56 protein-coding genes and 1 tRNA gene (1 of these 57 cut by a window edge) are annotated in these 56,761 nt (G+C 62.7%); 27 read left to right on the top strand and 30 right to left on the bottom strand.

The genetic code is table 11. The features are described 5' to 3' along the window. The 4 genes from V7E26_RS07220 to V7E26_RS07205 form a co-directional block, all read right to left on the bottom strand. Positions 1-718, bottom strand: the 5' portion of a protein-coding gene (locus tag V7E26_RS07220) for a branched-chain amino acid ABC transporter permease (protein WP_324414750.1). 272 nt of this gene lie to the left of the window's left edge; only the first 718 of its 990 coding nucleotides appear in the window; its start codon is at positions 716-718; its stop codon lies off the left edge, out of view. Then, positions 718-1,581, bottom strand: a complete 864-nt coding sequence (locus V7E26_RS07215) for a branched-chain amino acid ABC transporter permease (protein ID WP_324414749.1) — start codon at positions 1,579-1,581, stop codon at positions 718-720. Before V7E26_RS07215 ends, V7E26_RS07220 begins: the two co-directional genes overlap by 1 nt. Before the next feature lie 75 nt (positions 1,582-1,656). Further along, positions 1,657-2,913 carry an ABC transporter substrate-binding protein gene (locus V7E26_RS07210; RefSeq protein ID WP_324414748.1) on the bottom strand — a complete coding sequence of 419 codons (1,257 nt, stop codon included), beginning with the start codon at positions 2,911-2,913 and terminating at the stop codon, positions 1,657-1,659. Between the two features lie 405 nt (positions 2,914-3,318). Further along, entirely contained in the window at positions 3,319-3,597 is a 279-nt protein-coding gene (locus tag V7E26_RS07205; RefSeq protein ID WP_324414747.1) for a hypothetical protein, read from the bottom strand. 121 nt (positions 3,598-3,718) lie between these two features. On the opposite strand from V7E26_RS07205, the gene V7E26_RS07200 reads away from it, so the two are divergent. From V7E26_RS07200 to V7E26_RS07185, 4 genes are read left to right on the top strand one after another with little or no spacing between them, the layout of a single operon-like run. Continuing rightward, positions 3,719-4,288, top strand: coding sequence for a hypothetical protein (locus V7E26_RS07200; RefSeq protein ID WP_324414746.1), 570 nt, complete (start codon positions 3,719-3,721; stop codon positions 4,286-4,288). Continuing rightward, a complete protein-coding gene (locus V7E26_RS07195) occupies positions 4,285-5,484 on the top strand; it encodes an AAA family ATPase (RefSeq protein ID WP_324414745.1) in 1,200 nt (399 codons plus the stop codon). The genes V7E26_RS07200 and V7E26_RS07195 overlap by 4 nt, the downstream gene beginning before the upstream one ends. Positions 5,485-5,486: 2 nt before the next feature. Beyond that, a complete protein-coding gene (locus V7E26_RS07190; protein ID WP_324414744.1) occupies positions 5,487-6,815 on the top strand; it encodes a tetratricopeptide repeat protein in 1,329 nt (442 codons plus the stop codon). Next, complete coding sequence (locus tag V7E26_RS07185; RefSeq protein ID WP_324414743.1) at positions 6,812-7,342, top strand: hypothetical protein; 531 nt, start codon at positions 6,812-6,814, stop codon at positions 7,340-7,342. Before V7E26_RS07190 ends, V7E26_RS07185 begins: the two co-directional genes overlap by 4 nt. Positions 7,343-7,462: 120 nt before the next feature. Here V7E26_RS07185 and V7E26_RS07180 read toward each other — a convergent pair. The 3 genes from V7E26_RS07180 to V7E26_RS07170 all read right to left on the bottom strand — a co-directional run bounded on the left by V7E26_RS07180 (position 7,463) and on the right by V7E26_RS07170 (position 9,854). Continuing rightward, positions 7,463-7,536, bottom strand: a tRNA-Gln gene (locus V7E26_RS07180). A 197-nt stretch (positions 7,537-7,733) separates the two neighbouring features. Then, the gene (locus V7E26_RS07175; RefSeq protein ID WP_324414742.1) at positions 7,734-8,228 is read right to left on the bottom strand and encodes a septal ring lytic transglycosylase RlpA family protein; all 495 of its coding nucleotides are present in this window, start codon (positions 8,226-8,228) and stop codon (positions 7,734-7,736) included. Between the two features lie 423 nt (positions 8,229-8,651). Further along, a complete protein-coding gene (locus tag V7E26_RS07170; protein ID WP_324414741.1) occupies positions 8,652-9,854 on the bottom strand; it encodes an ABC transporter substrate-binding protein in 1,203 nt (400 codons plus the stop codon). A 253-nt stretch (positions 9,855-10,107) separates the two neighbouring features. On the opposite strand from V7E26_RS07170, the gene V7E26_RS07165 reads away from it, so the two are divergent. From V7E26_RS07165 to V7E26_RS07120, 10 genes are all read left to right on the top strand, one after another. After that, positions 10,108-10,902 (top strand): ABC transporter ATP-binding protein, encoded by a 795-nt coding sequence (locus V7E26_RS07165; protein ID WP_324414740.1) that lies wholly within the window; start codon positions 10,108-10,110, stop codon positions 10,900-10,902. Further along, positions 10,899-11,642 carry an ABC transporter ATP-binding protein gene (locus V7E26_RS07160; protein ID WP_324414739.1) on the top strand — a complete coding sequence of 248 codons (744 nt, stop codon included), beginning with the start codon at positions 10,899-10,901 and terminating at the stop codon, positions 11,640-11,642. The genes V7E26_RS07165 and V7E26_RS07160 overlap by 4 nt, the downstream gene beginning before the upstream one ends. Then, positions 11,639-12,493, top strand: coding sequence for a branched-chain amino acid ABC transporter permease (locus tag V7E26_RS07155; protein ID WP_324414738.1), 855 nt, complete (start codon positions 11,639-11,641; stop codon positions 12,491-12,493). Before V7E26_RS07160 ends, V7E26_RS07155 begins: the two co-directional genes overlap by 4 nt. Beyond that, the gene (locus V7E26_RS07150) at positions 12,490-13,476 is read left to right on the top strand and encodes a branched-chain amino acid ABC transporter permease (protein WP_324414737.1); all 987 of its coding nucleotides are present in this window, start codon (positions 12,490-12,492) and stop codon (positions 13,474-13,476) included. The genes V7E26_RS07155 and V7E26_RS07150 overlap by 4 nt, the downstream gene beginning before the upstream one ends. Before the next feature lie 18 nt (positions 13,477-13,494). Continuing rightward, entirely contained in the window at positions 13,495-14,637 is a 1,143-nt protein-coding gene (locus V7E26_RS07145; RefSeq protein ID WP_324414736.1) for an ABC transporter substrate-binding protein, read from the top strand. 129 nt (positions 14,638-14,766) lie between these two features. Then, positions 14,767-16,014, top strand: a complete 1,248-nt coding sequence (locus V7E26_RS07140) for an extracellular solute-binding protein (protein ID WP_324414735.1) — start codon at positions 14,767-14,769, stop codon at positions 16,012-16,014. Between the two features lie 71 nt (positions 16,015-16,085). Next, on the top strand, positions 16,086-16,955 hold the full coding sequence (locus V7E26_RS07135; protein WP_324414734.1) for a carbohydrate ABC transporter permease: 870 nt from the start codon (positions 16,086-16,088) through the stop codon (positions 16,953-16,955). Next, entirely contained in the window at positions 16,952-17,788 is an 837-nt protein-coding gene (locus V7E26_RS07130; protein WP_324414733.1) for a carbohydrate ABC transporter permease, read from the top strand. The genes V7E26_RS07135 and V7E26_RS07130 overlap by 4 nt, the downstream gene beginning before the upstream one ends. A 30-nt stretch (positions 17,789-17,818) precedes the next feature. Next, positions 17,819-19,345 (top strand): arabinosylfuranosidase ArfA, encoded by a 1,527-nt coding sequence (gene arfA, locus V7E26_RS07125; protein ID WP_324414732.1) that lies wholly within the window; start codon positions 17,819-17,821, stop codon positions 19,343-19,345. Positions 19,346-19,661: 316 nt separating this feature from the next. Continuing rightward, on the top strand, positions 19,662-20,765 hold the full coding sequence (locus tag V7E26_RS07120) for a peptidase S8/S53 subtilisin kexin sedolisin (protein WP_324414731.1): 1,104 nt from the start codon (positions 19,662-19,664) through the stop codon (positions 20,763-20,765). A 115-nt stretch (positions 20,766-20,880) separates the two neighbouring features. On the opposite strand, the gene V7E26_RS07115 is transcribed toward V7E26_RS07120, so the two are convergent. The 8 genes from V7E26_RS07115 to V7E26_RS07080 all read right to left on the bottom strand — a co-directional run bounded on the left by V7E26_RS07115 (position 20,881) and on the right by V7E26_RS07080 (position 28,188). After that, positions 20,881-21,948 carry a DUF3616 domain-containing protein gene (locus V7E26_RS07115; RefSeq protein WP_324414730.1) on the bottom strand — a complete coding sequence of 356 codons (1,068 nt, stop codon included), beginning with the start codon at positions 21,946-21,948 and terminating at the stop codon, positions 20,881-20,883. A 148-nt stretch (positions 21,949-22,096) separates the two neighbouring features. Next, positions 22,097-23,047 (bottom strand): catechol 2,3-dioxygenase, encoded by a 951-nt coding sequence (locus V7E26_RS07110; RefSeq protein ID WP_324414729.1) that lies wholly within the window; start codon positions 23,045-23,047, stop codon positions 22,097-22,099. A 167-nt stretch (positions 23,048-23,214) separates the two neighbouring features. After that, positions 23,215-24,060 (bottom strand): hypothetical protein, encoded by an 846-nt coding sequence (locus tag V7E26_RS07105; protein WP_324414781.1) that lies wholly within the window; start codon positions 24,058-24,060, stop codon positions 23,215-23,217. A 7-nt stretch (positions 24,061-24,067) separates the two neighbouring features. Further along, complete coding sequence (locus V7E26_RS07100; protein ID WP_324414728.1) at positions 24,068-24,760, bottom strand: 4-carboxy-4-hydroxy-2-oxoadipate aldolase/oxaloacetate decarboxylase; 693 nt, start codon at positions 24,758-24,760, stop codon at positions 24,068-24,070. Further along, positions 24,757-25,482 (bottom strand): PIG-L deacetylase family protein, encoded by a 726-nt coding sequence (locus V7E26_RS07095; RefSeq protein ID WP_324414727.1) that lies wholly within the window; start codon positions 25,480-25,482, stop codon positions 24,757-24,759. The genes V7E26_RS07100 and V7E26_RS07095 overlap by 4 nt, the downstream gene beginning before the upstream one ends. 51 nt (positions 25,483-25,533) lie before the next feature. Further along, positions 25,534-26,538 (bottom strand): Bug family tripartite tricarboxylate transporter substrate binding protein, encoded by a 1,005-nt coding sequence (locus V7E26_RS07090; protein WP_324414726.1) that lies wholly within the window; start codon positions 26,536-26,538, stop codon positions 25,534-25,536. Between the two features lie 13 nt (positions 26,539-26,551). Further along, positions 26,552-27,421 carry an amidohydrolase family protein gene (locus tag V7E26_RS07085; protein WP_324414725.1) on the bottom strand — a complete coding sequence of 290 codons (870 nt, stop codon included), beginning with the start codon at positions 27,419-27,421 and terminating at the stop codon, positions 26,552-26,554. 41 nt (positions 27,422-27,462) lie between these two features. Next, positions 27,463-28,188, bottom strand: a complete 726-nt coding sequence (locus V7E26_RS07080) for a TetR/AcrR family transcriptional regulator (protein ID WP_324414724.1) — start codon at positions 28,186-28,188, stop codon at positions 27,463-27,465. A gap of 171 nt (positions 28,189-28,359) precedes the next feature. Here V7E26_RS07080 and V7E26_RS07075 point away from each other — a divergent pair, with 171 nt between their 5' ends. Next, positions 28,360-29,337: a tripartite tricarboxylate transporter substrate binding protein gene (locus V7E26_RS07075; protein WP_324414723.1), complete on the top strand. Its 978-nt coding sequence runs from the start codon at positions 28,360-28,362 to the stop codon at positions 29,335-29,337. A 27-nt stretch (positions 29,338-29,364) separates the two neighbouring features. Here V7E26_RS07075 and V7E26_RS07070 read toward each other — a convergent pair whose 3' ends face one another. After that, positions 29,365-30,624 (bottom strand): MFS transporter, encoded by a 1,260-nt coding sequence (locus tag V7E26_RS07070; RefSeq protein ID WP_324414722.1) that lies wholly within the window; start codon positions 30,622-30,624, stop codon positions 29,365-29,367. A 604-nt stretch (positions 30,625-31,228) separates the two neighbouring features. On the opposite strand from V7E26_RS07070, the gene V7E26_RS07065 reads away from it, so the two are divergent. From V7E26_RS07065 to V7E26_RS07055, 3 genes are all read left to right on the top strand, one after another. Beyond that, positions 31,229-32,998: an ATP-binding protein gene (locus V7E26_RS07065; protein ID WP_324414721.1), complete on the top strand. Its 1,770-nt coding sequence runs from the start codon at positions 31,229-31,231 to the stop codon at positions 32,996-32,998. A 109-nt stretch (positions 32,999-33,107) separates the two neighbouring features. After that, a complete protein-coding gene (locus V7E26_RS07060) occupies positions 33,108-33,689 on the top strand; it encodes a peroxidase-related enzyme (protein WP_324414720.1) in 582 nt (193 codons plus the stop codon). Between the two features lie 21 nt (positions 33,690-33,710). Then, on the top strand, positions 33,711-34,193 hold the full coding sequence (locus tag V7E26_RS07055) for an MgtC/SapB family protein (RefSeq protein ID WP_324414719.1): 483 nt from the start codon (positions 33,711-33,713) through the stop codon (positions 34,191-34,193). A gap of 8 nt (positions 34,194-34,201) precedes the next feature. On the opposite strand, the gene V7E26_RS07050 is transcribed toward V7E26_RS07055, so the two are convergent. Then, positions 34,202-34,819 (bottom strand): ParB-like protein, encoded by a 618-nt coding sequence (locus V7E26_RS07050; protein WP_324414718.1) that lies wholly within the window; start codon positions 34,817-34,819, stop codon positions 34,202-34,204. A gap of 227 nt (positions 34,820-35,046) precedes the next feature. On the opposite strand from V7E26_RS07050, the gene V7E26_RS07045 reads away from it, so the two are divergent. Both V7E26_RS07045 and V7E26_RS07040 read left to right on the top strand, forming a co-directional pair. Next, a complete protein-coding gene (locus V7E26_RS07045) occupies positions 35,047-35,403 on the top strand; it encodes a hypothetical protein (protein ID WP_324414717.1) in 357 nt (118 codons plus the stop codon). 234 nt (positions 35,404-35,637) lie between these two features. Beyond that, the gene (locus V7E26_RS07040; protein ID WP_324414716.1) at positions 35,638-36,678 is read left to right on the top strand and encodes an alpha/beta hydrolase; all 1,041 of its coding nucleotides are present in this window, start codon (positions 35,638-35,640) and stop codon (positions 36,676-36,678) included. Positions 36,679-36,914: 236 nt separating this feature from the next. On the opposite strand, the gene V7E26_RS07035 is transcribed toward V7E26_RS07040, so the two are convergent. Together V7E26_RS07035 and V7E26_RS07030 are read right to left on the bottom strand one after the other, a co-directional pair. Then, positions 36,915-37,247, bottom strand: a complete 333-nt coding sequence (locus V7E26_RS07035) for a hypothetical protein (RefSeq protein ID WP_324414715.1) — start codon at positions 37,245-37,247, stop codon at positions 36,915-36,917. Positions 37,248-37,422: 175 nt separating this feature from the next. After that, positions 37,423-37,890: a MarR family winged helix-turn-helix transcriptional regulator gene (locus tag V7E26_RS07030; protein WP_324414714.1), complete on the bottom strand. Its 468-nt coding sequence runs from the start codon at positions 37,888-37,890 to the stop codon at positions 37,423-37,425. A gap of 163 nt (positions 37,891-38,053) precedes the next feature. Here V7E26_RS07030 and V7E26_RS07025 point away from each other — a divergent pair, with 163 nt between their 5' ends. The 6 genes from V7E26_RS07025 to V7E26_RS07000 all read left to right on the top strand — a co-directional run bounded on the left by V7E26_RS07025 (position 38,054) and on the right by V7E26_RS07000 (position 44,459). Next, positions 38,054-39,976, top strand: a complete 1,923-nt coding sequence (locus V7E26_RS07025) for an FAD-binding monooxygenase (RefSeq protein WP_324414713.1) — start codon at positions 38,054-38,056, stop codon at positions 39,974-39,976. Positions 39,977-40,164: 188 nt separating this feature from the next. Continuing rightward, on the top strand, positions 40,165-40,458 hold the full coding sequence (locus V7E26_RS07020; RefSeq protein ID WP_028346689.1) for an acyl carrier protein: 294 nt from the start codon (positions 40,165-40,167) through the stop codon (positions 40,456-40,458). Positions 40,459-40,467: 9 nt separating this feature from the next. After that, positions 40,468-40,938, top strand: coding sequence for a 3-hydroxyacyl-ACP dehydratase FabZ family protein (locus tag V7E26_RS07015; RefSeq protein WP_324414712.1), 471 nt, complete (start codon positions 40,468-40,470; stop codon positions 40,936-40,938). After that, positions 40,935-42,134 carry a beta-ketoacyl-ACP synthase gene (locus V7E26_RS07010; protein ID WP_324414711.1) on the top strand — a complete coding sequence of 400 codons (1,200 nt, stop codon included), beginning with the start codon at positions 40,935-40,937 and terminating at the stop codon, positions 42,132-42,134. The genes V7E26_RS07015 and V7E26_RS07010 overlap by 4 nt, the downstream gene beginning before the upstream one ends. An 87-nt stretch (positions 42,135-42,221) precedes the next feature. Next, positions 42,222-43,499: a beta-ketoacyl-ACP synthase gene (locus tag V7E26_RS07005; RefSeq protein WP_324414710.1), complete on the top strand. Its 1,278-nt coding sequence runs from the start codon at positions 42,222-42,224 to the stop codon at positions 43,497-43,499. A 24-nt stretch (positions 43,500-43,523) separates the two neighbouring features. Continuing rightward, positions 43,524-44,459, top strand: a complete 936-nt coding sequence (locus tag V7E26_RS07000; RefSeq protein ID WP_324414709.1) for a lipid A biosynthesis lauroyl acyltransferase — start codon at positions 43,524-43,526, stop codon at positions 44,457-44,459. Positions 44,460-44,881: 422 nt separating this feature from the next. Here V7E26_RS07000 and V7E26_RS06995 read toward each other — a convergent pair whose 3' ends face one another. The 4 genes from V7E26_RS06995 to V7E26_RS06980 form a co-directional block, all read right to left on the bottom strand. After that, positions 44,882-45,988 (bottom strand): polyamine ABC transporter substrate-binding protein, encoded by a 1,107-nt coding sequence (locus tag V7E26_RS06995; RefSeq protein WP_324414708.1) that lies wholly within the window; start codon positions 45,986-45,988, stop codon positions 44,882-44,884. Positions 45,989-45,990: 2 nt separating this feature from the next. Further along, positions 45,991-47,163, bottom strand: a complete 1,173-nt coding sequence (locus V7E26_RS06990; RefSeq protein WP_324414707.1) for an aminotransferase — start codon at positions 47,161-47,163, stop codon at positions 45,991-45,993. Positions 47,164-47,169: 6 nt separating this feature from the next. After that, positions 47,170-47,448 carry a rhodanese-like domain-containing protein gene (locus V7E26_RS06985; protein WP_324414780.1) on the bottom strand — a complete coding sequence of 93 codons (279 nt, stop codon included), beginning with the start codon at positions 47,446-47,448 and terminating at the stop codon, positions 47,170-47,172. A 179-nt stretch (positions 47,449-47,627) separates the two neighbouring features. Beyond that, complete coding sequence (locus V7E26_RS06980; protein ID WP_324414706.1) at positions 47,628-48,098, bottom strand: GNAT family N-acetyltransferase; 471 nt, start codon at positions 48,096-48,098, stop codon at positions 47,628-47,630. Positions 48,099-48,237: 139 nt separating this feature from the next. On the opposite strand from V7E26_RS06980, the gene V7E26_RS06975 reads away from it, so the two are divergent. Then, positions 48,238-48,855 carry a L,D-transpeptidase gene (locus V7E26_RS06975; RefSeq protein WP_324414705.1) on the top strand — a complete coding sequence of 206 codons (618 nt, stop codon included), beginning with the start codon at positions 48,238-48,240 and terminating at the stop codon, positions 48,853-48,855. A gap of 202 nt (positions 48,856-49,057) precedes the next feature. Here V7E26_RS06975 and V7E26_RS06970 read toward each other — a convergent pair whose 3' ends face one another. The 7 genes from V7E26_RS06970 to V7E26_RS06940 form a co-directional block, all read right to left on the bottom strand. Then, complete coding sequence (locus V7E26_RS06970) at positions 49,058-49,261, bottom strand: hypothetical protein (RefSeq protein ID WP_324414704.1); 204 nt, start codon at positions 49,259-49,261, stop codon at positions 49,058-49,060. 289 nt (positions 49,262-49,550) lie between these two features. Beyond that, positions 49,551-50,129: a hypothetical protein gene (locus V7E26_RS06965; RefSeq protein ID WP_324414703.1), complete on the bottom strand. Its 579-nt coding sequence runs from the start codon at positions 50,127-50,129 to the stop codon at positions 49,551-49,553. 282 nt (positions 50,130-50,411) lie between these two features. After that, positions 50,412-52,337 carry a potassium transporter Kup gene (locus V7E26_RS06960; RefSeq protein WP_324414702.1) on the bottom strand — a complete coding sequence of 642 codons (1,926 nt, stop codon included), beginning with the start codon at positions 52,335-52,337 and terminating at the stop codon, positions 50,412-50,414. A 155-nt stretch (positions 52,338-52,492) separates the two neighbouring features. After that, complete coding sequence (locus V7E26_RS06955; RefSeq protein WP_324414701.1) at positions 52,493-54,391, bottom strand: potassium transporter Kup; 1,899 nt, start codon at positions 54,389-54,391, stop codon at positions 52,493-52,495. A gap of 160 nt (positions 54,392-54,551) precedes the next feature. Continuing rightward, positions 54,552-55,379: an OmpA/MotB family protein gene (locus tag V7E26_RS06950; protein WP_324414700.1), complete on the bottom strand. Its 828-nt coding sequence runs from the start codon at positions 55,377-55,379 to the stop codon at positions 54,552-54,554. Positions 55,380-55,416: 37 nt separating this feature from the next. Beyond that, positions 55,417-56,190 carry a motility protein A gene (locus tag V7E26_RS06945; RefSeq protein WP_324414699.1) on the bottom strand — a complete coding sequence of 258 codons (774 nt, stop codon included), beginning with the start codon at positions 56,188-56,190 and terminating at the stop codon, positions 55,417-55,419. A gap of 197 nt (positions 56,191-56,387) precedes the next feature. Further along, positions 56,388-56,761: Bug family tripartite tricarboxylate transporter substrate binding protein (locus V7E26_RS06940; RefSeq protein WP_324414698.1), on the bottom strand; the 374-nt coding region annotated here is incomplete at its 5' end.

Here is a 56,761-nt window from a genome sequence, read left to right as displayed (position 1 = left end):
AGATCAGGATACCGAGCCCGGAGTCCGGGTCGACGAAACCGAACATCATCGCATAGAGCGCGCCGGCGACGCTGGTCAACCCGGCACTCAGCATGAATGCATAGAGTTTGGTACGGCTCGTGGGCGCGCCGAGCGAACGCGCCGCACGTTCGGAATCCTTGATCGCGCGCAGGTAAAATCCCATCCGGCTGTTGGTCATCCACCAGGTGATCCCGAGCGTGATCAGAAGCACGGACAGGAACAGATAGTAGTAAGGCAAGGCCGAGATGAATGAGAGATCGAATACGGTGCGCGGCACTGTCGGACCGCTGAGGCCGACGGCAGCGCCGAGAACTTCCACGTTGGTGACGATCAGGCGCGCGAGCTCGGCGACCGCGATCGTCGCCATGCTGAAATAATGCCCTGATAGCCGCAGCGTCGGCACGCCGATGACGGCGGCGATCAGGACCGCGGCGACAATGCCCACGGGAATCCCGACCAATGGCGGCAGGCCGAAATGCGAATAGGCCGCCATCGACGCATAGGCGCCGCAACCGAAGAACACGACATGTCCGACCGACACCTGCCCGGCGTAGCCGCCGACGATGTTCCAGGCGGAAGCGGCAATTGCATAGAGCAGGATCAGCGCGCCGAGCCGCTGCTGGAACGGCGTCGTGAACACCAGCGGATAGAGAATGATCAGCGCGAGCGCGACCGAAGGCCAGATGAAACGCCGCATTACATCTTGCCCATCAGGCCTTGCGGCCGGAACCAGAGAAAACACAGGAACAGCGAATACACCACGATGTCCTTGTAGACCGCGCCGATCCAGTAGGCCGACACCGACTCGATCACACCGATCAGAAGCCCTGCGACCAGCGCACCCGGCACACTGCCGAAACCGCCCAGCGACACCGTGACGAAAGCGACGATGCCGAGCGTCTCGCCGACCGTCGGCGCGATATAGAAGAACGTCGCGATCAGCGCACCGGCGAGCCCCGTCGCGCCCGCCGCGATCGCCCAGGCAATCGCCTGCATGCTGTCGGGGCGAATCCCCATCAACTGCGCGGCAGTCGCATCTTCCGACACCGCCAGCATCTTCGAGCCGAGCGAGGTGCGCGTCAGCAGCACGTGCAGCCCGAGCGTCACAAGCAGCGCGACAATTCCGGCCAGAAGCCTGGAGGCCTGCAACTTGATGCCGAACACATCATAAGTGCCGCCGACGAGATCGCCCGGCAGCGTCAGAAAATTGGCACCAAAACCCCAGAACACGGAGTAGCGCAGCAACAGCGCGAGCCCGAAGGTGCCGAGGATCTGTGCCAGCATCGGCCCCTTCATGACGCTGCGGATCAGCCCGAAATAGACGATGATGCCGACCGTCGCCAGCACCAGTGCCGCCACCGGCGCACCGACGAACGGGCCGACGCCGAGCACGGTCCAGACCACGAACGCGACATACATGCCGAGCATGACGAAATCGCCATGGGCGAAGTTGACGATGTTCATCATGCCCCAGATCAGCGTGAGGCCGGAGGAGAACAGTGCGTAGACCGCGCCGAGCAACAAGCCGCCGACGATCACCTGAACGAGGATGGAGGACATATGTCAGCGGCTTGCGGGTTGAACGTCAGCGATCACAAACAAAAAGGGCGGGACCGAAGCCCGCCCCCACGATTCCTACCAACCCTTGTAGGGCAATACAGGCGCGGTCTTGGCCAGCTGCTTGGGCCAGACCGGAACATAGTTCTCGCCGTCCTGCAGCTGGATCACGAGACCGGCGGCAAGGACGTTCTGGCCCTTGTCGTCGAACTTCACGCCCTTGTAGCCCATCATCAATTGTTCAGGCTTGAGATCGGTCGCCTTCAACGCGGCCTGAATCTTGGCGGGCTCGGTCGAACCGGCGCGATCGATCGCATCGACCAATACGAAGAAGCCCTGCATCTGGCGGGCCGCGGTATCGTCGAGATCGTCACCGCCGCTCTTCTTCTTGTATATCTCGTTGATCAGGAAAGTCGGCGTTCCCGACGCTCCGATCGCGAAGGACGAGCGATTGAACAGCCCCTGCGTGAGCTTGCCGGCGGTCTTGATGAACGACGGATCGGAGAAACCCGAATTGTCGGCGATGATCATCGGCGGCTTGTAGTCCAGCGCCTGCATGGTCTTGGAATACAGGATCGCGTCCGACGTATAGCTGACCATGATCACCACGTCCGGCTTCTTGTCCTTGAGCTGCAGCACCTGGCTTTGCACGTCAGTGGTGTTTGCGGCGTAGGGAATGTCGAGCGCGATGCCGAGGCCGTTTTCCTTGAAGACCGACGTGATGACGCTCGCGACCGAGGTGCCATATTCGGTATTCTCATGAACGATCGCGACGTTGTCGGTCTTGACCCCGTTCGCCTTCATGTCCTTGAGGAACTCGAGATAGATCTTGGCGAAATCCGATGCCACCGGGGTGACGCGGAAGAACCATTTGAAACCGCGTTCGGTGAGATTGGCCGCCACCGACTCGCCGTTGACGAAGGGAATGCCGTATTTTTCGGCGATCGCACTTGCGGTCAGCGTGATACCGGACTGATAGGCGCCGGTCAGCGCCACCACCTTCTCTTCGGTGATCAGGCGAAGCGCCTGGTTCTGCCCGACCGCGGGGCTGCCTTGATTGTCGGCGAACACCACTTCGACCTTGGCGCCGCCGAAGCCCTTGAGGCCGGCGTTCTTCGTCACGGGCAGATTGCCGAGCGCAGGATTGCCGCTGTTGATGATCTCGACCGCGGTTTCGATGGCGGCCTTGGCGTGCACGCCGGCCGAAGCCGCATTGCCGCTCAAGGGAAAGATCGCGCCGATCTTGACCGTCTTGTCCTGCGCCGATGCCGCGCTCGCGAGCGCCACCGAAATCGCGGCAGCAGAAAGCAGCCCTGCAATATGATGCAATCTCATCTTGAAAATCTCCCACCCCTGCCGGGCTTCTTCAGGAGCCCGGGATATGCGACCGCCGCCTGGCCGCCGCTTCGTTATTTGTTGTTGCGATCGTAAACATTGCATGGCCGATTGGCATCGGCAAGTTGGCGCCCGTGGCCCGCGGAGATTCAAGTCCGTACCCGCAAGGCGGCCGGAATTCCCGCTCCATCGGATGTCCCGGACATTCGCCCAACCTGTTGATATAGCTCTCAGTAATTATCAACGACGGTGTAACGATAGCCTTGGTACCTGGGCTAACCAACCGAAAATCCCCTCTGCGTGACAAGGCAAGGCGCGATCCTTGGCAACCAAAGCTACATCGCTCGCGGTGACACCCGTAGAGTGTGTGAACGTCTCTTCCCGGGAAGTGCGCCTGTTCTGACATCAGTCATTTGAACCGTCCTTGGGATGCCCGATCATCCCCATCAAGACGACTGTTATTCGAACCCCCTCGGCAGGCGTGACGGTAGGGTCGCCCCCCTGCGCGAAGTTGGTAATTTCATCAATTACCGAACTTGCCTGCGCCTGATCTTCCGAACCGATCACCGTTCGAAACTTCCGCATGAGACCGGGATTCGCAGCAACGCGCTGAGCGATCGGCGCGAGCTCCGCTTGCGTGCGCATTGGCGCAGGAGGAAGATCAGTGCGACGGATGGTTTCCATTCGACCAGATTCCCTCATCGATCCTTAACCCTGCCGCGCGCCGAGCCCCGTCGGCCCGCTGCCATTAACATTGCGCTGGGAATCTTCATGCAACCTCCCCGGGCGTTTGCCGGGGAATCTCATGTCATCCACCAACGACGAGCCGCAGCTCGAACTTCCGCTGCCGTTCCCGGCCCGGCAGTCGACTTGGCTTGCGCCCGTCCTGCTGTTGCTCGCGGCCCTGGTCGGCGGCGGCGTTTATGCTGCTGCTGACACCGACACGCAGGCCACCGCAAAGGTTCCCTCCCGGCCCGAGGATCTCTCGGCCAATGTCGTCACCCTTGTATCGCCCGACGACCGCGCGGCCGTTGCGTCGGCGGTCGCCGCGCTGAAGGTTGCGCCGGCGCAGCGTGCCGAGATCGCGCAGGCCGTGACCGAACGGCGGCAGCGGCTCGGCTGGATCGTGTTCACCGACAGCATGGATCCGGACGGCGACACCGTCGCGGTCGAGGCCTCCGGGCTGACGCAACAGATCGTGCTGACCAGGAGTTGGACGCCGGTCGCGGTGGCGTTCGCCGATAGTGCTCCGATCGGCGTCACCGCGCTTCGCGACGGACAGGGCGGCGGCATCACCGTGGCGTTTGCGACCAGCAGCGGCACGGTGCCGATGCGCATCATGCGGCCCGGCGAACGGATCGAGGTGGTGCCATGATGGGAATGTCGCCCTGGCTCGGCCGGCTGCTCATGCTGCTTGCCTTCATCACGATCGACCACGCCTCGCCCGCCCTCGCCGTCACCCTGGCGGTCGGCGCGGGCAGCGCGGCCATCGCCATCTTTCTTTATCGCGGTTCCTATCTGCCGAGGTTCGTCATGGATATTCTGGATCGGCTTTCCAACAAGACCAGTCTGCAGGAAGCTTACGAAAAGCGAAGCCAGAGCCTGGTCACGATCGACGCCGCGGATCTCGCTGATCGCATCAGCGCCCGCGTGGTCGGTCAGAACGAAGCTGTCAAGGCAATCGCGCAGCAATTGCGGCGGCGCATCGCCGCAAGACGGCTCGACAAGCCGGTCGCCGTGTTCTGCCTCGCTGGCGCGCCCGGCGTCGGCAAGACGCATTTCGCAAAGATCCTGGCCGAAGAGCTCTATGGCGGGCGCGGCCATCTGCACTTTTTCGACATGAGCCAGTTCGGCCAGCCGCACGCGGCCGCCAGCCTGTTCGGCCAGGCCCGCGGCTATGTCGGCTCCAACAGCTACGGCACGATGACGGCGGCGCTGCGCGACGTGCCCAACGCCATCGTGCTGCTGGATGAATTCGAGAAGGCGCATTCGGAAGTGCACAAGCGCTTCCTGACGGCGTGGAACGACGGCTTCATCACCGAGGTCAGCGACGGCGCCCGCGTCCCCACCAATGAAGCGATCTTCATTCTCACCACCAACGCCGCCTCGCGCCGCATCGGCGAGATCGCCGAGCAGGCGGGCGAGAGTGCGGAAGAACTGGGGCGGCTGGCGAAGGCCGCGCTGGCGGATGCCCAGTTCGCGCCCGAAGTGCTGTCGCGGATCGACGACGTCTTCGCGTTCCGTCCGCTGAAGGGATTGGACATCGCGCGGGTGGTCGCGCTGGAGATCGAGGCCGTTGCCCTGCAGTTCAACCTCAAAATCGCCGGCGGCGGCATCGATCCGCAGATCCTGATGCGGGCCATCGACGCCCTCTCCGGCCGCATGCAGGGCGGCGTCCGCGACATGACGCGCGCCATCGAACGTCAGATCACCGACGGCCTGATCGACGCGCGCGCCGCAGGCGCCGCCGAAATCCGCCTGGTGCAGGACGGCGAGCGCGTCCGCGTCGAGCCAGCGGGCGACCATCGCGACCAGTTCGCAGCGCGCCTGCAACGCGCGACCACCGGCTGATCATGGCAGGTCAATCGCACATCCTGCAGGGTGAAGGGAAGAGCGCCTTCCGCCTCTTCCTCGAGCTCTATGCGGCCAACGCCACGTTTCGCGGCTTCAGCGAATTCGCCGTGATCGGTGCCGTCGTACTGCTGTTCATCCACGGCCTGCAGTCGTTCTCGGTCGTCGGCAATGCCGCGCGCAGCGCCGTCACGCCGCCGAAGCTGACCGAGCAGGACATCAAGACACCGGCTGACATTGCCAGGCTCGCCCGCCGCGACAGCAGCATGATGCCGCAACTTGGCGACCTCGGACTCGACGAGCGCTATTTTGCCGGCGATCCAGAGCCGCAGAAATCGATTCTGACGGAGGCCTGGCGCGCCTACCGCAGCAAGAACTCGTCAAAGGCGCTGGAATTGCTGGGGGCCGCCGGATCGAACGATCCGCACGTGCTGCTGGTCCGCGGGCTGGCATTGATGGCGCAGAAGGATGGCGCGTCGCTTCGCAGCGGCGTTCTCAGTGTCGAGCAGGCCGCGGGCAAGGGCGATGTCAAGTCGATGGCGGTGCTCGCCGTGCTGCACATCATCGGAGTGCCCGGTATCCAGCACGATATCGAGAAGGGCCAGAAGCTGATCCTGAATGCTGCCGCCAAGGGCGACGTCGACGCCGCCCGCGTCGTCGGCCAGGGATATCTTTCGGGCTGGATGGGCAGCATCGATTCCGCGCGTGCGACAAAGTATCTGAAGGTTGCGGTCGATCGGGACGATGCGAAGGCCACGTTCTATCTGGCCGTACTCTATTCCACGGGCCGCGGCGTGGCGAAGGATGACCTCGAGTCCGACCGGCTGATGGAAAAGGCTGCCGCGCTCGGCCATCGCGAGGCGCTGACCCACCTTGGTGTGCGCCGAATGCAGGCCTATGCGCAGGGAATTTCGGATGATCCGTCCGATGCCCTCAAATGGCTCGAGCGCGCCGCCGAGCTGAACGAACCAACGGCGATGCTGACGCTCTCGATGTACTACACCGAGTTCGCCGCCCGCTTCGGCCAGGGCGATCTCGCGAAGGGCGTCGGACTTTTGAAACAGTGCGTCGATCGTACCGCACACCCCGCCTGCGCGATGTCCTACGCTACTTTCCTGGACAACGGATTCGGAAAACGCGACGTCAAGCAGATCTACGCTCTCTATCGGATCGCCAATCGGGGCGCCGGCAACGAGAAGGCTCGAAAGCGAATGGACGAGCTCTCCAAGGAGCTGTCGAGCGAGGATCTGATCCAAATCCTGGTCGAAGCAAATACCAGTCCGATGCAGCCCAGTTCCGACATGCCGCGGTTCAGGGACATAAGACCATGACGGCCACCAGGACCGGAAAAATCGCCGCGGCGCTGGCCGCGCTGCTCTTTGCCTATATTCTCAAGAGCACGATCCTGGATTACGCGACCGAGCCAAAAGTGATCGGCGGCATCGATTTCGACAAGCCGATCCCGCAAGCCATGCCCTGGACACCCGTCTATTACCCGATGCTGCTGTCGATGGCCTTCGCCTACTGGATCTGGCCGACGAAGGCCTATGCCAGGCTCGGAGGAAGAATGGCCGCCGGATGCTTTGCGATCCTCCGGGCCAGCTGTTTCGCGATGTACATTTCATTCTTCTGCGCGGGCTTTGGCGAGTTCTATTTGACCTTTCCGCTTCTGATGAAGGTGGAGATCCTGCCGGCGCTGGCCGGTGTGTTCGTGGGAGCGCTGGGGGCAACAGCGATGTTTGGGCTGTTCTTCGTGCAGTGGTTTATTGTGTTCAGTATCTTCTTCGGCTGCCTGATCGCGCTCGTCGTCCACGCCGTGTCGAGAGGCTCGCCGCCGCCGCTGCCTGATGCCGCCTAGCGCTGGCGTTATGAGGCTGGTCGGTGGATTGCGCCCCCTGTGGTCCAGGATGGGCCCATATGTTCATCGTCTGCGGGGAAAAATCCGTTCGGATCAATCCGTTGACCGGAAAGCCTGATCTGGCTGGGGAACCTGGATTCGAACCAAGACAAACAGAGTCAGAGTCTGTTGTGCTACCGTTACACCATTCCCCATCTAAGTGTCTGATTTATAGACACTTTTGTCAGGCGTTTTGCAATCTTGTTGTAGGAAGTTTTGCAAATCAGCTGCGGTGTGCGGCTGATATAGCGACGTAGGCGTTCGTGGTCCAGTCCTGTTTACCGACTACTTGGACAGGTCCCTCTTCACTGGCTGACATGGCCCCGGCCATCGCCAGCAGGTGGGCCCTTCCTCAGCCGACCGGTCCGGGAATCCAGTAGTCTCCCGCAAGCGGCCTGACGCTTACACCAGCAATTACTCCGAGCTGCAGGCTCGGATCGAAATAGCGCATCGTCCGCTCATTGAGATCAATGATGCGGCCAGGCGTCAGCGGCCCCACGTCATTGATCTTGACGATGACCTTCTTGCCTGCAGCCTCGACGAGGGCATATTTCGGCCTCGCGCCAAATTGGACCCCACCGAATTTATCGCGCAGACTCGTCTTGATGGCAGCCGCCCAGACAGAGGGATCGTAGCGTTCGCCGGAGGCGGTATTCGGGCCGCCCTCCCGCCATCCGGGCCGGAACGGATTGTACATCGATGCAGCGCCAATGATCGCATCCCCGGAAGCGGCATAGACGACGGCGCTGGAATGAACCACAACGACTTCACTTCTAACAACGGTAACAGAAACGGCAATCGCAACCAGGGCGCCGCAAACTGCGGCGCTCGAGCGGAACAGCATCATAACACCTCGATGGATTTTCTTATGTCGATCGGTTCCCGATGCAAAAATGGCAGAGCGAACGCGAAAGCGTTTTGCGAACTCGTGCCAGTGTTTTGCTAATTCCTGCCAATCCTGGCAGCGGAACCATTGTGGGAACCGGAGCGGTTACTTCACACAGTGTTTTTGGTTGTCCACGACTAAGACAGAGATTGCGTCAGCAACATGACTGAATGGAGCTTACCGTAGAACTCCGGTCCACCGAGATGCCGCGGAAATCGAGACGACCTTTGGGCTCAGCCGCTCCATCGCCTGCAAGCGAAACAACGAGCTTGATGCTTGCGACGTCCTACGTGTCATTGGTGGATGTTGTAGTCCCGGAACCAAATGTCAGCTCTCCGATTGAAAGCTGACATTTGCGCGGGTGCTTGCAGAGCCTGATTTCCCTCAATCACTTCCGATCGTCTCGCCGAACAGCTGCCAATTCTCTCCATTGAACCGCTGAAGGCGCATCGCCTCGATCGGAAAGTAATCGTCAGGCGATGTCTTGATCTTGATTCCCGGCAGCAGCATCGGCACGACGACATCAAGACTTGCCGCCTGCTTCATGATGTTCTCATGCGTGAGATCGTCGCCGCACTGCTTGAGAACCTGCACCGTCGCCTCGGCCACCACGTAGCCGTATACGATCAACTGATCCAGACGGTTGCCATCGGGGAAATACTTCCGCATGAATTCATTCCAGGCCTGCACGTCCTTGTCGTCCTTCCACTGCGGATCATTGGGATCCTTGAACGTGTAGGCCGAGATGATCCCCTTTGAATGATCGAATCCGGCGGGCTGCAACACGGACGAGACCGAGGTGGACGTGGCCGCAAGGAAGAACATGTCGGGCTTCCAACCGATCTCGCCGATCTTGCGGATCGCCTGCGCGGCCTGCTTCGGGATGGCGTGCACGAACAGGACGTTGGCGCCGGATGCCTTCAGCTTCACGATCTGGCTGTCGATGGTCGGATCGGTCGATTCATAGGTTGCCTCCGCAATCACCATCCTGGCGTTCTCAGGTCCAAGACCCTTCTTGAAGCCGTTGCCGTAATCCTTGCCGGCATCGTCGTTCTGGTAGAACAACGCGATCTTCGCATCGGGCTTGTTCTTCAGGACGTATTTGGCGTAGACGGCTGTCTCTGCCTGATATGACGGTTGGAAACCTATCGACCACGGGAAGTGTTGGTGGTCTCCCCAAAGCGTAGCGCCCGCTCCGACAAACAGCTGCGGCACCTTCTTGTCGTTGAGATATTTTCGTACGGCGAGACCCGTCGGCGTTCCCAGCGGATTGAGGATGATCGCGACTTCTTCCTGCTCGACCAGCTTGCGCGTCTGCTCAACTGTTTTCGGCGGGCTGTAGGCATCGTCGAGCGTGATCAGATTGATCTTCCGACCATTCAGCCCGCCCTGATCGTTGATCATCTTGAAATAGGCGGCCTGGGTTTTCGCGATCACGCTATAGGCGGAGGCAGGGCCCGAGAACGGCGAAGTCTGGCCAAGCTTGATCTCCGTGTCGCTCGCGCCGGGCCCGTATTTCTTTTCTGCGGCTGCAGCCTGGGTTGCGACTGCGAGAGCCGCAGCGACTGCAATTACCTGCCATTTCATTACCGTCTCCCTTTGATTTTATTGGCTGCTTTTCTCTCGGCAGCGATGCACGATACAGCACGCCCAACGCATCGCATTGCGTATGGACGCTGGTCAGTATTGCAAAATCGCAGTGCAGCTACTCCTGAAGTTTCCTTGCAGCAGCGTTGAAAGCGGCACTAAAGTCTCGCCAAAAGATCAGAGGAAACGTCGAGATCGTATTGCCGGGTCGCTTCTCGGAGATCATCGCCGACGAGTGGCCATGAGGGGTTAGGTGCACGCAGAGCAATCCCAGCGTTCGGACGCCAACGCGGTGCTGCGCGTGGAAGGTCTTACCGTCCAGTACGGCGCACTCGTTGCATTGCACAACGTAAGCTGGTCAGCATCTGCCGATCAGATCCTCGGCATCATCGGCCCAAATGGTGCGGGAAAAAGTAGTTGCTTCGCGGCCGTTACCAATGCGGTCGACCGGCGCGGCCGGGTATTTCTCGACAAGATCGACGTCTCAAGCGTCAGGACATTCGACCTCGCAAGCCGCGGCCTGCGCAGGACGTTCCAGCAGAACTCCTTTTTCGGCGAGCTGACCGTCCTTCAAAATGCCGTCTCGGCAATCGTCCGGGACTACTCGACCAGCCTGTCGACCTCGCTGCTCATGCCATGGCGAGAGGCCGCGACCCGACGCCAGGCCGAGCTGGCTGCCGCGGAACTGCTCGATTATTTCGGGATCGCGTCGCAGTACCTGCACCAGCTTCCCGGAGACATTCCCTACGGCGTACAGCGCCTGCTATCGGTTGCGCTTGCGTACGGCACAGGCGCGAAGGTCTTGCTGCTTGATGAGCCCGCCGCCGGCCTCAGCGGCGGCGACATGAAGAAGCTCGCGGACGTTCTGATCAGCCTGCGCCGGCGAAAGCTCGCGCTCGTCGTTATTGAGCATCACATGGACCTGATCATGTCCATTGCCGACCACATCGTCATGATCGACCAGGGCGCGATGCTCGCAACCGGCACACCAGCGGAGATCCAGCGCGATCCCCGCGTGGTCGAAGCCTACCTCGGACGCGACGAATGAGCGGCGTTCTCGAAAGCCAGGGCCTGACCGTGCGCTACGCCGGAAATGTCGCGCTGTCCGACATCGACATCAGCGTGCCGGCCGGCACCATGGTGGGTCTGGTCGGCGCAAATGGCGCCGGCAAATCGACCCTGGTCAACGCGCTTGCCGGCTGGTCGCGCGGGCGGGCGGCGGTGACGGGAACGGTCCGGCTCGGAGGCTCTGATATCGGCGCGCTCGCCGCCCATCAGCGCGTCGCGCAGGGCCTGACGCTGGTGCCGGAAGGCAAGAACATCTTCATGGAGCTGACCGTCGACGAGAACCTTCAGTTGATACGACCGCCGGCAAACGCCACCGACCGGCTCACATTCACCATCCCCGAAGTGTTCGAGTTCTTTCCCCGCCTTGCCGAGCGTCGTGGCCATAAGGGCGCGGCGCTCTCGGGTGGCGAGCGGCAGATGCTTGCCGTCGGCCGTGCGCTGCTTGCCGGGCCGCGCGTGCTGATGCTGGATGAACCATCCGCGGGACTGGCGCCGCGGTTGATTTCCGATCTGCTGTCACGCATCCGCCTGCTGGTCGATCGCGGTCTGCCGGTGCTGCTGGTCGAACAGAACGTCAAGGCTGCGCTGAAGGTAGTCGATCAGTTGTACCTCCTTGAGCGCGGGCGCATCGTCGGCAAGGGCCCCGCCGATGTCATGGCTGCCGACCCCCGCATCGTCGAAGCGTATCTGGGCACGATCTCCGAAGGAGCGAGTTCGTGAACATCGCGCAGCAGATCATCAACGGCATTGTGCTCGGCTCCGGCTATGCCTGCATCGCGCTCGGTTGGACCATTCTGCTCGGCGTCGCGCGCCTGGTTAACTTCGCCCATGGTCAGCTCTACATGCTCGGCGCGTTCGTGGCATGGTATGCCATCACCAAGCTTGGGCTGTCCTACCCTCTGGCGATCGTGGTCGCTGCGGTGTTCCTCGCCATGCTGGGCGCGCTGATGCAGGGCGCCATGATGGGCCTCGTCATGACGCAGAACCTGACCAGCCTGATGATCGTCACGCTCGGCCTCGGTTACGTCATCCAGGGCGGAAGCGCACTTATCTTCGGCGGCAATCCGCACACCTTTCCGGGCACGCTGGTCCGCGCGAAAATAGATATCGGACCGCTATGGTTCACCTGGCAGGATGTCCTCGTACTGGTCGTTACCCTCGCTTTGTATGGCGGCGTGTGGTGGTTCACCCAGAAGACCCGGTTCGGCTCGGTCATTCGCGCGGTGGCGGAGGATTCCAAGCTCGCAGGATTATTCGGCATCAACGCCCAAGTGGTCTACCTCCTGGTATTCATGTTCGAGTGCGCGGCCGTGGCCGTTGGCGCCGCCCTGGTGGCGCCGCGCTCGCCTATCCTCACCAGCATGGGCTTCAACGAGGTCATCATGACCTTTGTCGTGGTCGTCGTTGGTGGCATCGGATCAATTGGCGGGGCGCTGGCGGCCGGGCTTGGGCTCGGGCTGTTCACCGCGTTCTTCGGCGCCTTCGTGGCACATGCCTACACCACCGCAGCCGCCTTTGCCCTGATGCTCATATTGCTGGTGGTTCGCCCGGCGGGATTGGCGGCAAAATGACCGTGCTCGATACTTCATCGCCGGCTCCCATGTCCTCGCTGCGCGCCGCAATCGTCGTCGTCCTGATCATTGTCGGCTTCTTCATGCCCCGCCTCCTCGGCGGAGGCTCTGTCGCCTATTCGACGCTGACGACAATCGCGATCTTCGCCGTCATGTGCTATGGCGTCGACCTCGTCCTGTCCTATCTCGGCGAGGTAAGCCTCGGCCATACCCTGTTCTGGGCGATCGGCGGCTACGCCGCCGCCAACCTTTCGGTCAAGTACGGCCTCAATGGCTGGGGCACGGCGCTCGCGGCCATCGCGCTGTGTGTCGCTGCGGCCCTGTTCCTGGGCATGGTGACGCTGCGAACCCGTGAATTCGTATTCTCGCTCGTGACCTACGCCGCCGCGGTCGTGGCCTACGAAATCGCCTTCAACTGGGATGCGATCGGCGGCTCCGACGGCGTGGTGGGTATTCCGGCGCTGGTCCTGCCGTTCGGCTTTGCGACGTTCTCGGGCTTGAGCCAGGAGGACCTCTGGCCGGTCGCCTTCATCCTGCTCCTGCTCACGCTGGGTTTCATCGCGCGTTTTCGCCGCTCAAAACTCGGCACCACCGCGCTGATGGTGCAGATGAACCCGGCACTCGCCACCAGCCTCGGCGTCAATCCCCGGAAAATCCGGCTCGCCGTCTTCGTTCTGTCCGCGCCGATCACTGGGCTGGCCGGCTGGCTCTACGGCTATCAGCGAGGCTATGTCGGCCCCGACATGTTCGAAGCCTACTTTCTGGTCCTGATGCTGACTGCCGTCGTGCTGGTCGGCCGGCGCATCCTGATCGGACCTTTGATCGGCATTGCGCTGCTGATTGCCCAGCAGAACCTGCTCTCGCTGGGCGGGGACTGGAACAAGATCATCCTTGGATCCGTGCTCGCCATTGTCCTAATCTTTTGGCCGACAGGGCTTGTCGGGCTGTATCGACGCTTCGGAAAAATCCATTCTTCAAAATAAGAAACAAGGGAAGAACGCATGAGCAAGACACTTTCGCTTACCATTTTCGCCCTTCTCGCCAGCCTCGTCGCGCCGGCGGCGGCGCAGGACATCAAGGTCGGGACAATCTTCCCGCTCAGCGGCGGTGCGGGTCCGGATGGCCAGACCGTCACCAATGCCGTCAAGCTCGTCGTCGGGCAACTCAACGAAAAGGGCGGCCTGCTCGGGCGCAAGATCACCGTGATCTCGAAGGATGACGAGAGCACGCCCGCGGTCGGTGTCAGCCGCGCCAACGAGATGATTTCGGAGAAGGTTGATCTCGTCATCGAGGGATGGAATTCGCCCGTCACGCTTGCGATGCAGCCGATCCTGGCGCGCGCAGGCATCATGGACATCACCGCCGTCTCCAAATCCGATCTCATTCTGAGCGGCGAGACCAATCCCAATGCCGTCCGCATCAACAGTTCGAACGGCTTTGATGCCGGCGTCATCGCGAAATATGTCGTCGAGAAACTCAAAGCGAAGAAGGTCGCGTTCCTCACCCAGAACGATGTTTACGGCAACGGCTTCCAGGCCGCCGTCGAAGCCGAGTTCAAGAAGATGAACTTCTCCGGCGAAGTCACGATGACCGAGAAGTTCGCGTTCAAGGATACGGATTTCAGGGTTCAGCTCACGAACCTCAAGAGCGCAAACCCCGATGCGATCATTGTGACCAACTCGTCGAATTCGTCGGGCCTGCCGGCCATGGTGGAGCAGTATCGCCAGGCCGACATCAAATCCACCTTCGTCGGTGCCGTCGGCATCATGCTGACGACGGTTTTCAAGGTCGCCGGCGACGCCAACAATGGGATCGTGTCGGCAGACATCTTCTTCCCCGACCTGCCGCCCTTCACCAGCATGCCGTCCAGCACCGCCTTCGTCGCCGCCTATACCAAGGCCTACGGCGTTGCACCCGACAAAAGCGCGGCGCTTGGCGCGGCCGCCGTGCAGGTCTGGGCGAAGGCCGTCGAGGCCACCAAATCGCTGGACCGCAAGACCGTGGCAGCGGCGATCCGCGGACAGGCCATCAAGGACACCGTATTCGGCGACGTTCAGTTCCTGCCGAACGGTCAGATGCAGCCGCGATATGTGGTCTTCAAGGTGATCGACGGCAAGAACGCCAAGCTCGAAGCGATCGAGTAAACGCGTGCCGGGAGGAAGCCGCGAGCGGAGACACCGATCACGGCTTTGACACCCTGACCCGACTGCCCTACCTTTTTCAAAAAGAACGGGGGCGCCGGTCCGCGGGAGCCCTTCAGGGAGAACGCCAAAATGAGCCGGAAATCAATTTCGCGCCGCGTATTCGTGAAGGCAGCCGCCGTCGCAGCCGTTGCTCCCTATGTGACCCGCACCAATGCGGCTGGCCCCATCCGCGTCATCAGCCACCGCCAGCCGGCGCTGGAGTATTACACCGACCAGATGAAGAAGGCCCTCCCCGAAGGGCAGGTCTCGGTTGAACTGATGCCGATCGACAAGGAAGTCGAACTGGCTTCGATCACGATGTCGGCCCGCTCCGACGCTATCGATGTGGCCTATCTCAACGACACCACGATGCAGAAGTTCGCGGCGAGCGGCTGGCTGGAGCCGCTGGACGAACTCTGGGCCAAGTACAAGGACGAATTCAAGCTCGACGACTTTCCCAAGTCGGTCATGGAATCCATGACCCACAAGGGTCACATCTACTCGATGCCGATCCTGACCAACACGGAGATGTTTTTCTACCGCGAGGATCTCTTCAAGGAGAACCGCCTGGCGCCCCCCAAGACGATGCAGGAATATCTGGATGCCGCGAAAAAGCTGCATCAGGGACGGGTCTCCGGCACTGTCATGACGCTGAAGCCCGTCGACGGCTGCCTGAACGAGTCGCACTGGTATCTCAACGCGGTGGGCGAAGGCTGGTTCGACAAGGACTGGAAGCCGATCTTCAATCAGCCGGCCGGCGTGAACGCCATCACCCTGATGAAGCAGATGACGGCTTTCGCTCCCCGAGGCTTCACTTCCGCCGCCAACGACGAATCGACCATCAACCTGCAGCAGGGTCTGGCCGCCATGGGCCTGCAATGGTTCACTCGCGCGGCCTCGATGGATGACGAGAAGAAGTCGCGCTTTGTCGGGAAGATCAACTGGGTTGCGCCTCCGGGCGGCGGACAGCGCATCGCCAACGATGGTTTCGCCATCTCGAAATATTCATCGAAGGACAAGGATGCGATCTTCAAGATGATCGCGACGGCGGCCAGTCAGAAGAGCATGCAAAAGGGCGCGGAACTGGCGATGCCGCCTCGCCTTTCCGTGCTCGGAGACGCCGAGCTTGCCAGTCGATATCGCTGGTATCCAGGCGCCCGTGCGTCGCTTGAGGTTGGAAAGCCGTTTCCTCCGTTGCCGGAATTCCTCGACGTCGGGGCCATCGTCACGCGGCATATCCTGCAGGCCGTAACCAACGAAAAGGAAGTGAAGGTAGCCCTGGATCAGGCCGCGCAGGAGACCACCGAGTTGCTGAAGTCACGCGGGTACTACAAGTAGTTCGCGCACCCCTGCCCCTCGGCAGGCGGAAACGCCTGCCGCCAGAACCTCCTTTCGAAAGATCTGACGTCATGCGCTGGCAGCGCGGCCTATGGCTGTTCCTGGCTCCGAGCTTTGGCCTGATGACGCTCGTCCTTCTGTGGCCCCTTGGATACGCCGCCTATCTGAGCGCATTCGACTACCATCTCGGCTCCCCGGGGGTGCGTTTCGTCGGACTGGCGAACTACACGCAATTGCTCGGTGAAGCACGTTTCTGGCAGTCGCTCTGGACCACCCTCCTGATCGCCTTCGGATCGGTCGCCGTCGAATTTGCATTGGGGTTTGCTCTTGCGCTCGCCCTCTACAAGCTGACATTCAGTGTGCGCGCTTTCATGATCCTGCTCTTTCTGCCCCATATCATTACGCCTGTCGTGGCGACGCTCTTTCTGAAGTGGATCCTGACGTCGAACTGGGGCCTGATCGACGCGACGCTGCTGACCTTCAACATCAACCCGCCGGACTGGCTGGGCAATCCCATGTGGGCGAAAATCTGCGTGGTCCTCGCCGACGCCTGGATCTTCACGCCGTTTGTCATGCTGGTGCTCTATGCCGCCCTGCAGACGCTGGACCAGGCGCAGATAGAAGCGGCCAAGATCGACGGAGCCGGCGGCTGGCGGATCCTTCGCCACATCGTGCTTCCATCCATGGTACCCGTGATCGTGTTCACCGTGTCGGTGCGGCTGATGGACGTGTTCCGCTTCTTTGACACCATCTACGTCCTGACCGGAGGTGGTCCAGGCACCGCCACCGAGACGATCACGATGTATACCTACCAGCTCGGCTTCCAGTTGTTGCAGGTTGGAAAAGCCTCGGCGCTCGGGATCATCACGCTCGTCATCGTTGCCGCGATTATCGCGACCTTCAGCAGCATTTTGCATCGCGGCTACGGAAGAAGCGGATGAAGAAACGTCAGACGACGCGAATTCGCAACCAGACGCTGCTGATTATCGGCCTGGCGGTCTTCACGCTCATCAACCTGATTCCGCTGATCTGGGCCGCACTGACATCCGTCAAGAATCCCGCTGACGCGTTCACGGTCCCGCCGACCGTCCTTTTTCAGCCGACCTTCGAATATCATCGCCAGGTCTGGTTCGACCGCGATTTCGCTCGCTATCTCCTCAACAGCCTGATCGTCTCGGCGGGCACCGTGCTGGTCTCGGTTCCGATCGGAAGCCTTGCCGCCTACGGGCTGTCGCGCATGCCGCAGCGCCGCGCGTCTCCCATCCTGTTCGGGCTGTTCACGATCCGGATGTTTCCTCACATGCTGCTGGCGATTCCATTCTTCGTCATGGGCAGCTTCCTGAAGATGATCGACACCTACCCGCTGCTGATCCTGGCGCTGGTGGCGATCAACCAGCCTTTCACGATCTGGCTGATGTACAGTTTCTTCCTGGACATCCCGCGCGACCTCGACGAAGCCGCAGCCATCGATGGCTGCAATCTCTGGCAGACCTTCCGAATCGTGATCCTGCCTCTGGCTCGCCCTGGCCTCACGGTCGCGGCGCTGTTCAGCCTCCTCCTTTCCTACAATGAGTTTCTGTTCGCCCTGGTGCTGACGGGTATCAGGACGAAGACCCTGCCGGTGGCGATCGCCTCCTTTGGCGGCGAGGACGTGAGCGACTGGTCGATTTCAGCAGCGGGCGCCATTGGCATCATGCTGCCGATCGTTCTCGTCATGATTTTCGTCCAGCGCCATCTGGTGCGCGGTCTCACCATCGGCGCCGTCAAGGGCTGACACATCTTGTCAATTGGAGCAGCGCGATCCATGGCCAAAGCCACCATCATTCTGGATCCCGCCTTCGTGGTGGGAAAGACCGACCCTCGCTTGTTCGGCAGTTTCGTCGAACATCTCGGGCGATGCGTCTATGGCGGGATCTTCGAGCCCGGACACCCGACGGCGGACAGTGAAGGCTTTCGCCAGGATGTTCTGGAGCTGGTCCGCGAACTCGGCGTCACCATCATCAGGTATCCCGGCGGAAATTTCGTCTCCGGCTACAATTGGGAGGACGGCGTCGGCCCGGTCGACAAGCGGCCCCGGCGCCGCGAGCTGGCGTGGTTCAGCACCGAGACCAATGCGTTCGGCACCAACGAATTCATGAACTGGTGCGTCAAGGCGGGCATGGAGCCCATGATGGCCGTCAATCTGGGCACGCGAGGCGCGGATGAAGCCAGGGCGCTGCTCGAATATTGCAACGTCGGGTCCGGCACGGCGCTCAGCGACTTGCGACATGAACATGGCCACCCGGATTCGCATGGGGTCAAGCTTTGGTGCCTCGGCAATGAAATGGACGCGCCCTGGCAGATCGGCGCCAAGACCGCCCGCGAGTACGGCACGCTCGCCCGCGAAACCGCCAAGCTGATGCGCTGGCTCGATCCCGGCATCGAACTGGTCGCATGCGGCTCTTCCAGCCGCAGCATGGCAACATTCGCCGAATGGGAACGCGTCGTCCTGGAGGAAACATTCGACGTGGTGGAGTACATTTCGCTCCACGGCTATTTTTCCAAACACGGCAACCGATCGCGCGACTTCATGGCCGAGGCCGATTGGGTCGGGCGCTACATCGACGAGATTGTCGCTGTCGCTGACGCCGTGGCCGCGCGTCGCCGGTCTCCCAAGCGTGTCATGCTTTCATTCGACGAATGGAATGTCTGGTATCGCACCCGCGATCGAGCCACCCGCACCAAGCCGGGCTGGCCGGAAGCGCCGGCCATCCTCGAAGAACTCTACACGATGGAGGACGCGCTGGTATTCGGCGCCGCGCTCCTGACGCTGATCAACCGCTGCGATCGGGTGAAGGTCGCCTGCGTCGCCCAACTGGTCAACGTCATCGGGCTCATCATGACTGAGACTGGCGGGCGCTGCTGGCGGCAGCCGATCTTCTATCCGTTCCAGCACGCCGCCCAATGGGCCCGCGGAATGGTGCTCGACATGCGCCTGACCTGCGGGACCTTCGCGGCGGGCGATGGCGAGCATTTCCCTGACCTGGTCAGTGCTGCCGTGCTGGCCGAGGACGGAAGGAGCCTTGCCCTGTTCTGCGTCAATCGCAATTTCGATCAGGCCATCGATACGGAGATCAACCTGCGCGGCCTCGAACTCGGCAACTTCCTCGAAAGCCACGTCATGAGGTCCGACGATTTGAACGCGACCAATACCGCTGAGGAGCCGCAACGCGTCCGGCCGGAGAAAGGCGCGGCCGCAACGGCCCGCGAGGGCGGATGGCGCCTGAGCGTCCCGGCCGCGTCATGGTGCGTGTTCCGCTTTGAATGCCGGCCCGCGAAGAATGCGGGATAGCAATCCCTCACACCCAGCGCTTGCGGTGACGATATGACTTCATGTCGCGGAAGCTCTTGCGGCCTTCGGACGACATGCCGAGATAGAACTCCTTGACGTTTTTGGCACGTGTTTTTAGTTGTAAGAGGCGGCATCTCCATCCTAGATTGGTCGGCCTTAGGCTTGGGATTTCAGTGCTGGCAGGGAGCGTTGAATGCCGATCTTGGGAAGAGGATGGGAGCTACACCTCAAGCGCCTCGGGATGCACAAGAGCGGCTCGAAGCAGCGCACGTATGGCAGTTATCAAGTCTATATTGACGGCACGGCGGCGCCGTCCTTGGCAGGGTTCATTTGCGAGCGGCTGGGACCCGGCAACAACAGGACAGCGGGCAACGGCAAACGGATCGAGGCAAAAACCTATCCGCTGTGGACGCAGTTCGGCAGTTACAGATCCATCGACTACTCGACGAACCAGCAAGTGGCGGGCGATCCCCCGATGCCGGCCATCCTGCTGCTGGGAACGGGCAGAAGAACGGGAATCCTGATCCATCCCGCGCATCCGCCCAAGCTTTATCTGTCGAGCATAGGCTGCCTGAATCCGACGAGCGAGATCGGTCCCGCGGACCCGATCGACTTCTGGGATTCGCGCCGCCGCGTGATCGCCCTTCTCGATAGCCTGAAGACCCATGCGCCCGCGGCTTTCGAGCACGAGGTCTCATCCCGGATCGCGGACGCCTCGATCGTCGTCGAGGGAGAGCCGACCAGACAGCTTGCCGCGCCGCGAAGGCTCGCCGCCGATGTCATGTCGGCGGATACCGCCCTGCTGCTGCCGATCTCGAAGAAGTCGGCGCTGGTTTGCGCCAAATGGCTGATGGAGAATTTCGGCGACAAGATCAAGAACGTCACCGCCGGCAAGAGCTACAAGCCGAAGCATCTCTGCGCCATCGTGTGCCAGGAAACCGCCTACAAGTGGATTCCGTGGATCGGCCGCCACTCGACCCAGACCATCGTGGAACGCGCCGTCTTCGATGCCAGCGGCGATTTCCCCGGCGCCCCGCGCACCGCATTTCCGGTCAACACGAAGGCGTTCCGCGACAAATATGGCAAAGCGTTCACCGACCTGCTGATCGAAGAGGCGAACAAGACCCGTCGCCTGCAAGGTTGGGACGACAAGCCCTGGGTCTACAAGGGTTACGGGCTCTTTCAATACGATCTGCAGCATGTGAAGACCGCCGAAGGCTTTTTCGTCAACAAGGAATGGTACAGTTTCGACAAATGCCTCGGCCGCGTCATCGAAGAGCTCGACAGCAAACTGACCGCTCAGCGCGGAAATCTCTGGAAAGCCATCAAGGCATACAACGGCACCGGTTCGAGGGCCGAACAATACATGCAAAACGTCAAGGCCTTTACGGAATACTGCGAAGAGGTGACCGGCCCCTGAACCGTTCTGCGCATGCTGGCAGAAGTTCGGCGCCAGGTCAGTTTCCCGTCGTGGACCAATGCGGCCGATCGGTCGGGTGCTTCTTGTTCGGTAACCCTACGGAGACACGACGTCGTTACGGCGCCGGCAACGTCAAGGCCCGGAATGATTTCCGAGGCTGGTCCGCGTTCTTGCACTTCTTGGTCCCGTCGTCGGAGAGCAGCATCATGCTGGAACTGCCGGGAATCGCGAACAGCGCTTCAGGCCTGAATTTATCCGGGATTTCGACCTTCATTTTGACCGGTTCGTTATCTCCTTCCTTTCCGCTCCAGCTGAACAGGGCGAATGGCGGTTTGATTTTGGATTTCTTGGCCTCGCCGTGTGGGCCAGCCACGATGACGTAGGTGTTGTTGATCCGTTCGATGCTGCGGATGCCGCGCCCTCCGAGTTCGAGCCGCCATGGATCGCCGAACACAGCCGTCTTGCCCGCGTCCACCACTTCGGACGGGTTATTGAGCGGAATCACCAAGGCTTGCTTGCCGGGGCGCGGGTTGCGAAAACCTATGAGAAGTCGGCCGTCCGGCGTCGCAGCAAGGCCCTCGATGTTGAAGCCTTTCTTCGATTCAGGCGGCCGCCCCTCATCCTCTCCGGGTTCATAGGCCTCGGCAAGTTTCTTGGAAAGCTTCGCAGCCTTCAGCGCCGGATCATCGAACATGTCCTCGCGCAGCTTCTTGTAGGCGCCGGACCCGATCGTCTCCAGGCGAGGACCATCCGCCTGTGACACGATGCGCGTCGCAAATAAGCGCGCTCTGCCGGGTTCGGCCTCCCCCTCGGAATTCCGGCCGTGCGAGCCAATCCAGTAGATGCGGTCACCGATACGCGCGGCTCCCTCGATGTCGGCTTCCTGGAATCGCGGATTGCCATCTTCGTCAAGCTTCCGTTTCTTCGGAGCTTCCAGAAACTGATTCAGGTTGGGTGCGGGGCGCGCGTCTGCCTGTCCTATTCGGTAGATGTGGAGGACGTTGCTGTCATCATCAGCCACGGCAAAAAAATTCTCATCGAGCGCGACCGCCGCCGAACCGTCGCAGGCGCCAACATATGTTGTGATCTGGTTCGCGGCCTGCGCTGTCGCCGAGAAGGAAGTCGTGGAGGCAAGCAGCGCGGCGATGAATAGCGAGCGAAATGCAGGAGTGAACTGGATCATATGTCATCTCCCAAAATAACTTCATAAAGGGAGGACACTGCACCTGCATCGCCAACGTGTCAAATTAAACGATGCAATCAGTAAATGTAGTTGAGACCGCGCCAACACGCGACGGCTCTACACCTCGCGCGGCCGAATTTTCGCGCCTTCACACCGGCGGCGTGCCGTGGGTGTGAAACGACTCGATCGTCTTCAGCCCCCAGGCCTGGCCCTTCTTGCGCTCTTCCTCGGTCCAGACGATCGGCTTCCAGTCGGGCGCCAGGATCAGCCGCGCACCCGCATTGGCGACCTCGACACGGTTGCCGCCGGGCTCCCAGACATAGAGGAAGAAGGTTTGCTGGATCGCATGCTTGTGCGGGCCGGTTTCGATGTAGACGCCGTTTTCCAGGAAGATGTCGGCGGCGCGCAGGATTTCCTCGCGGCTGTCGAGCGCATAGGTGACGTGATGGAAGCGGCCCGCCTTGCCGTAGTGATCGCGTGTATAGGCGAAGTCGTAGCTCTTGTTCGACATCGTCATCCACATCGCCGCTTCCGTGCCGTCGTTGAGCACGATCTGCTCGGTGGTGCGCAGGCCCAGATAATTTTCGAAGAACAGCCGGTTCGCCTTGATGTCAACGGCGAGGCAATTGAGATGATCGAGCCGGCGGACATTGACGCCGCGCGCCGGAAAGCGCTGCGCCTGGTTCTTCAGGGCAGGCTTGAGTTCGGGCGGCGCCTGATACCATTCGGTTTCGTAATAGAGCTCGACGATATGCCCGTCGGGGTCGCGGCAGCGGAACGCAGGCCCCTGCCCCATGTCGCCGTCGACCCAGCCGATGTCGAAGCCCGACCCTTTCAGCGCGGCGACGCGGCGCTCCAGCGCCTGCGGGCTGCGCGCCCGCAACGCCATGTGCTCCATGCCTGAGGTCTTCGAGGCCGTAAGCTTGAGCGAATAGCGCTCGTAATCGTCCCAGCCGCGCAGATAGACCGACTCGCCTTTGCGGCCGCTGACCGTCATGCCCATGACGTCGACGAAGAATTTCAGGCTCTCGTCCGGCTTCGGCGTCAACATTTCCATGTGGCCGAGATGGGCGAGATCGAAAATCGGCTCCGGGGTCATTGTGTCTCCTCCTGATCGCTATTGTTCTCGGTTCGTCGTCCCCCGCGAAGGCGGGAGATCCAATACGCCGCGGTCTCTCGGTCGAGCACGAGCTTCTCTGGAATACTGGATCGCCTGCCCCAGTGCGCAATTGCGCACAAGGCGGACGACGACAGCGCTGCGGATGGCTATCTAAGCGCGCGCGTGACATCGTCGAACAGTTCATCCACCGAGAACGCGCGCGGAATGAGTTTTTGCTGCGCGGAATAATCGATGATCAGCTCCAGCGAGCGCTGCATCTCGTCCCGGCTGAAGCGCGGCGCTGCCGACGAAGCGGCGGCGGCTTCGACAAGCAGCCGATGTACTTCTCGCACCGTGTCGGGACGCTCCTCGGACATCGATCGACTCACCACCACCATATGGTTGATCGGCACCACCCCGTGCTTGACGAACCAGGCCTTCTCTTCCCCCGCGGCATCGGCAAACAGCGGCCTCAAATCCGGATGATCCGATTTTTCGCCGAGCACCGCGTCGAGCTTGCCATCGATCAGCATCTGGATGATCTGCTTGCCTGCGCCTGCCCGCTTGGTCGTATCGACGAATTCGGCGACATGGGCGTCCTCGAATGTCACCCAGTCGATGGAATCGAGATCAACGCCGTAGTCGTTGGCCAGGATGCCGCGAAGCCAGGCGCCGGTCGTGGTGGTGAAGGAGCGGATGCCGACGCGCTTGCCGTTGAGCTCGCGCGGTCCAAGCTTGCCGGCTTTCGCATTGTAGAGCGCATGCCCGTGCTGAAACCGCGCCAGCACGACATCGGGCAGCAGCACCATCGGCTTGCCGAAGCTCTTCGCCATCAGATAGGTGACGATCGCCATCTCCGAGACGTCGAACGCCGCTTCGCGCACCATCGGCTTGAAGCCCTTGTTGGTCGGCGAGTACTGCGCGAAATCGAATTCGACCAGATCTGATCGGACCGATCCATTCTTGAGCGCGGTCGTGCCGGGATGGTCGCCGAGCAAGGTGCGCAGGCGCATCGCCACCTCAGTCCTCCTCCAACTCATCGACATAGACGAGCCCGGCCTTCGCCAGCGGCTCGCGCATATTGTACATGTCGAGGCCGAGCACGCCGGCGGCGAGCTTTTGGCGTTTGCCGTCCTCGTCGGCGCGGCGCTTCTCGCCCTTGGCGACCACCTCGGCGGCATCCTTGCGCCCGATCACCACGACGCCGTCGTCATCGGCGACCACGGCATCGCCCGGCCTGACATTGATGCCGGCGCAGACCACCGGCACGTTCACCGCACCGAGTGTCGCCTTGACCGTGCCCTTGGCCGAAATCGCCTTGGACCACACCGGAAAGCCCATCTCGCGAAGCGATTTGGCGTCGCGAACGCCGGCATCGATGACGAGGCCCTTGACGCCGCGCGCCATCAGCGAGGTCGCGAGCAGATCGCCGAACATGCCGTCGGTATTGTCGGTCGTGCAGCCGACCACGAGGATGTCGCCGGGCTGGCACTGCTCGACCGCGACATGGATCATCCAGTTGTCACCGGGCTGCGCCAGCACGGTCACGGCAGTGCCCGATACCTCCGCCCCGCCCCATACGGGCCTCAGATATGGCTTCATCAACCCGAAGCGGCCATAGGCCTCATGCGCGGTGGCGACGCCGAGCGCGCCGAGCCGTCTCACGAGATCGGCATCGGTGCGCTTGATGTTGCGGACGACGACCGTCTTCATGCCAGTTCCTCCAGCGCCATCGGGAACAGCCGTTGATAGGCCTCGCCATAGGTCATCGGCTTGCCTGTGTTGCGGCCGCCCTGCACGCCCCGCTGCAGCGCGACCCGCTCGTAATAGGCCCACAGATGCTTTTGCGCCGCGAGGATCTCGAACGTCTTGCGCTTGACGTCCCAGACCTCGTCGATGTTGAGGATCACCTGCGGCTTGAAGTTGCACATCTCGGGCTGATGCGGCTCGAACAGGAATACTGGCGGCGCCGAGTAGGTATATTTGGCGCCGGGCTTGTGCCCCATCGCCTGCGCGACGACGCGGGTTTCCTGGGCGAAATGCGCCGCGTTCGGATGATCGAAATTATAGGGATCTTCCAGCGCATGGGTCAGCACGAAGGATGGGTTGAGTTCGCGGTAGATGTCGACCATGCGGTCGAAATGCGCTTCCGTCAGCCGCAGCGGATAATCGCCGGCGTCGAAGAACTCGATCTCCGCGCCCAGCATCTCGGCGGCGCGCTGCGCCTCGTCGCGCCGTCCGGCCTTGACCTTCTCCATGGTCGCGCCCGCCTCCTTCCAGGCGAACTGGCTCTCGCCGCGCTCGCCGAACGACAGGCAGGCGATCTTGATGCGATAACCCTTCCTTGCGTGCAGCGCGATCGCGCCGCCCGCGCGCCAGACGAAATCGCCGGGATGGGCCGTGACCACAAGGCCCGTTTTGCCAGTGTTGCTCATGATCGGGAGTCCTCCGTTTGCTGCACGTGGCCGGCCGCACCGGCCGCGCGGCTATTGTTTGGCAATTCCTGCGCGGTCGATCACTGACGCCCATTTGTCGATATCGCTCTTCAGGCGCTCGAGGATTTCCTCGGGCGAACTCGCCTTCGCCTCGATGCCGAGATCGAGCGCACGCTTCTTCATGTCAGGCGCCTCGAGCACCTCGCGCAGCGCGGCGTTCAGCGTCTTGATGACTTCCGGCGGCGTACCCTTCGGCGCGAAGATCGCGTTCCAGGACCGCGCCTCGAAATCACCGCCGCCCGCCTCCTTCACCGTCGGCAATTCGGGCAGGAACGTGGTGCGCACCGGGCCTGACGAAGCAACCGCAATCGCTGCCTTGTCGGCGACATGCGACTGCACCGTGCTGTAGTTTTCGATCGCCAACTGGATATCGCCGCGCAGCAGCGCGATCAGCACATCGGGCGAACTGCGAAACGGCACGATGGTGACGTCGACGCCGGCGGTCGATTTGAACAATTGCGCCGCAAGGTTCTGGGTCGAGCCGACATTGATGGTCCCGACATTGAGCGCGCCGGGCTTCTGCTTCGCCACCTTGATGAACTCCGCCAGCGTTGGATATTGCGCGCTGGCCTGGGTGACGAAGATGAAGTCGAAATACCCCATGCTCGAGACCGGAACGAAATCGGAAACCGGATTGAAGCCGAGGTTCTTGAACAGCGAAACGGAAATCGCGGTGCCGTTGCTGAACAGCGCCAGCGTATAGCCGTCCGCCGGTGAGGACAGCACCGCGCGCGCGGCATTGGTGCCGCCGGCGCCCGGCATGTTCTCGATGACGAAGCGCTGGCCGAGCTTTTCGCCGAGCCTTTCGGTCACAAGCCGCGCGGTGACGTCGGCCACCCCGCCCGCGCCGAAGGGAAGGATCAGCCGCACCGGCCTGTTCGGGTAGTTTTGCGCGCCGGCCATTTGCGGCAGGAATAGTGCCGCGAACAGCGCAGCCACCGCCGCAAGCGACGCGCGGCGCCGGCTCAGGCGGTTTCGCTCGCATTGGTCCAGCATTGCACGCGCCCCTTCAGAATTCGAACAGCCGGGCCGGATTGTCGACCAGGATCTTCTGCTGCAGTTCCGCCTCCGGCGCAAACAGCGGAATGATATCGACCAGATCGCCATCGTTCGGCATCACCTTGACGTTCGGGTGCGGCCAGTCGGTTCCCCAGATCACGCGATCCGGCGCGGTCTCGACGATGCGGCGCGCAAAGGGCACCGCGTCGTGGAACGGCGGTCCGGCCGACGACACCCGCTCGCAGCCGCACACCTTGACCCAGCATTTCTCATCGCGCTGCATCAGGTCAATCAGCGTCCGGAACGGAAGCTGGTCGAGACCGTCAGATGCCTTGACGCGGCCCATATGGTCGATGGTGTAGCGCACCGGCAATTTCGCCAGCATCTCGGCATAGTCAGGCAGATCGATCGCATCGAAATGCAGATCGACGTGCCAGCCGAGCGGAGAAACCATCGCCACGATGCGGTGGAACACGCGCATGTCGGGCACGCCGCCGAGGTGCCGCACGAAATTGAAGCGGCAGCCGCGAAAGCCGCCGTCGTGCAATTCGCGCAGGCCACGCTCGGTGATGGCGTCGTCGATATTGGCGACGGCGCGAAACGTCCCGCCGCTCACGGCAATAGCATCGAGCGCCACCCGGTTGTCGGTGCCGTGCACGCTGGCATTGACGATGACCGCGCGGCCGATCCCAAGTTTCCGGTGCAGCGCCCGGAAATCCTCGAGCGGCGCGTCGGGTGGCGTATAGGGCCGCCCGTGCGCGTAGGGATATTTGTCGCCGGGACCGAAGATATGGGTATGCGCGTCACAGGCCAGCGGGGGCAACTTGAATCTTGGCGTTCGCGTATCGGGATCGGGTCCTGGAATTGTCGGCTGGTACATGGCGCCTTTTCGGTGTTTGACCTTGCTGATTTCGGCGACAGCTAGTCGGCCGGATTTTCTTTTTGCTTCCGCACTGCGGCGTTGGCGCGTGTCTGGACCGGCTTGTTCCGGCGCGGCGCATCGTCGATGTGATCGATGTCGGGTGCCTGCAACGAGGCAACCGTCGCCGATACGATCTGCTCGATCGCTTCAGCCATGTCGCCGCCGTCGGCTTCGCCACGGGAAAGCCGCGTCACCCGCTCCGGATTGACGAGCGTATAATAGAGAGCGCCAAGCAGGAATTGCGATCGCCACACGATCGTCGTTCGCGGCAGATGCGGCAGGCTTTGCTCGATCGCCTCGATGAAGGCGTTGGTGGTGTCGTCAAAGATTTCCGCAATGATGCGGCCGACCACGGCATTGCCTTCGGCCGACATCACGGCGCGCAGCCGTGTGAACCGCGCCCCGCCCCCGGCAAGATCGCTGCTCGACGAAAACGCCGGCTGCACATAGGCGCGCACGATCGCTTCCAGCCGGTCCTGAACGTCGCGGACGCGACTTGCCGCCAACAGCAGTTCGATACGGCGCCGGTTCATCGGCCCGCAGTGGCGCTTGTAGATTTCGAGCAGCAGGCCGTCCTTGCTCTTGAAATGATAGGTGATGCTGCCCGGATTGGCGCCTGCCTCCAGCGCGATGTCGCGGATCGACACGGCGTTGAAGCCGCGCGTCGAGAACAGCAGTTCCGCCGCGCTCAGGATGGCTTCCCGCATGTTGGGATTTCGCGTCATGGCATTTGCTTTCCGCTCTCGGCTTTTGTACGTTTGTACAAAATATCAGGCCCAGTCAACAAACATCTGGTGAGGCGACCCCGCCATGGAGACCGGGCCGCGATGACAGGGAGCCGCCGGATGCGCGGATGTTTTTCGGATGATACTGCCAACACAAGAGGACCGCTTCTCATGATCCCCCGCAGAGCATTCATCCGCTGCACGCTTGCAGCCACCTTATTTTCGCTGGCCGGCACGACCGCTTATGCGGACTCCTTCCCGAGCAAGCCCGTGCGTATCCTGGTGCCTTATGCGGCCGGCGGTGCGGTCGACGTGCTGGCGCGCACGCTCGCCCAATCGCTGTCGAAGACCTGGGGCCAGCAGCCGGTGATCGAAAACCGTCCCGGCGCCGGCGGGATCATCGCCTCGCAGGCGCTCACGCAATCCGCACCGGACGGCTACACGCTGATCCTGGTCGCCAGCGGCCATCCGCTGAACCAGTTCTTCTATCCAAAACTGCCCTACGACACATTCAAGGATTTCACCGCCATCAGCGAGATCGCCTACTCGCCGCTCGCGATCGTGGTCTCCAAGAGCAGCCCGGTGAAGAATTTGCAGGAGTTGCTGGCGACCGCGCGCGAGAAGCCGGATTCATTGTCCTACGGCATGTCCGGCAATGGCACCTCGGCGCATCTCGCGGGCGAACTCCTCAACTACATGGCCAAGGTCAAGATACAGTCGATCCCGTACAAGGGCGGAGCCCCGGCGCTTACAGCCGTGATCGCCGGCGAGATTCCCGTCAGCGTCAACCCGCTGCCCGAAGTGGTCGGCCAACTCGAAGGCAATGCAGTGCGCGCGCTTGCCGTGACGACCGCCCAGCGCTCGAAGGCGTTGCCCGACGTTCCGACCGTCGCCGAAGCCGGCATCCCCGGCTATGACGCCTCGGTCTGGTGGGGCTTTCTCGGACCTGCGGGCATGGCGCCCGACCTGGTCGCCAGGATCCACGCCGACCTCGCCGCGGCGCTGAAGGATCCGGTGGTTGTCAGCGCGCTCGACAAGATGGGCGCCACGCCGGTCGGCAATTCGCCCAAGGATTTTGACGCCTTCATGCGGGCTGAAGCGGCGAAGTGGGAGCCGGTGCTGAAGGAGGCGAATATCAAGATGCAATGAGACGGCCGAGCCGGCGGCGCGGCGGGATCACCGCGCGTTCGCCGGCGCGTGCACGTGCCAGAGATCGGCGCGCCAGTGCAGCACGATCGCCAGCATAAGCGCGAGACCGGCGGCCGCATACAGCGTGCCAGTCGCCGGAAATCCGATCTCGTCGATCAGGCTGCCGGCGGCGAGCAGGCCGATCGGCAGGCCGTAGATCACCATCATGCGCACGCCCATCACCCGGCCGCGGAAATTCTCGCTCGACGTCCGCATCAGGATCACGGCAATCGAGATCATGGCAAGGCTTTGCGAGAAGCCGGCCACGACGAGGCACAGGATCGCCGTTTGCACCGTCTGCATCTGCGCAAACACCAGCAGCGTCACATACCAGACCACGGTTGCCGCGATCATCAGCCGCGCCACCCTGATATCGCGGATCAGGCTCAGCACGATCGAGCCGGCCAGCGAGCCGATGGCAAAGCTCGCCGACAGATAGCCAAGCCCGGTCTGGTTGGTGCCGTAGATGGTCCTGGCGATATAGGGCAACAGGCCGTTGGTGAGCGGATAGGCGGTCAGGTTGGCCAGGAACGCCACCCAGAGCGCGGCCTGCATCCGCGGCGTGGTCCAGCAATAGGCAACCCCCTCCTTGAGGTCGCGCAGCGGCGAACGCCGCAGCGCCTCGCCGGCGGCCTCCCCCGCCGCATTCGGCTTTTTCGGCGCGACAATGCACAGCGTCAGCGCGGTCGCGACAAGATAGAGGCAGACGATCGCGACATAGGCCGGCCCCATTCCCAGCGAGGCGAACAGGCCGGCGCCGCTCAGCGCGCCGGCGATGCGCGCGGTGTCCATCGTGGTGCGCGAGATGCTGATCGCGCCGATCAGCTGGCCGTGCGGCATGATGGTCGCGACCAGCGCGCCGCGCACGCCGAGATCGGAGGGCCGCACGATGCCCATCACGGCGGCGACCATGAAGACGTAGACCGGCGCGAGGTAGCCCGACAACGCCAGCGTCATCAGCACGCCCGCCAGCACCGCATAGATCGCGCGCATCATCGCCAGCAGATCGCGATGACCGATCCGGTCGCCGGCGACGCCGAACATCGGCGCTACCAGCGTACCGACATAGCCGAGCGAGGCGAACAGCGTGAGCAACAGCACCGAGCCGGTCTCGACCAGCACGTACCAGCCGAGAATCAACGTCTCCATCTCGAACGCCCACGAGGTGAGCAGATCGGCCGGCCACTGAAAACGGTAATTCCTGACCTGAAATGGTGCGAGCGCGGAAGATCGCGCTAGTTCGCTCAAGATGCGTTGTCGCGATTCATCGCGATCCACCCTGCCCTGTTCTTGTTTTTTCCTGCTCTGTCGATAGCAAGCCGTGGCCGGCGTTTCAAGCAGCCGACACCGCACGGCCGCGATGCGTCAACAGCAGCCGCCGCACCTCGGCGGCGGGCACCGCCGGGCTGAACAGATCGCCCTGCATCTCGGTGCAGCCGAGAATGTGCAGCAAATTCCTCTGACGCCTTCCGCCGTCGTCGTGTCGCTGGCAGCGCGGTGCAGCACTGATGGAAGGCGCGTTACAACTTGAGGTTAGCAATCGGTTACCGCGCAGACCTGCCGGCTCCGATCCGCGATCCCAAATCAAGAAGTTACCGGGACATGGTGCTCCGCCCGGGCCTCTCGTCCGGGATGGTAAATGAATGATTAATTCTGCACCGCGGTCGCGCGAGACCGAAAATGCAGGAAAGCCCTTGTTTTCCTGCACAACTTGAATTCGGCGACGTCGAGCGAGCTCCGTCGTAAAAACGAATCCTGACCGAGATGTCGCAGATTTAGCCGATACGAAACCTCGTCTGTTTAACCGTTTCGCTAGTTGGGGCCGCCCATAATGGAGGTCAGACACCAATTCATGATATCCAGGTTCAATACCGTGACATCCTTCGGACGTGTGATTTCCGTGCGCGGCTCCCTCGCCCGGGTCGGAATTCTGGCGCCGGGCGAGATGCCCGTCTCCGATCTTCGTGCCACCGTCGGCCGCTTCATCAGTATCCGTTGCGCGACGACCACGACCATCGTTGCGATGATCACCGAGGTGACGTGCGAGCACCAATTGAGCTCGGATGAATACATCGCAACCGCCTCGGTCGACCTGCTCGGAGAGATTTCCGGCGGGGAGCGTGCCAAATTTCAGCGCGGCGTAACCAACTACCCGACCATCGGGGATGCCGTCGATCTGATCACCGCCCAGGACCTGCGCACTGTCTACGCGCCAAGCGGTTCGGACCAGATCAACATCGGCAATTTGCAGCAAGACCGCTCCGTCATCGCCTATGTCGACGTCGAGGAAATGCTCTCCAAGCACTTCGCGGTGCTGGGCTCGACCGGCGTCGGCAAGTCGACCAGCGTATCGCTGCTGCTCAACGAGATCCTGCAGGCGCGGCCGAACCTGCGGGTCTTCCTGCTCGACGTGCACAACGAATATGGCCGCTGCTTCGGCGACCGCGCGCTGGTGCTCAACCCGCGCAATCTGAAACTTCCGTTCTGGCTGTTCAATTTCGAGGAAATCGTCGACGTCCTGTTCGGCGGCCGTCCGGGCGTTCCTGAAGAGCTGGACGTTCTCTCCGAAATCATCCCGATGGCGAAGGGCATCTACACCCAGTACCAGAACTCCGACCGGATCGGGCTCAAGCGCATGGACCCCAGGTCGGGCGGCTACACCGTCGATACGCCGGTGCCGTACCGCCTCGTCGATTTGATCTCGCTGATCGACGAGCGGATGGGCAAGCTGGAAAACCGTTCCTCGCGCATCATCTACCACAAGCTGATCTCGCGCATCGAAACCGTGCGCAACGATCCGCGCTACGCCTTCATGTTCGACAACGCCAATGTCGGCGGCGACACCATGGCGGAAGTGGTCAGCCATCTGTTCCGCCTGCCGGCCAACGGCCGGCCGATGACCATCATGCAGCTCGCCGGCTTTCCCGCCGAAGTCGTCGATTCCGTGGTGTCGGTGCTGTGCCGCATGGCGTTCGATTTCGGGCTGTGGAGCGACGGCGTCTCGCCGCTGCTGTTCGTCTGCGAGGAGGCGCACCGCTACGCCTCGGCCGACCGCAACATCGGTTTCGGCCCGACCCGGAAAGCCGTCTCGCGCATCGCCAAGGAGGGCCGCAAATACGGCGTCTTCCTCGGTCTCGTGACCCAGCGTCCGGCCGAACTCGACGCCACCATCATTTCCCAGTGCAACACGCTGTTTGCGATGCGCCTCGCCAACGAGCGCGACCAGGCGCTGTTGCGCTCGGCGGTCTCCGACGCTGCCGCCAACCTGCTGTCGTTCGTGCCTTCGCTCGGTACCCGCGAAGTGCTGGCCTTCGGCGAAGGCGTGGCGCTGCCGACGCGGCTGCGCTTCAAGGAGGTTCCGGTCCACCAGCTGCCGCGCAGCGAGGCCACCATCGCCTCGGTGCCGTCGGTCGCGGCGGGCCATGACATGCACTTCGTCTCGGCCGTGCTGGACCGCTGGCGCGGCGCCACCTCCAACCGCGATGTGCCGAGCGATCCCGGCGGCGGCAGCGACCGTCCGGCGGCCGCCCGCCTCATGACGCCGGTGGAAGCGCCGATGCTGCAGCCCTCGATGGGGCTCGATCCCGACCGCTTCTCGCTGCTGAAAAAGCCGCTGCGCTGAGGGTGGCGCGGCCTCGCGCAAATTCTTCGCGCGAGGCGGTATCCACTTCGCCGGCATAGGATGTATGCTTCCGGCAACGCCGCCATGCGGCTCCAGCCGGAAACCTTCCATGAGCAAGCCCGCCACCAGATTTCAGCCGCCCGCCATCGACAAGCTGCCGGAGGACATCCGAAGCCGGATCCTCGCGGTGCAGGAGAAGTCCGGCTTCGTGCCGAACGTGTTCCTGACACTGGCCTACCGTCCCGATGAGTTTCGCGCCTTCTTTGCCTATCACGACGCGCTGATGGAGAAGGACAGCGGACTGACCAAGGCCGAGCGCGAGATGATCGTGGTGGCGACGTCAGCCGCCAACCAGTGCCATTATTGCGTGATCGCCCACGGCGCGATCCTGCGCATCCGGGCCAAGAACCCGCAGATCGCCGATCAGATCGCCGTCAACTACCGCAAGGCCGACATCACGCCGCGGCAGCGCGCCATGCTCGACTTCGCCATGAAGGTGAGCCGGTCGGCGAACGAGGTCTCGGAAGCCGATCTGGCCGAAATCGCCGGCCACGGCTTTTCCGACGACGACATCTGGGACATCGCGGCGATCGCGGCGTTTTTTGCACTGTCAAACCGGCTGGCCAACATCACCGCGATGCGCCCCAACGACGAGTTCTACATGATGGGCCGGCTGCCCAAGCAGGGCTGAGCCGACGGGGAGTTGCCACATTTGCCGGACTGGACCGAAATCATACTGCGTCTCGGGGCGGCCACGCTGGCCGGCGCCTTGATCGGCCTCAACCGCGACCTGCACGGCAAGCCGATCGGATTGAAGACGCTGGGGCTGGTCAGCCTTGCCACGGCCATGCTGATGGTGCCGGTCCATTCGGACGAAGCCAGGATCGTGTCGGATGCCGGCAGCCGCGTGATGCAGGGAGTCCTGACCGGGATCGGCTTTCTTGGCGCCGGCGTCATCGTCCATTCCGGAAGACATTTCAGGGTTCGCGGGCTCACCAGCGCCGCCTGCACCTGGCTCGCAGCATGCATCGGAATTGTCTGCGGCCTCGGACAATGGCGATTGGTCACCGTCGCATTGGTCATCACCTTTGCGATCCTGACCATTGGCGGCCGGACGGAACGCTGGCTGCACCAAAAACTCGGCGGCGAGGACGAGGCCCCGCGGCAAACTCCGTCGGACCAATTACCGACCTGACACGCCATCTAATCTGGTCCGCTCCAGCCCGGCAGATAGACCGCGTCCTTGCTCCTGGCAAAGTCGAGCGCCTTCTCCATCGCCTTGGAGAAGTCGCCCTCCACGCTTTTGCGCGAGATCTTCCGGCGCAGGTAATCCGCCCACAGGAATTCGCTGAACGGGGTGACGTCCTTGGCAAAGCCGCCGATGCGGCGCAATTCCCCGGCGAGACTGCGGAACGGATCATCCTTCAGCCCGGACACCGACTTCGGAAGATCCCTGTAGTGCCGACGCTCGCCCTTGGCGTCGTAGGGATAGGCCCATCGCTTGTGATCCATCACGGTCCAGAACGCGTCGCGTTCGACCATGGTGAGATCGCCGATGGCTGTCACCAGCACATTCTCGACGCCCTCATCATGCAGCGCACGCGCCAGATGATGATGGTCGACGATGTAATGGTGCCCGTCCGGCCCGAGCACGACAGGAATCATGTGCGTGCCGAGGAGTTTGGCGCGCTTCTTGTCCGACTTCTGCTCCCGCCAGCGCTGGCGCTTTTCTTTCACCTCCCGCAGGCCGACCGTCATCTGGGTCGGACGCAATGACAGGATCGGGATCGGTTTGAGGATCGGGTCGCGCGTATTGGTCATGGCTTGCCCCTCCAGATCGATCCTGATTGCTCTAACCGCCAAAATTGCCCCGGCGATTCACACTGCCGTGATGATGCCAGCCTCCGAACGGCAGGGAAGACCGATCACCGCCCGGTCGATGTCAGGTTCCGCTGCCTGGATGGGTGGCTGCCACGCCAAAACATTTCATGTTGGAAGCGCGGGCGCCGTGCTATGAACGATGCAGGATTTCTCGCGGACCGGCAGCAGTGAAAACCGAGCGGCCTATCATTTCGGACGATGAGCACGTCGTGCTCAAGTTCCGGCCGCGCACCTCCGACCATCCGCCAGCCAGGCGGGACGAGTCCGGTCTGGCCAACACGCCCGGCAAGGCATCCAGGACAGCCGCCGCCAGCGATCTGTCGCGCTACGAGCAGCCGCGCGACGAGGGTGACGATTTCCGTCACCGCATGCTCGCCAATGTCGCAGCCTTCGCCTTCACGGTGGCGCTCACCGCAATCGGCATCTGGCTCGCCGTGAGCATCGCCGATCTCCGCAAGACCCAGGACTGCGTCCTGATGGGCCGCCGCGACTGCGCCCGGATTTCGGTGACCCCGCAGGGGTAGCTATACGCCGCGGCTCATCCCCGTCGTTGCGAGCGCAGCGAAGCAATCCACATCTCGGCTCGGGGATAGATGGATTGCTTCGCTGCGCTCGCAATGACAGCGGAGATAGCGACATGTCTATTCTCGCGCAGTGATATGCGTCCGAGATTTGCAATCCGATTCGTCCTTTGAAATGAGGTCGCATCCCGCTACGCTGGACCAGAACAACAAGCAAAACAGACCAGGGAGGCGTCATTGAATCTTTCAATCGCGGCCACGGGCTTTCTTCTCGCAACCTTCCTGTCCGCTCCGGCGCTGGCACAGACGAGGGCTCTGTTGACCGAAGAGATGATGGTCAAGACGTCGGACCCCGGCATCGATATCTACGTCCGCAACAAGCGCCCGGCCGACATGGCCTCGTTCCGGCCGGAGCAGACCGTGCTCTATGTCCACGGCGCAACCTATCCGTCCGAGACGGCGTTCGACCTCAAGCTCGATGGCCTGTCCTGGATGGAGTACATCGCCTCGCGCGGCTATGATGTCTGGCTCCTCGACCTGCGCGGCTACGGCAAATCCACCCGTCCGCGCGAAATGGCCGAGAAGGCCGACGCCAACCCGCCTGTCGTGACCGGCCAGACCGCGGTCAAGGACATCGGCACCGCCGTCGATTTCATCCTGAAGCACCGCAACATCCCGCGCCTCAATTTGCTCGGCTGGTCCTGGGGCACGACGTTGATGGCGACCTACACCACGCAGAACGCCTCGAAGGTCGAACGTCTCGTGCTCTACGCGCCGTCCTGGATCCGGCAGACACCTTCGCTGGTCCAGGCGGGTCCCGGCAAGCTTGCCGCCTACCGGATGGTCAATCGCGATCAGGCCAAAGAGCGCTGGTACACCGGCGTGCCCGAAGACAAGAAAGCCCGCCTCATCCCCGCCGGCTGGTTCGAGGCATGGGCGGATGCAACCTTCGCCACCGATCCGGACGGCATGTCGATGACCCCACCGGTCCTTCGTGCCCCCAACGGCGTCGTGCAGGACAGCACCGAATTCTTCGGCGCCGGCAAGCCCTATTACGATCCCGCCAGGATCACGGTGCCGACCTTGCTCGTCCACGCCGAATGGGACCGCGACACCCCGCCCTACATGGCGCAGGCGCTGTTTCCGCTTCTGGTGAACTCGCCGGACAAACGCTACGTTGCGCTGGCCGAAGGCACACACACCATCATCATGGAGCGCAACCGGCTAAAACTGTTCGAGGCGGTGCAGGCGTTTCTCGATGAGGGGAAGAAGCCGTAACGATGCGTAATCAGCTTGAGCAACGCGGCTTACGGAATCGCTTGACTTAAAGAGCTGGACGTCGCGCCGCTCGTCATCGGACGCGCACTCATGCGATACGTTGGCTCGTCCGGACTACGCTTGCTTCAGTTTCTCGATCTCGGAGTCGAGGTCATTCACCAAACTCTTGCAATCGACCCTGAGCTGCTCAAGCGCTTCGAGCATTGCAGCAAGCTCGGTCGGAACCTGTTTTCCTCTCACACAATACTTTTTGTCGCAAGAGCCTCCAGAAAATCAAGGCTTACTTCCAGATCCGCAAGCTGATCGATGCACTTTCCAGGAAAAAGGTCGAGCGATTCCCAAGCCTTTTCGAAACTTATCATTTCGGTCAGCTTCAGCGCAGTGAGGTCAAAATCATCGACGCCGCCAGATTGCGCCGTTGCATGCAAGGCATCTTCGAGATCGACAGCAACCGCAATCGTTTTGGCCTGCACTTTAATGACTTCTGTGCGAAGCTTCAAAAACAGTCCGAGCTGCCGGCGTTTTCTTTCGAGAAGATGTATCTCCCGGTCCAACTCGACTTTGGACATCGCGCTTCCCGATTACGGGCGCAAAATGGATGCGTGTGTTCTGCCGCAAAGGAAGAGCGAGCAGGGTGCGTTCCGCCATGGCAGAGAACTTTCCAGCAAAGCGCAGGGTACATTGACGGCAGCGTAAAACCGCGGCGGATTACGCTTGGCGGGTATTAAGCCCTACTCTTATCCTTCACCGTAACTCCGCCGCCCGCAGCGGCGCGCGGCTGAGTTCGTTGCCGGCGGCGATCGCCTTGCGCAATAGCCGCATCAGCTCCGCGCCCTCCCTGGCGGTGAGGCCGCGCAGCAGGGTGCACTGGGCGGCTTCGACGGCCGGCGTGACGGCGCGCAGCGTTCGCTTGCCTGCCTCCGTGATCTGCAGTTCGCGGGCGCGGCGATCGCGGAGGCTGGCCTGGCGCGCCAGCAGGCCCTTCTGCACCAGGCGATCAACCACGCCGGTGATGGTGGTGCGGTCATAGGCAATCAGGCCGGCGAGCGTCACCTGATCGATCCCTGGATTCATCTTCACGGCAGCGAGCGCTGCGTATTGCACCGGCGTGAGGTCGAACCCGGCCTCCCCGACCTCGGCAAGGAATACCGCCACCGCGATCTGCTGGAAGCGGCGCGCCAGATGGCCGGGCATCTCATTGTTATCTTTCACCGATCGCTCCACTGTCGGACAGAAGCAGCTCTGGAATTGACAAGTATACTGATAATCAGCATACTGAGCAATATCGTCGATACAAGCGGAGCGCCGGCGGCTGGCGCCGTGATGACGGCCGCGCCCGCGAAGATAGCGGGCGCCGAGAAGACGGGAGGAACCAATGCAGTTTCATCTGAATGGATTCGAGCCCGGCGAGCCCGACATCGCCGACCCCGCCGAGCGCGTCCTCCCCTCCGGCATGTCCGGAGCGGTGCCGAGGGAGGTCGACGTCCTGATCGTCGGCTGCGGACCGGCCGGGCTGACGCTGGCGGCGCAGCTTGCGGCGTTTGCCGACATCAGGACCTGCATCGTCGAGCAGAAGCCGAGCCGCCTGTTGCTCGGCCAGGCCGACGGCGTCGCCTGCCGCACCATGGAGATGTTCCAGGCGTTCGGCTTCAGCGAGCGCGTGCTGAGGGAGGCGTGCTGGATCACCGAGACGACATTCTGGAAGCCGGACGAGAACAAGCCAGACAACATCGCGCGCAGCGGCCGGGTGCAGGACGTCGAGGACGGGCTGTCGGAAATGCCGCATGTGATCCTGAACCAGGCGCGCGTGCATGATGGCTATCTCGACGTGATGCGCAAATCGCCGGCGAAGCTCGAGCCGTATTATTCGCGGCGGCTGATTGACCTCGAGATCGCGCCGGCGGCGCGGTTCGAGGACCACGCCGTGACCGTGCGCCTCGAACGGCTCGATGCCGGACACGAGGGCGAGGTCGAGACCGTCAGGGCGCGCTATGTGGTCGGCTGCGACGGCGCGCGCAGCACGGTGCGCAAGTCGATCGGGCGCGAGCTGCGCGGCGATTCCGCCAACCATGCCTGGGGCGTGATGGACGTGCTTGCCGTCACCGACTTTCCCGACATCCGATTCAAGGTGCTGATCCAGTCGGCGCGTGACGGCAGCGTCCTCGTGATCCCGCGCGAGGGCGGCTATCTCGTCCGCCTCTATGTCGAGCTCACCAATCTCGATGCCGGCGAACGGGTCGCCAGCCGCAACATCACCTCGGATGATCTGATCGCGAAGGCGCGGCGGATTCTTCATCCCTATGCGCTCGACGTGAAGGAGATCGCCTGGTGGTCGGTCTACGAGATCGGCCAGCGGCTGACCGACAAGTTCGACGACGTGCCGGCGGAAGAGGTCGAGACGCGCTTGCCCCGCGTGTTCATCGCGGGCGATGCCTGCCATACCCACAGCCCGAAGGCGGGCCAGGGCATGAATGTCTCGATGCAGGACGCCTTCAATCTCGGCTGGAAGCTGGCTGCCGTGCTGCGCGGCCGCAGCGCGCCGCATCTCCTGCACAGCTACTCGGCGGAACGGCAGGCGGTCGCAAAGGAGCTGATCGACTTCGACCGCGAATGGGCCGAGATCCTGGCCTCCGCCAAGGGCGACAACAAGGCGGCCGACGCCGCGCTGACCCAAAGCTATTTTGTCCGGCACGGACGCTACACCGCGGGTACGGCGACGCACTACCGTCCGTCGCTCCTCACCGCCGAAGCGGATCACCAGCATCTTGCAAAAGGTTTTGCGCTCGGCACGCGCTTTCATTCCGCCCCGGTCGTCCGGCTCTCGGACGCCAAGCCGGTCCACCTCGGCCATGTCGCCAAGGCGGACGGCTGCTTCCGCCTTTACATCTTCGCCGGTGCCGGCGATCCCGCAGCCGACAGCCGTCTTCACTCGCTGTGCGAGTTCCTGAGCGAGAACCCGCAATCGCCGGTCAGGAGACACACGCCCGCGGGCAGCGACATCGATTCCGTGATCGACGTCCGCGCCGTGTTCCAGCAGGCCCATAGCGCGCTCGCGATCGAGACGATGCCCCCGCTCCTGCTCCCGCGCAAAGGACGCTACGGGCTGATCGACTACGAAAAGATGTTCTGCCCTGATTTCAGGAGCGGCCGGGACATCTTTGCGATGCGAGGGGTCGATCGGGATAGAGGCTGCATGGTCGTGGTGCGGCCGGATCAATACGTCGCGCACGTGCTGCCACTCGATGCGCATGCCGAGCTTGCGGCGTATTTCGATGGGTTCATGTTGCGGGCACCGTAGCCTCCCCGAAACTGCCATTTTTCGCGCCAAATCCATCCCCGCGGGATCGGGCCCTTTCCATTGAACTAAGCGGCCCGCTCCGTTATACGGGCACTCGACTCCGGCCGGGGGATTTGAGGCCTTCGGGGGCCGCTCGACGCCTTCTCCAAGCCGCCACGGAATATCTCCAATATATCAAAGGCTTAATGATGTCTTCCACATTCGATCAGATCGCCAACATTATCGCGGAGACCTGCGACATCCCGCGCGACACGATCAAGCCGGAGAGCCACGCCATCGACGACCTCGGAATTGACAGCCTGGACTTCCTGGACATCGCCTTTGCCATCGACAAGGCGTTCGGGATCAAGATGCCGCTCGAGAAATGGACCCAGGAGGTCAATGACGGCAAGGCCACGACCGAGCAGTATTTCGTGCTGCAGAACCTCGCCGATCGCATCGACGAACTGGTCGCCGCCAAGAATGCAGCCCCGGGCGCCTAATCGTCCACCATGGACCTTGATTACTTCAAGCTGATCGACCGCATCGTTGACCTGAACCTCGACGAGAAGCGCATCATCGTCGAGGCGCAGGTTCCGGCTGCTCACACCATCTTCGAGGGCCACTTTCCGGGCTTTCCGATCATGCCTGGCGTGTTGCTGACCGAAGCGATGGCGCAGAGTTCGGGCTGGCTGCTGCTCGGCCTTCTGAAGTTCGAGCGGATGCCGTTCCTCGCCATCGTCAAGGAAGCCAAGATGCGCGGCTTCGTGCCGCCCGGCACGCTGCTGACGATCGAGGCGAAGCTCGAGCATGAAGGTTCCGGCTTTGCGGTGACCAAGGCCAAGGCCCGCGCCGGCAAGGATTTGAAGTGCAGCGCCGAGATCACCTTCGGCCTCGCCCCCTTCCCCGACTCCTCGATGCGCGGGTACATGGACGAGATGGCCAACAAGATCGGCTTCCCACTGCAGGCAATCACGCAATGACCGAGCCAACATCCGCGGCGAAGGAAGTCTGGATCACCGGCATCGGCATCGTCTCCTCGCTCGGCGAAGGGCTGGACGCGCATTGGGATGCGCTGGCGGCCAGGAAGATCAACGTCGACGACAAGCGCTATGCGCCCTACATCGTGCATCCGCTGGCGCCGGTCTCATTCGACGCTCAGATCCCGAAGAAGGGCGACCAGCGCCAGATGGAGGCGTGGCAGCGCATCGGCACCTATGCCGCGGGGCTCGCGCTGGATTCCGCCGGCGTCAAGGGCAACCAGGAAATCCTGGGCCGGATGGACATGATCGTCGCCGCCGGCGGCGGTGAGCGCGACCTTGCGGTCGACTGCGCCATCATGACCGCCGATGCCAAGGGCAATTCCAGCCCGAGCTTTCTCAACGAGCGGCTGATGAACGACCTGCGGCCGACGCTGTTCCTGGCCCAGCTCTCCAACCTGCTCGCCGGCAACATCGCGATCGTGCACGGGGTATCAGGCACGTCGCGCACCTTCATGGGCGAGGAAGCCGCCTCGATCGACGCGGCGCGGATCGCGCTGGCGCGGATATCTTCCGGACAGAGCGAGATCGCCCTCGTCGGCGCCGCCCATAATGGCGAGCGCTCCGATCTGCTGGTGCTCTACGAGTTTGGCGACTTCAACCTGAAGGGAAAGTTCGCTCCGGTGTGGCAGCGCGAGGACCAAAGCGGCTTTGCGCTCGGCTCCGCCGGCTGCTTCCTGGTGCTGGAATCCCGCGAGCATGCAGAGGCGCGCGGCGCCAAGCCCTATGCGAAGCTGACAAAGGTGGTCGCCGATCTCGCGCAACGCAAGCAGCCGGGCGCGGTGACCAGATCGCTGGAAGCGATGTGGCCGAAGCTCGGCGTCACCGGCGACAGCGGCCAACTGATCACCGGCGCGACCGGCGCCGAGCCGGTGACCTCGGAAGAGAAGGCGTTTCTGCGCCAGCATCCGGGATATGCGGTGCGCGCCACCGGCACGATGTTCGGCCATACGCTGGAAACCCAGTTTCCGCTCGGCCTGGCGCTGGCCGCGCTGTCGCTGTCGCGCGGCGCGCTGTTTCCGCCCAACGACCCCAGCGGGTTCGAGGTTGAAAAGGCTGATACCCCGGACCAGATAGTGGTGGTGGGGGCCGGTCACTGGCAGGGCGAAGGCATGGCCCTGGTCGAGGCCGTCAAGTAAACGTCGCCGAGACGCTTTCGGCACGGCGAGACGCAAGAGAGGCGCGCGGGACGCGCGTTCGGGTTACGGCGCAGCATCGGGGGAACCATGTCAGCACCATCGGATAAATTCGGCAGGCCGATCGTCGTCGTCACCGGCATGGGCGTGGTGACCTCGCTCGGCGCCGGCAAGGAAGACAATTGGCGCCGCCTGACCGCGGGAGAGTCCGGCATCAAGACCGTGACGCGCTTTCCGGTCGACGGCCTGAAGTCGACGATGGCCGGCACGGTCGACTTCGTCACCATCGATCCCGTCACCTCGACGGGGCTGACCGAACGGCTGGCCGACCTGGCAATCGAGGAAGCGCTCGGCCAGGCCGCGATCGGCAGCAAAGCCGATTTCCCCGGCCCGCTGTTTCTGGCGGTCGCGCCGGTCGAGGTCGAATGGCCGCAGCGGCTCGAACTCGGCCGCGCGGTCGGCAAGACCGAATTCGACTATGGCGACCTGCTGCGCGTCAGCGGCGGCGGGCGCTACACGCCCTACCATCACCGCTTCATGTTCGGCTCGGTGGCGAGCCACATTGCCGAAACCTTCGGCACCAAGGGCTCGCCGATCTCGCTGTCCACCGCCTGCGCCTCCGGCGCGACCGCGATCCAGCTCGGCGTCGAGGCGATCCGCCGCGGCGAAGCCGATGCCGCGCTGTGCGTCGGAACCGACGGCTCGGTGAATCCGGAAGCCCTGGTGCGCTTCTCGCTGCTGTCGGCGCTGTCGACGCAGAACGATCCGCCGCAGGCGGCGTCAAAGCCGTTCTCGAAGAACCGCGACGGCTTCGTGATGGCCGAAGGCGCCGGCGCGATGGTGCTGGAAAGCTATCAGAGCGCGGTTGCACGCGGCGCCAGAATTCTCGGCGTCGTCGCCGGCTGCGGCGAGCTGACGGACTCGTTCCACCGCACCCGCTCCAGCCCGGACGGCAAGCCGATCATCGGCTGCATGCGCAAGACTCTGGCGGACGCCGGCCTCGAGCCGGAACAGATCGACCACATCAACGCGCACGGCACCTCGACCCCGGAAAACGACAAGATGGAGTACAACACCACGGCCGTGGTGTTCGGCGAACATCTGCCGAAGATCCCGGTATCGTCGAACAAGTCGATGGTCGGGCATACGATCTCGGCGGCCGGCGCGGTCGAAGCGGTGTTCTCGCTGCTGACGCTGGAGCACCAGCGGATTCCGCCGACCATCAACTACGAGATACCGGATCCCGCGATCCTGTTCGACGTCGTCGGCAACAGGGCGCGCGACGCCAGGGTCACCGCCGTGATGTCGAACTCGTTCGGCTTCGGCGGGCAGAACGCCTCGCTGATCCTGACGCGCGAACCGGTGTAGCGGTGTAGCGCACAGACTGCTGAGATGAACCGCCTGCTCCTACGCACCAAGGCACGCCTGCGCGACGCCGCAAAGCCCGTGGCGGAAGCCGCCGTCGGCGCCCTGACGGTCGCGCTCTTACGCACCACGCGCTATTTCGACCCGGACAAGACAGCCAATTTCTTCGGCCGCTGCACCCGCTTCATCGGCCAAAGGCTGCGCGAGGATCGCATCGGACGCGAAAACCTCAAGGCCGCCTTCCCCGAGAAATCGCCGGAGGAGATCGAGACCATCTTGGCCGGCGTGTGGGACAATCTCGGCCGCATCGGCGCCGAGTTCGCCCATCTCGATCACATCTGGGATTACGACCTCGCCCAGCCGGACAAGCCGAGCCGCATCGAGTTCACGCCGCGCACCAAGCAGATCTTCGATGCCCTGCGCGACGACGGCAAGCCCGCCATCATCTTTGCCAGCCATCTCGGCAATTGGGAAATTCCGGCGCTGGGCGCGGTCGCCCATGGGCTGGATTGCGCGATCCTGTTCCGCCGGCCCAACATCGAGTCCGCCGACCGCGCCATCGAACGCATCAGAGCCGTCAAGATGGGCACGCTGGTGCCGGCCGGGCGCGAGGCGCCGCTCAAGCTCGCCGAAGCCTTGCAGCGCGGCCAGCACGTCGCGATGCTGGTCGATCAGTACATGGGCAATGGCGTCGAGGTGACCTTCTTCGGCCGCAAGACCAAGGCCAACCCGACGCTGGCGCGGCTGCTGCGCCAGGTCGAATGCCCCGTCCACGGCGTGCGCATCATACGCCTGCCCAACCACCGCTTCCGCGCCGAACTCTCCGAAGAGGTCAAGCCCGCGCGCGACGCCTCGGGCCAGATCGACATCCAGGGCACGATGCAGGCGGTGACCTCTGTGATCGAGGGCTGGGTGCGGGAATATCCGGACCAGTGGCTGTGGCTGCACCGGAGATGGCGGTAGCAGCGAGCCGTTTCTTTTCTCCCTTACCCGCCGAACAGCAGGCCGAGGCTCCACGCCTTCATCGTGGCCGCCGACGCCAGCACGAAGATGATCTGCAGCAGCGTGCGCGTTGAGAAGAATGCGAGGATTCCGGTCATGTGATGTGATGCTCCCATGGGAGCTATAGAATCCAGCTCAGGTTCCGGCAACAGGGGTTTAAAAGAACGTAGCCCGGATGAGCGCAGCGACATCCGGGGCTTCACGGGCGCCGGCCCCGGATGTCGCTGCGCTCATCCGGGCTACGGGACATAGTGCAAGCGAGTCCGAAATTCCCGCCGCGTCATTGCGAGCGGAGCGAGGCAATCCATCTCACGGCATAACGGATGGATGGATTGCTTCGCTTCGCTCGCAATGACGGCGGAAAGAGGCTCGTACGCGACCAATCACTTCCCCGTCTTCACCCGCGTCCATAGACGGTTGATCACGCGCTGCGTCGCCGGGTCGCGCGCCTTGATGACGAACAGCTTCTTCTGCGTCGCCTCGTCCGGGTAGATGTTCCGGTCGTTGAAAATCTTCGGATCGATCAGCTTCTGGCTCGCCAGATTGCCATTGGCGTAGGACAGGAAGTTGGAGTTCTTCGCCGCAACATCCGGGCGGTAGAGATAGTTGATCAGCTCATAGGCCTCCGCGACGTTCCTGGCATCCGCCGGGATCGCGAGATTGTCGAAGAACATCTGCGCGCCCTCCTTCGGGATGGCGTAGCCGACCTCGACGCCGTTTCTGGCTTCGGAGGCGCGGCTGCGCGCCTGCATGATGTCGCCGGACCAGCCGACGACGAAGCAGATCTCGCCGGAGGCGAGCGCGCCCAGATATTCCGAGGAATGAAACTTGCGGACGTTCGGCCTGATCTTGCTGACGAGCTCGGCGGCCTTTTCCAGATCGGCCTGTTTGGTCGAATTCGGATCGATGCCGAGATAGCTCAAGGCGGCCGGCAAAATGTCGTCGGCGGAATCCAGCATGTGGATGCCGCAGTCCTTGAATTTCGCGAGGTTCTCCGGCTTGAAGACGAAATCCCAGCTATCGATCTTCACATCGGGACCGAGAATCTTTTCGACCGTCTTGACGTTGTAGCCGATGCCGGTGGTGCCCCACATGTAGTTGGCGGCGTAATCGTTGCCGGGATCGTAGGTGGCGAGCTGGCCCGTCACCACGGGCCAGGCGTTGGCGAGGTTGGGCAGCTTCGACTTGTCGAGCTTGAGAAAAACTTTTGCCGTGATCTGGCGCTGCAGGAAATAGCCCGTGGGCACCACGACGTCATAGCCCGACTTGCCGGCCAGAAGACGCGTCTCCAGGGTCTCGTTGGCGTCGAAGGTGTCGTAGACCACCTTGATGCCGGTCTCCCTGGTGAAATCCTGCAGCACATCAGGCGCCATATAGTTCGACCAATTGTAGAAATTGACCGTGCGCTCCTGCGCATTGGCTGATGAGAGCGACAGTGCGATCGCGAGCGCGCCGATCAGGCGCAGCGAAACCCTGCTACGATTGCGCATGGCTACCTCTTGCGACGGCCGTGCACCGCGTCCGACAGGCGCTCCAGCGCGGTATCCAGCGTTTCGTCCTTTTTCGAGAAACAGAACCGCACCACCGAGGTCACCGCATCCTGCTCGTAGAACGCCGATACCGGGATCGCGGCCACCTTGTAGTCGGTCACGATGCGCTTGCAGAATTCGACATCGGTCTCGTTCAGGCCGAGCGGCGACAGATCGACGGTGAGGAAGTAGGTGCCTTGCGATTTCAGCACCGGAAAGCCGATGCTCTCCAGCCCCCTGGTCAGCCGATCCCTGCTCCGCGCCAGATCCTTGCGCATGTCGTAGAAATAGTTGTCCGGCTTGTTGAGGCCGTAGGCGACGGCGGCCTGCAGGTTCGGCGCCGTCGTGAAGGTCAGGAACTGATGCACCTTCGCAGCCACGCGCAACAGCGGCGGGGCGGCGCAGACGAAGCCGATCTTCCATCCCGTCAGCGAGAAGATCTTGCCGGCGCTGCCGACCTTGATGGTGCGGTCGCGCATGCCGGGGATCGTGATCAGCGGGATATGCTCGCGGCCGTCGAACACGACGTGCTCCCAGACCTCGTCGCAGATCGCGATGGTGTCGTACTTCTGGCAGAACCGGGCCAGCAGTTCGAGGTCCTCGCGGGGATAGACCACGGCGGCCGGATTGAGCGGATTGTTGAACAGCACCGCCTTGGTCTTCTCGTTGAAGACGCTGGCCAGCATCTCCTCGGTCAGCCGCCAGCCCGGCGGCTCCAGCCGGAGCAGGCGCGGAATGCCGCCGGCCTGGCGGATGATCGGCAGGTAGCTGTCATACACCGGCTGGAAGCAGACGACCTCGTCGCCGGGCTCGACGACGGCGAGGATGGACGCGGTGAGCGCCTCGGTGCCGCCCGAGGTCACCATCACTTCCGTCATCGGATCGAGGTCAAGCTTGTGCCAGCGCCCGTAATGGCTGGCGATCGCCTGCCGCAGTTCGGGAATGCCCATCATCGACGGGTACTGGTTGTAGCCGTTCACCGTGGCGTCGGCCGCCGCGCGGCGGATGTCCTCCGGTCCGGGATCGTCGGGAAAGCCCTGGCCGAGATTGATCGCATTGTTGTCGCGCGCCGCCTGCGACATCGCCTCGAACACAGTGACGGGAAGGTCGGCGAAGACCTTGTTCATGGATGTCATGGCGCGTCAGCCGCCGGTCCTGGTCTGCAATCCCGCAGCCTTCCAGGCCAGAATGCCGCCCGCCAGATGCTTGTCATAAGGCAGCCCGACCGCCTGCGCCGCCAGCGAGGCCGTCACCGAGCGCTTGCCGGAGCGGCAGGCAAACACCACCTGCCGGCCCTTCGGATCGGGAATGGCGGCCGGATCGAACGACTGCAGCGGAACCACCACGCCATCCGGATAGGCCTCCACCGCGACCTCATTCGGCTCGCGGACGTCGACCAGGAGATAGCGTCCCTCGGCCATGCCCTTCGCCACGTCTTCCGGCGTCAAATCGTGCACCTGATGGTCCGCCACGCAGTCCTCCTGACAAGCCGCTCCGAGGGCTCCGATGAGCCCCCGACCAAGCGGGCGCCAAAGTCGCCCCTTGCGCGGAGAAAATCAAGCGCCGCAAACGGTTTAAACGTCCCTCCGAAGCTTCAGCTTCAGGCACAATTTCGGCCGGCGGTGGCTTGAAGCGCTTTCGCAATGGGCCACGCCCCATCAGCCGTTTGAGGACCGTTCTCCCGGTATCCGCGCCTGATGTAGAACGCCAGCGCGTTGGGGCTGGCCTCGGCCTCAATCGCCTCAACGCTCCGCTCCCGCATCAGGTGCTCCAACATCGCCAGCAAGCCAGTGCCCACGCCGTGGCCGGCAAATTCCGGAGCGATATACAGCCCCTCCAGATATCCGCCGCGAATGGCGCCCCATCCGGCGACGATGCCGTCCAGTTCGGCGACCCATATTTCGAGTTCGCGCAGCTTGCGCTCCATGCCCGATAGCGTGAGCTTCGCCGCCCAGACCTCGGCCTCGACAACCGCCATCGACGGCGGTGCGAGTTCGAGAATCGCTTGTCGCCGAATGTGATGGAGGCGGCCGACGTCATCGAGCGTCGCCAGGCGGTAACCGGCACCCATCGTCACCTGCTCCCGCGTGCTTTTTTTGGCGAAATACGCCTATCATCGCACAGCGCCTTGATTTCTGCACTTTTCGAGCAACAAATCGAGACATGTAAGACATGCAAGTTTTTTGACAGAAAGTCTTGGAGGACACGCGATGATGGGGCGTGGGCTCGCATTGCTTCTCGTAGGACTGCTCGGCGGCTGCATGCAAGCCACGCTTGCACCGTCATCGAACGCCAGTCTGACCGCAAGGGACCGGCAGCTGCTCGCGCACCCGCCCTATGCGCAGGCGACCATCCCGGAGACCTACCGCCGGCATATTGTCGACTACACGCGCAAGGAACAGCCGGGCACGATCCTGGTCGATACCAACTCCAAGTACCTTTATTACGTCATGCCGGGCGGCAAGGCGATCCGCTACGGCGTGACGGTGGGTGAGGAAGCGCAGGCCTGGTCCGGCGTCGCTACGATAGGTCGAACGGCCGAATGGCCGGACTGGATTCCGACGGCGGAGATCCAGGCGCGGCTCGGTCCCTATCCGAAGCGCGTTGCCGGAGGCCCGGCCAATCCGCTCGGCGCGCGGGCGATCTATCTTTACGAGGGCAGCAAGGACACCCTGTACCGCATCCACGGCACCAACCAGCCGGAATATATCGGCCAGGCCATCTCGTCCGGCTGCATCCGCATGACCAATGAGGACGTCATCGATCTGGCGAACCGGGTGAAGCTGGGCGCGGTCGTCGTCGTGCTGCCTCCCGGTCGGAGCGCGTAGCGAGCGACGCGAGACTTCGAGAGCTTGCGGCCCGAGAGCTTGCGGCCGAGAGCTTGCCGCCATGGCCTCAACGAAAAACCCCGGCATGAAGCCGGGGCTATCTAAAGGCCATGGCGTACATCCGGCCATGACGATCAGACGCCAATAGACACGCGGTTCTTGAAGAAAGTGTGACCGGATTTCGCGAGGCGATTTGGCAGCATTACTGACCGACCCTCTCGCCGTCGGACGACGACTGCGACATCGGGCGCTGCTTCACAAGCGCGTCCATCCCGTTCCGATGCAGCCAGAGCAATCCCATGGCTAGCTGCCGCAAGTCGTTGCGGGCTGGGCCAACGGGCAATCTCCTTGCCCGGCGCAGTGCGTCGGCAGCCTGCTTTTCCAATGCCGAGAGCCGGCGTTCCATCTGCTGCTCCCCGATCAGGTCCCACCTTGCCGGGAGCTAAGTATCGCATTTTACGCGCAAGCTTTGTGATCACGTTCACTAATGGATCAGGATTAAGCAGCACAGAAGAGTGACCGCCCTGGGTAAGCGGTGTCACTCGGCGGTCATATTGTCCCAAAGCCCCGGTGGGGCCGGAGCAGCAAAGGCGGATGAAAACAAATCCCGCCAGCGAGGCGTGCCGGGAGGCGCCGCTGGCTACATTTGCGATCTCAAGGACGATCGCTCCGGCCGATCTTACGTCTTCTCGACGCTATTTCTTTTGTTGCCACTGCATGAATTTATCGAGCAGAGCCTGAGATTTTTCCGGTCCCTCCTTTGTCGATCCAACGGAGGTGGGGTCAGCAGACCGTTCCTGGTCTTCGCTTCCTTGCGTCCCCTGGAATCGCTTGAATCCTTGCAGCAGTGCCTGGGACTCGTCGGATGCTGCCGGAGCCGGGGCCGGGGTCGCCAATGCGGGTGTCGAAATGGAAACAGCGAGTTCCGCAGGATCCGTTTTTGACCGCGGGAACATGTTGAACAAAACAACCGCCAGGATCGCTGTTATACCGATCGCAGCCGCGATTGCGCCCGCCGCAGCGAGCCATCCGCGTGGCCGACGGCGTTCGGATGCGAAACGGGATTCCAGCGGGCGGCTGAACTTGGCGAAGGCTTCCTCGCGCATCTCATCAGAGCGTGACATCGGCGGAAGCGCAGGCAAATGCTCCGATCTCATCTGCGGTGTTACGCGGGATCGCGGGTCCGCCATGCCGCGCCTCGAGCGCGGGGCATAGTACAGCGGATCATCCGGGCTATGCGGATTGGGGTGGTCGTTCGCGCCGCTGTAACTCATTCGCGCTACTCCTCACAATATCAGCTCATCGCATCGAAACACTTGGCCAACGTCAAGGCTTCCGAGCATAGTCCTCACAGTCGAGCATGCAATGCCGCAGGCATTCGCGCCCTGCGGCCGGCGGGGGATAAATCGCGATTGGCCGCCGCCTACCCTTCATAGCCTGATCCGAACCAGGATGCACGTGGAGTCAGATGTTCTGCTCCGCCCAAGAAACGCTCAAGAAACGCTGCAGACTGTTGCCGTCCTGCGACAGAGTGGGCGGAGCTGGCGGAGCGACGCCTAGATCGTGACCTGCGTTCCCACCTCGACCACACGCCCGGTCGGGATCTGGAAATAGTCCGTGGCGTCGTTGGCGGAGCGGCTGAGGCGGATGAACAGCAGATCCTGCCAGCGCGGCATGCCCGAATGGACGGCAGGCTTCAGCGCCCGCCGCGACAGGAAGAACGACGTCGCCATGATGTCGAACTGCCAGCCGAGCTTGCGCGCGATCACCAGCGCCTTCGGCACGTTCGGCGATTCCATGAAGCCGAAGCGCAGCGTCACCTTGGCGAAGGTCTCGCTGAGCTGCTCCATCCGCACCCGCTCGGCGTCGTCGATCCGCGGCGTCGGCGCGGTCTCGATGGTGAGAATGACATTCTTCTCATGCAGCACCTTGTAGTGCTTCAGGCTGTGCATCAGCGCCGTCGGAGCACATTCGGGGTCGGAGGTCAGGAAAACGGCGGTGCCGGAGACTCGCTGCGGCGGCCGCTTCTCCAGCATCGCCACCAGATCGGCGAGCGGGAATTCCAGCTTGCGCGATTTCTCGAACAGCAAGCGGCTGCCACGGCGCCAAGTATACATCAGCACCATGACGATGCCGCCGAGCGCCAGCGGCACCCAGCCGCCCTCGAATACCTTCAACAGGTTGGCCGCGAGGAAGATGACGTCGAGAAACAGGAACGGCGCGATCAGGGCGGCGGCCGCGACCGGCGACCATTTCCAGACCCGCCAGATCACGACAAAGCCCATCATCGCCGTGACCACCATGGTACCGGTCACCGAGATGCCGTAGGCCGAAGCCAGCGCGCTCGACGAGCGGAACAGAACTACCAGCAGGATCACCGCGAGGAACAGCAGCAAATTGATGCGCGGGATGTAGATCTGGCCGGAATGGGCTTCCGACGTGTGGCGGATTTCGAAACGTGGCATCAGGCCGAGCTGGATCGCCTGCCGCGTCAGCGAATAGGCGCCGGTGATGACGGCCTGGCTCGCGATCACCGTTGCCAGCGTCGCCAGTGCGACCATCGGGATCAGCGCCCAGTCCGGAAACATCAGGAAGAACGGGTTCTCGATCGCCTTGGGATCGGCGATCAACAGCGCGCCCTGGCCCAGATAGTTGATCGCCAGCGACGGCAGCACGATGAACAGCCAGGCGGTCTGGATCGGCCGCTTGCCGAAATGGCCGAGGTCGGCATAGAGCGCCTCCGCGCCGGTGACGGCGAGAAACACTGCGCCCAGTGTCACGAAGCCGATCAGGCCGTGATGGAGCATGAAGGAGACGGCATATAGCGGGTTGAGCGCCTGCAGCACTTCAGGGTGGCGCATGATCTGCGGCACAGCCGCGATCGCCAGCACGGCAAACCAGACGCACATCACCGGTCCAAACAACGCTGCGACACGCGCGGTTCCGCGGGACTGCACGGCAAACAGCACGACCAGAATGAGCACCGTCAGCGGCACGACATAATGTTCGAAGGTCACCGTGACGAGCTTGATGCCCTCGATCGCCGACAGCACCGACAGCGCGGGCGTAATCACCGCATCGCCATAGAACAGCGCGCCACTGATGATGCCGAGCAGCACGATCGCCGCCCCGCCCTTCCCAACCGCCCGCTGCGCCAGCGCCATCAGCGCCAGCGTTCCGCCCTCGCCATTGTTGTCGGCGCGCAGCAGGATGACGACGTATTTCAGCGTCACCACCACGATCAGCGCCCACAGGATCAGCGAGAGCACGCCGAGCACCGCCTGCGGCGTAGCGGCCGTCGAGGCTTCGCTCGCCGCCACCACCGCTTCGCGCAGCGCATAGAGCGGGCTGGTGCCGATGTCGCCATAGACCACGCCGATGCTGCCGAGCATCAGCGCCTTGAAGGTGGCGGTGGAGTGCGCTTCGCCATGCCCGTTGGCCGCGGGCGTTTCCGCCGCGGGTATCGCAAGTTGAACTGACATGGGGTCGGGCCTCGGCTTCTTACCGCACTGCACAAATGCAGGAGCGCAGCCCTATACTCCCGCCGCCGCCATGCAGGTTAGCCGGATTTCAGGCCTCCGCCATGCGTTCAACGCATGGGTGAATCTCGACCGTTTTAATGAAATCTATAGCAGACTCAGATGGTTACCTGAGTTCCCACTTCGACGACCCGTCCGGTCGGGATCTGGAAATAGTCGGTGGCATCGTTGGCCGAGCGGCTCATCGCGATGAACAGATGATCCTGCCAGAGCGGCATGCCCGACTGCGCCGACGGCTTCAGCGAGCGCCGCGAGACGAAGAACGACGTCGCCATGATGTCGAACTGCCAGCCGAGCTTGCGGGCGATCACCAGCGCTTTCGGCACGTTCGGTGATTCCATGTAGCCGAACCGCAGCCGCACGGTCGAAAACTTCTCGCTGATCTTCTCCATCTTGACGCGCTCGGCCGGATCGACGCGCGGGGTTTGCGCCGTCTCGATGGTCAGGATCACGTTGTGCTCGTGCAGCACCTTGTTGTGCTTGAGATTGTGCATCAGGGCGGTCGGCACGAAGCTCGGGTCCGACGTCAGGAACACGGCCGTGCCCTTGACGATATGGGGCGGACGCTTTTCCAGGCTCTTGATCAGATCCGCCAGCGGCACCTCGATCCGTCGCGTCTTGACGACGAGGATGCCGGCGCCGCGGCGCCAGGTCCAGATCATCACGGCGACGGCGATGCCGAACAGCAGCGGCACCCAGGCGCCCTCGAACAGTTTCAGGAGGTTCGCGGCGAAGAAGCTCATGTCGACCACGACGAGCGGCAGGATGACGGCCGCCGCTGTCGCGGCGCGCCAATTCCACAGCTTCCAGATCACGACAAAGCCCATGATGCCGTCGACCACCATGGTGGTGGAAACCGCGATGCCATAGGCCGAGGCAAGGCCGCTCGAGGTGCGGAACAAAAGCACCAGCAGCACGACGCCGATCAGCAGCAGCCGGTTGACGCGCGGCAGATAGATCTGGCCGGCATGGGTCTCCGAGGTGTAGCGCACCTCGAAGCGCGGCAGGAGACCGAGTTGCACCGCCTGGCCGATCAGCGAAAACGCGCCGGTGATCACCGCCTGGCTGGCTATCACGGTCGCCGCTGTCGCAAGCACCACCATCGGCAACAGCAGCATTCCCGGCACCAGCCGGTAGAACGGATTTTCAATCGCTCCCGGATCGGCCAGCACCAGCGCTCCCTGCCCGAAATAATTGATCAGCAGCGCCGGCATCACGTAATAGAACCATCCGGTCTGGATCGGCTTGCGTCCGAAATGGCCGAGATCGGCATAAAGCGCCTCGCCGCCGGTCACGGCCAGAAACACCAGGCCCATCGTCACCAATCCGATGGTGCCGTGGGAAAGCATGAACTTGATCGCGTACCAGGGATTGATCGCGTAGAGCACGGTGGGATCGTCGCTGATGTGGATCAGCCCCAGCGTCGCCAGCGTCGCGAACCAGACCACCATGACCGGCCCGAAGGCCGAGGCGACGCGCGCGGTACCGCTGCTCTGCACCGAGAACAGCACGACCAGGATGAAGATCGTCAGCGGCACGACATAATGCTCGAGCGCCGGCGTCACCAGCTTGAGACCTTCGACCGCCGACAACACCGAAATCGCCGGCGTGATCATGGAATCGCCGATGAACATCGAGGCGCCGACGACGCCGAGCGCCAGCAGCACCCAGCTCCGGTGGCCCAGCGCCCGCTGCCCGAGCGCCATCAGCGACAGTGTACCGCCCTCCCCGTTGTTGTCGGCGCGCAACAGCAGCAGGACATATTTGGCGGTGACGACAATGAACAGCGACCACAGGATCAGCGACAGCACACCGAGCACGATGCCGCGCGTCACTTCTTCGCCATTGGCGGCGTGGGTGACGGCTTCGCGAAACGCGTACAGCGGCGACGTGCCGATGTCGCCGAACACCACACCGATACTGCCTAGCGTCAGGGCCCAAAAGCCAGAGGTCGCATGCCCCTCATGGGCCTCGGTGGATGTGACGCTGGCAGTCATGATGAAGGAGGAACGTTCTCGTCGTTGAATTGATCCGCGCGGCTATCGGCGCTTCCGCGCTGCCTGTCAATCATCGAGCAAGCATAGCACCACAGGCGATGCGGAGCTTACGCAAAGCAGATTCCATTGAAATGGCAAGATGGTATTATGGTAATTGTGTCTACGGCTTCAGGTTGGGCGGAAGCGGCGGATTTTCGCGCATCAGTGTGATGGTGACGCGACGGTTCGCAGGCAGGGTCGGATCGTCCGGAAACAGGGGCTGGCTGTCGGCCCGGCCGCCGACGGCGTAGATGTGGGATGGCGGCAGGCCCTCGCGTTCGAGGATCTGACGCACCGCATTGGCGCGGTCCGCCGACAGGTCGAACGCGCCATATTCGCTGCGCGACGGCACGAAGCCGGCCGAGGTGTGGCCGACAATATTGACGCGCAGCGGCGTTGCCTTCAACGGGACCGCGAGTTTCTGGATCAAGCGGCGGGTGCGGTCAAACGGGACTTTTGAGCCGTCGGCGAACATCGACCTGCCGTCCTGGTCGACGATCTCCAGATTGAGGCCCTCCTTGGTCTCCTCGAACATGATGTGCTTGGACATTTCGGTCAGTTCCGGCATGTCCTGCAGCGCCTGGCGCAGCGAGGCCGAGGCGAGCGCGAATTCGCGATCGACCTTCAGGCGGGCGCCGGCCTCTTTCTGATGGTCCTTGTCGTCAGGCGTCGGCGTATTGGAGGCGTCCTCGGGCGAGATATGCGCGACGTTCTTCAGCTTCGGCCGCGTCGGCAGGCCGTCGGATTCGACGATGCCCGAATGGCGGGACTCGGTCTGCACGCCGAACGCCTCGCGCATCGAGCCGGCGACGATCTTGAGCTTCTGCTGGTCCTGGCTGGAGAACGCCACCAGCATGACGAAGAACGACAGCAACAGCGCCATCAGGTCGGCGAACGTCACGAACCAGCCGTGACCGCCATGCGCCTCTTCGCGTTTTTTCTTGGCCATGCGTTTTGCGTCCGCGCCTTATGAGTCGCCCGACCGATCAGGCCGGAACCAGTTCGCCTTCCTCGTGGCGGTGCTTTTCGGGCAGATAGGCCAGCAGCATTTCACGCACCAGGGCCGGGCTCTTGGAGTCACGGATCATCAGGATGCCGTCGATGATCAGCGTGCGGTTGGTCTCCTCGTCGATCAGCTTGCCATGCAGCTTGTCGGCGATCGGCAGACAGATCAGGTTGGCGACCAGCGCGCCGTACAGCGTCGCCAGCAGCGCGACCGCCATGAACGGGCCGAGCTTCGAAGGGTCCGACATGTTGGAGAACATCTGCACCATGCCGAGCAGCGTGCCGATCATGCCGAACGCCGGCGCGCAGTCGCCGATCGCGCGGTAGATCTTCGAGCCCTCGTTGAGGTGCATCAGGAAGTTGTCGCGATCCCGCTCCAGATTGTCTCTGATGAATTCAAGGTCGTAGCCATCGGCGACGTAGCGAATGCCCTTGGCGAGAAACGGCTCGTCGGTCTCGACCTTTTCCAGCCCGACCGGCCCCTGCTTGCGGGCGATTTCCGCGATACGCGCCAGTTCGTCGACCAGGTCGCGCGCCGAGAGACGGCTCATGGTGAAGGCGAATTTCGCGCCCAGCGGCATGCCGTGCACGATTGCGCTCAGGGGAAACCGGATCAGTGTCGCCGCGGTCGAGCCGCCGAAGATGATGATGACGGCATGGATGTCGTAGAACATCCGGAAGTCACCACCCATCAGGATCAGCACCGAGAGAACGATAGCGCCGGCGATGAGGCCAACCAGCGTGGTGATATCCATTCTGAACTCCAACGCCTACGCGAACTGCCGGCCATCCTGACCGGGCGCGCCGCTCCTGCCGGAGCCGCGCAAGAGGCACCCTACGACCATCGCGATTAAAGAGCCGTAAAGGATAATCTCGAACTGAGATCGTAGAATTGCGGGCCCGCGGCCGGCGCGGCTTCAGGATTTGCTAACCATTCTGCGGCGGTGGACGTTCACTGCGCCTGCGCGCCGATGCCGGCGGACTTGATGATCGGCCACCATTTGTCGATCTCGGTCTTCTGGAAGGCGGCGAGGCCTTCCGGGGTCTGCTGCGCACGGGGCGCGACGTCGAGGCCGAGTTCTGCAAAGCGCTTCTGGATCGCAGGGTCCGCCAGCGCCTCCGTCGTCGCCGCATTGAGCCTGGCGATGACGTCCTTCGGCGTGCCCTTCGGCGCCCAGAAGCCGAACCAGCCGGACATATAGAGGCCGGCAACGCCGCTCTCGTCGGAAGTCGGAATATCGGGCATCGAGGCCGAGCGCGTCGCCGAGAGATTGGCGAGCGCCTTGATCTTGCCGGCGCGGATCTGCGGCAGCGCCACCGCGCCCT

Source organism: Bradyrhizobium sp., assembly GCF_036735945.1.
Lineage (GTDB): Bacteria > Pseudomonadota > Alphaproteobacteria > Rhizobiales > Xanthobacteraceae > Bradyrhizobium.
This window is presented reverse-complemented; position numbering and strand designations above follow the sequence as displayed.

Coding starts and splice junctions, on each gene's coding strand:
- V7E26_RS07085 (WP_324414725.1), bottom strand. CDS start 27,421: ATGTACCAGCCGACAATTCCAGGACCCGATCCCGATACGCGAACGCCA.
- V7E26_RS07075 (WP_324414723.1), top strand. CDS start 28,360: ATGATCCCCCGCAGAGCATTCATCCGCTGCACGCTTGCAGCCACCTTA.
- V7E26_RS07170 (WP_324414741.1), bottom strand. CDS start 9,854: ATGAAATGGCAGGTAATTGCAGTCGCTGCGGCTCTCGCAGTCGCAACC.
- V7E26_RS07115 (WP_324414730.1), bottom strand. CDS start 21,948: ATGATCCAGTTCACTCCTGCATTTCGCTCGCTATTCATCGCCGCGCTG.
- V7E26_RS06970 (WP_324414704.1), bottom strand. CDS start 49,261: ATGGAACGCCGGCTCTCGGCATTGGAAAAGCAGGCTGCCGACGCACTG.
- V7E26_RS07105 (WP_324414781.1), bottom strand. CDS start 24,060: ATGCGCCTGCGCACCTTGCTCGGCGACCATCCCGGCACGACCGCGCTC.
- V7E26_RS07065 (WP_324414721.1), top strand. CDS start 31,229: ATGATATCCAGGTTCAATACCGTGACATCCTTCGGACGTGTGATTTCC.
- V7E26_RS07160 (WP_324414739.1), top strand. CDS start 10,899: ATGAGCGGCGTTCTCGAAAGCCAGGGCCTGACCGTGCGCTACGCCGGA.
- V7E26_RS07100 (WP_324414728.1), bottom strand. CDS start 24,760: ATGAAGACGGTCGTCGTCCGCAACATCAAGCGCACCGATGCCGATCTC.
- V7E26_RS07200 (WP_324414746.1), top strand. CDS start 3,719: ATGTCATCCACCAACGACGAGCCGCAGCTCGAACTTCCGCTGCCGTTC.
- V7E26_RS07210 (WP_324414748.1), bottom strand. CDS start 2,913: ATGAGATTGCATCATATTGCAGGGCTGCTTTCTGCTGCCGCGATTTCG.
- V7E26_RS07185 (WP_324414743.1), top strand. CDS start 6,812: ATGACGGCCACCAGGACCGGAAAAATCGCCGCGGCGCTGGCCGCGCTG.
- V7E26_RS06945 (WP_324414699.1), bottom strand. CDS start 56,190: ATGGATATCACCACGCTGGTTGGCCTCATCGCCGGCGCTATCGTTCTC.
- V7E26_RS07080 (WP_324414724.1), bottom strand. CDS start 28,188: ATGACGCGAAATCCCAACATGCGGGAAGCCATCCTGAGCGCGGCGGAA.
- V7E26_RS06995 (WP_324414708.1), bottom strand. CDS start 45,988: ATGCGCAATCGTAGCAGGGTTTCGCTGCGCCTGATCGGCGCGCTCGCG.
- V7E26_RS06990 (WP_324414707.1), bottom strand. CDS start 47,163: ATGACATCCATGAACAAGGTCTTCGCCGACCTTCCCGTCACTGTGTTC.
- V7E26_RS07215 (WP_324414749.1), bottom strand. CDS start 1,581: ATGTCCTCCATCCTCGTTCAGGTGATCGTCGGCGGCTTGTTGCTCGGC.
- V7E26_RS07025 (WP_324414713.1), top strand. CDS start 38,054: ATGCAGTTTCATCTGAATGGATTCGAGCCCGGCGAGCCCGACATCGCC.
- V7E26_RS07195 (WP_324414745.1), top strand. CDS start 4,285: ATGATGGGAATGTCGCCCTGGCTCGGCCGGCTGCTCATGCTGCTTGCC.
- V7E26_RS07140 (WP_324414735.1), top strand. CDS start 14,767: ATGAGCCGGAAATCAATTTCGCGCCGCGTATTCGTGAAGGCAGCCGCC.
- V7E26_RS07020 (WP_028346689.1), top strand. CDS start 40,165: ATGTCTTCCACATTCGATCAGATCGCCAACATTATCGCGGAGACCTGC.
- V7E26_RS07035 (WP_324414715.1), bottom strand. CDS start 37,247: ATGTCCAAAGTCGAGTTGGACCGGGAGATACATCTTCTCGAAAGAAAA.
- V7E26_RS07190 (WP_324414744.1), top strand. CDS start 5,487: ATGGCAGGTCAATCGCACATCCTGCAGGGTGAAGGGAAGAGCGCCTTC.
- arfA (WP_324414732.1), top strand. CDS start 17,819: ATGGCCAAAGCCACCATCATTCTGGATCCCGCCTTCGTGGTGGGAAAG.
- V7E26_RS07005 (WP_324414710.1), top strand. CDS start 42,222: ATGTCAGCACCATCGGATAAATTCGGCAGGCCGATCGTCGTCGTCACC.
- V7E26_RS07175 (WP_324414742.1), bottom strand. CDS start 8,228: ATGATGCTGTTCCGCTCGAGCGCCGCAGTTTGCGGCGCCCTGGTTGCG.
- V7E26_RS06950 (WP_324414700.1), bottom strand. CDS start 55,379: ATGGCCAAGAAAAAACGCGAAGAGGCGCATGGCGGTCACGGCTGGTTC.
- V7E26_RS07110 (WP_324414729.1), bottom strand. CDS start 23,047: ATGACCCCGGAGCCGATTTTCGATCTCGCCCATCTCGGCCACATGGAA.
- V7E26_RS07000 (WP_324414709.1), top strand. CDS start 43,524: ATGAACCGCCTGCTCCTACGCACCAAGGCACGCCTGCGCGACGCCGCA.
- V7E26_RS07145 (WP_324414736.1), top strand. CDS start 13,495: ATGAGCAAGACACTTTCGCTTACCATTTTCGCCCTTCTCGCCAGCCTC.
- V7E26_RS07015 (WP_324414712.1), top strand. CDS start 40,468: ATGGACCTTGATTACTTCAAGCTGATCGACCGCATCGTTGACCTGAAC.
- V7E26_RS06960 (WP_324414702.1), bottom strand. CDS start 52,337: ATGTCAGTTCAACTTGCGATACCCGCGGCGGAAACGCCCGCGGCCAAC.
- V7E26_RS06975 (WP_324414705.1), top strand. CDS start 48,238: ATGATGGGGCGTGGGCTCGCATTGCTTCTCGTAGGACTGCTCGGCGGC.
- V7E26_RS07130 (WP_324414733.1), top strand. CDS start 16,952: ATGAAGAAACGTCAGACGACGCGAATTCGCAACCAGACGCTGCTGATT.
- V7E26_RS07010 (WP_324414711.1), top strand. CDS start 40,935: ATGACCGAGCCAACATCCGCGGCGAAGGAAGTCTGGATCACCGGCATC.
- V7E26_RS06985 (WP_324414780.1), bottom strand. CDS start 47,448: ATGGCCGAGGGACGCTATCTCCTGGTCGACGTCCGCGAGCCGAATGAG.
- V7E26_RS07090 (WP_324414726.1), bottom strand. CDS start 26,538: ATGCTGGACCAATGCGAGCGAAACCGCCTGAGCCGGCGCCGCGCGTCG.
- V7E26_RS07060 (WP_324414720.1), top strand. CDS start 33,108: ATGAGCAAGCCCGCCACCAGATTTCAGCCGCCCGCCATCGACAAGCTG.
- V7E26_RS07095 (WP_324414727.1), bottom strand. CDS start 25,482: ATGAGCAACACTGGCAAAACGGGCCTTGTGGTCACGGCCCATCCCGGC.
- V7E26_RS07150 (WP_324414737.1), top strand. CDS start 12,490: ATGACCGTGCTCGATACTTCATCGCCGGCTCCCATGTCCTCGCTGCGC.
- V7E26_RS07050 (WP_324414718.1), bottom strand. CDS start 34,819: ATGACCAATACGCGCGACCCGATCCTCAAACCGATCCCGATCCTGTCA.
- V7E26_RS06965 (WP_324414703.1), bottom strand. CDS start 50,129: ATGAGTTACAGCGGCGCGAACGACCACCCCAATCCGCATAGCCCGGAT.
- V7E26_RS06955 (WP_324414701.1), bottom strand. CDS start 54,391: ATGACTGCCAGCGTCACATCCACCGAGGCCCATGAGGGGCATGCGACC.
- V7E26_RS07205 (WP_324414747.1), bottom strand. CDS start 3,597: ATGGAAACCATCCGTCGCACTGATCTTCCTCCTGCGCCAATGCGCACG.
- V7E26_RS07135 (WP_324414734.1), top strand. CDS start 16,086: ATGCGCTGGCAGCGCGGCCTATGGCTGTTCCTGGCTCCGAGCTTTGGC.
- V7E26_RS06980 (WP_324414706.1), bottom strand. CDS start 48,098: ATGGGTGCCGGTTACCGCCTGGCGACGCTCGATGACGTCGGCCGCCTC.